This is a genomic window from Acinetobacter sp. GW821-FHT01E09 (assembly GCF_059422385.1).
On record NZ_JBWKWU010000001.1, the window covers coordinates 2595219 to 2652889 of the forward strand.

Consider the following 57671-nt stretch of genomic DNA (forward strand, 5'->3'; position numbering starts at 1 on the left):
AAACCAGAATACCCCTGCAAATAAAGTTTATTGGCAAAAAGCCGATGGTGGTTATGAAAGTAAAACTTTAGATGCCAATACAGGTAAAGAATTGAGTCTTTCTGCCACACAAGGCGGTGATTTCTTCTATGGGTTTCATTATCAGCTCTATGGAATGCCTTATTCGATTGGGCGTTTGATTGTCACCTTTGCAGCATTAATTATGTTTATAGCCTTGATTTCAGGCATTATTACCCATAAAAAGATATTTACCGATTTCTTTACCTTAAGAGCATTTAAAGGTCAGCGTTCATATTTAGATTTTCATAATGTAAGTTCGGTAATCGCATTGCCCTTTTTCTTAACCATTACATTTACCGGCTTAGCGATCTTTTTCTATCTGCTTTTCCCCGCAGGGATGAAAAAAACCTATCCAGATAATCCATATCAGTATTTTGATGAAATTCGTCATGTTTCAACTGCAAACAAGGCTCAACAAGCACAGCCGAAGAATATGTTATCTATTCAACATTTCCTGCAACAAACCCAACAGCAATGGGGGAAAACGAATATTGATAACATTACCGTAGATCAACCCAATACACAGCTTGCCAAGCTCACGATTACTGCCTTAGAAGATCATTCAATTACACGTAATCAAGCACAACTTAGCTTTAATGGCGCTACTGGTGCTTTAATTGGAAATACCCGTAATAACAGTGCAATTGCAACATTAAATGCCAGTATGTACGGACTGCATATGGCGAATTTTGCCCAACCTTTATTGCGTTTAGGCTTATTTTTTTCTGGCCTCTTAGGTTGTGCAATGATTGCTTCGGGTTTATTGCTCTGGAGTTTAAAACGACAATTACAAAAGAAAAATGAGCATTTTCACTTTGGGCATTATCTGGTCAATCGACTCAATACCACGATGATTATTGGTTTACCCATTGCGATGTTGGGTTATTTATATGCCAATCGTTTTGTGCAACTTCAAGCAGATACACCGAATTATGAAGTCTATACATTTTTTACTTTGTGGTTATTCAGTTTTATTATTGCGCTCTGCACAAAACAACAATATCTCTGGAAAACTCAGCTCAAGCTGCTAATTGCCATGACATTAGCCTTGCCTATTTTAAATATCTATTATCTGATTTCTAATCAATATATTCATTCATTACAGGACTATTGGTTCTTTTTACGTGTGGACTTAATGATTTGGTTGTTCGCCATTTTAGCGATTTTTTTACATCAAAGAATCACACCGATTCAAAACAAAGCTGTGGCGAAGATCAAGAAAAAGCTAGAACAAAAACAAGCACAGGAGTCTGTATCATGATATTGGCATTTGCATTTCTCCTGATCCTGATTGCCAGTTATAGCTTGTATTTGATCAGCTCAAAGCAGATCATCAAGACTCAGAAAAGTAAATTGTCTGTTTTAGCGCAACATGTGAAACTGGTAAAAGTTATCGCGTTTGCGTTGATCATCTCGGCTTTATTTTTATTCAGTGTAAATTATGGCAATAGCATCTCTTTTGTGGCCTTGTGCATACTGAGTAGTCCAATATTGTTTGGATTGATACTCTTTGTAAATGATTTAAAACCTAAAATAAAAAAGTAGACATCTAGCGTTTTAACACAGCTCTAGATAGGTTTGATCAATTTTTTAGGATGCTCAATGGCTAATCTATAATTCATTGGGCAATCTTGATTGAATCGATAAGTTTTTTTAACAAGCTTTAGGCACAGTATAAATCGTTTTTATTCGATATAAATAACTGGTGTAATTTCCACGAAAACTATACAATCTACATTACCCCACTATTCTCCCAATTTCTGCTGAATTTGCCTTAAAATAATTTAAGCTGTTCAGGTTGTAACTTCATTTCAATATTTTACAATTTAATCAATCTATAAAATTTCCACGAGGATTTTATGTTGCTGCAATGGTTTGAAAAGTTAGTAGATCCATATCCGTCGAAAGGTTTAAACGAACCATTACCCACCAAGTTCTTTCCATTTGTTTGGCAAGCTGCGACTGGTGTTAAGCGTTATTTATTGATTTTAATATTATTCACTGCTGCAACAGCAAGTTTTGAAGCTTTATTTTTTTCACAAATCGGACATTTAGTCGATTGGTTGACACAGTCTAAACCTCAAGACTTTTTAGTAAATCATCGTGAAAATTTGATCTTTTTAAGCTGTATTCTGTTGGCAAATATCTTTTTTGCCAGTATGCAATCCATTATCAGACATCAGATTTTATACAGTAGTTTTCCAATGCGTTTGCGTTGGAGATTTCATAATCTTATGCTACGCCAAGGCTTAGACTTCTTCCATAATGACTTTGCTGGACGTTTATCTGCCAAAGTCATGCAGACAGCATTAGCTGTACGTGAGTTTTGGGTGATTTTGGGCGACATGGTGACTTATGTTGTCATCTATTTCATCACCATCAGTATCGTGTTGGGATCAATTTCTCCTATTCTCTTGATTCCACTTTTATTATGGTTGGCGTTGTTTGTCAGTGCGGCATTATATTACATTCCAAGATTAGGACGAATTTCCAAAGAACAAGCCGATGCGCGTGCGGTGATGACTGGACGTGTAACCGATGCCTATACTAACATTCAGACAGTAAAACTTTTTGCACATGCAGGCCGTGAAAGCCAGTATGCAAAAGAGTCAATGAAAGAGTTTATGCGTACAGTGTTCAAACAAATGCGTTTAGGCACTGCATATGAACTTTGCATCAATTTGCTGACAGCCGTTTTATTCTTTGGGGTATTAGGTACTGCTGTTTGGTTATGGTTACAGGGTCAAGCAGCGATTGGTGTGATTGCAGCAACAACAGCCATGATTCTTAAACTCAATAGTATGGCTGAGTTTATGATGTGGCAAACCTCTGCCCTATTTGAAAATGTCGGCACAATTCAAGATGGTATGCAAACTTTAGGTCGTCAGATCAATATCCAAGACAAAGAAGATGCCAAACCACTTGTTGTGACTCAAGGTAATATTAAATTTAGCGATGTCACATTTGCTTATAACAGCAAAAAAGTCATTGATCACTTTAATTTAAACATTCAACCAGGTGAAAAAATTGGTATTGTGGGACGTTCAGGCGCTGGAAAATCCACATTAATTCAATTGCTTCTACATTTTTACACCATCAATAATGGAAAAATTACCATTGATGGTCAAAATATTGAAGAAGTCACTCAAGACAGTTTAAGAAAAAATATTGCGCTTGTGACCCAAGATACCTCTTTATTACATCGTACAGTTGCGGAAAATATCAAATATGGCCGCCCTGATGCGACTGATGAAGAAATGTATGAAGCAGTAAGAAAAGCCAAAGCAGATGAGTTTATTCCACAACTTTCAGATTTAAGAGGCCGTACTGGCTATGATGCTTATGTTGGTGAGCGTGGGGTAAAACTTTCGGGTGGTCAACGTCAACGTATTGCCATTGCACGTGTATTTCTAAAAGACGCACCTATCTTAATCTTGGATGAAGCAACCAGTGCTTTAGACTCCGAAGTTGAAGCTGCAATTCAATCAAGTTTAGATGAGTTAATGCAAAATAAAACTGTGATCGCGATTGCTCACCGTCTTTCAACCATTGCACAAATGGATCGTTTGATTGTGTTAGATCAAGGTCAAATTGCAGAACAAGGTACTCACGAAGAGCTGATCGCACAAAATGGTATTTATGCGCATTTATGGCATAGACAGACAGGTGGTTTTTTAGTTGAACCTGAACAAAAAGCCACAGAAGATGAAGATTCAACAGTCAGCACTTCGTAAATAAAGCGTTTAAATAGCCAAATTATAAAAAACCACGTTAAAAATAGCGTGGTTTTTTATTATATAGTCAACCAGTCAAAAACTCAGACTCAAGAATATAATTTCTCTCAATTAATATTTTAAATTAAATCAATTATATGTAAAAAATTATTTGATTATAAAAAGTTAGCAATGCCACAGTTTACTTTTAAAATTTTAATCTCTTTGCGTAGTCTATGCCTCATCTTATACTGCAAACAGCACTCTTGAGCTTTCCCGTTACTTATCCAAATAAAACAACAACTCTTCCCTATAACTCAATAACCGCAAACAAAAAAGCTGCCTTATATCAAGACAGCTTATTATTTAAATCTAGCCAATCAACGCTATTTTAAATGATTAATACCAATTCATTAACGAAACACCTAGACCGACATAAGTCGCACGGTGATTATAATCAATCAAGCTTTCGCCATAACCATCAAACAATTGAAAATGCCCACGTAACTTGCCTTTAATTGGAAATGCCCAATCAAATTGCATTGCACCATGCGAATCATCCCCACCTTTTAAAGAGTGACGTAGCATCAAAGAAAAATCATTGTCATTCCAGCGATAGAATGCAGTCAAATCACCACGACCGATATAATTTTTAATATCAGGATTATTGTCATCCTTAAAATCTTCTTCGATGCGATACCACGGACGTACCATCAAGGCAAAATTATCTTTTTCAAAACCAAGATTTAAAATAACCCGATTCCAACTACGTGATAGCGGATCAGAACGCCCGTTTGACTGATGATTCAAAGTCAAACCCAGTAAGCGACCATTTAAGCCCAATAAATTATAATTGGTTCTAAAAATCAAACTTGCTTCAGGTTCGTAATTTGTTTCACGAAATGGACGAGACTCTTCACTGTTATAAACTTGCCAGCGAGACGATTGGGTATAACCAACCCAAACATCACCATTGTTCCCAAAAATATTTTCGGCAGCTTTGGTTTTTAAAGAAATCTGGAATTTCGCTTCCATCGACTTTAAATTTTGGTCTTCATCCACGGTGTTTTGAGGATTTGGACTCTGTGGAAATTCATTTTTCTTACTGGTCCAAAATGCAGGAAGCAAATATACAGGTTGATTCGCGCGAATATTCCACGTGCCTAATTTACTGTCTTGAGAAAGCTCCCAACGTCGATCAAGTAATGAGGTATTGGGGTCAATTTTATCACCATGAATCGCAAATAAATTTTCTGCTTTCTGGGTGATTTTATCTTTGAGTGTTTCAGGTTCAACATTGGCTTTTTGAATATCTAAAGCAGCACGTTGCTCTGACACCAAGACTTGCGGAGCAACGGTAGGTGTTTTAAATATTTTATCGTAACAAGCCAAACGGTCAGCATTAGATTCGAGCGCAACACAGGCTTGCGTACTTGCAGGATTCACTTGTGCAGTATCATCTGCATGAGCAATGGTCACCAAACCAAAACTGAGCATCATTAAGATGCTCAGATTCAATGGTGTACGTTCAAAATTTTTGAACGACATAGAATTCTCCAGAAAGAATTTATAGGGTTAATTTACTTTCTTAATTTCAAAACCTAATTGTTCCAACACTTCTTTTTTGGCAACTGGAGCGACTACAGCTCTTACAGGCTTTTGCTCAAGTAAATAAGTTTGTGTGACACGCTTAAGGTCGTCAATAGTAACGTTTAATAAGCGCTCGCGTAATTGCTTTCTAAACGCAGGTGTGCGTCCATGAAGCAATGCATAGCATGCAGTAATGGCTTCACCTGCTGGTGAACCAGGTTTATCCATACTGGAAACCAGACCGAGAATAGCTTCTTCAAGCTGATAATCATGCTGCTCTTTGTTTAACAACCAATCTAAACTTGCTTCAAAGTCTTGGAAAGTTTCTGCAAGGCGTGGATCACGATAACTATAGAATCGGAACGAACAAGCATTGCCATCATAACTTGCGCCCCCACCATATGCACCACCCTTTTCACGAATAGCACTATGTAGGAAACCATTGCGTAAATAGCCTGCAAGCACCATCAACGGCGCTGCATCTGGATGGGCAACATCTACAGCTTGGTAAGCAGAAGCACAAAATTGAACATTGGCTTGAATTAACCAAGCTTGATCTGCATTGCTCTCATCCATAGCCACTTGCGTTAAATAGACAGGAGATTGATCAACTGCAAGTTTATCCCAAACCGTTTGCACTTCTTCAACTAAACGCTCTGAATGATGCTCTTCACACACCAATAAAAATTGTTTTGGTGCAAGTATTAAGCCTTTATGAATTGATTTTAACTCATCTATAAACGCATCATATGCCGCATCATCTTTTTCAATTTTTGCGATCAAATCACCTAGCCAATTCAGTGCGCCTAGGCCGGTATTGTCATAATCACGTTTTGCCAACGCACTCATATGACGTGAGGCAATTTGCATTGCATAACTATGTCCAGAACCCGATAAACGAGAAGCCCAACGTGTTTTACGTTGTTGTAAAAGTTCGATAATACGATCTTTTTCATCAAAACGTAGTTGCTCAAAAGCCAATTTAAGCAACTGAATTGCATCAAACTTATCCGTTAAAGATTTGGTTGTTAAAGTCAACCATGCACTAATTTGGCCTTTGTCATCGGTTTTAGAACGAAGCGAAGCACCCATTCCCAAACCGCCACTAACAGCCGTCTGTAACTGTTGAAGTTCAAGATAATCATATTCGCCCGCACCCACTTCTCCCATGAGAACAGACAGTAAGTTAAAATAAGGCGATTTTACAATTTGATCTGGAATTTGAATCAATACTTGTTGGTAGTAAATTCCATTTGTGCCTGCATGGTACAGATTTAATGGTGTATCTACCCCATTGCAAATCACTTCACGCAATTGACCTTGAACAATGGCCAATTCAGCTGGAATGTCTTCCAAACCGACTTTAGGCAATAAGCTCAAATCATCTGGAGTTTCTTGACGAATTTTTAAAGCTTCAGTTTGCGCGATAATTTCAGCTTTATCTGCTTCTGACAAAGCCTCACCAATTTTCGCCAAACGTGCTTTTTCATCTTCTGCTTCTTGAGCAGATTTATTTGCATCTGGAACTAAAGTCATTTGTACACGATGCGGATTATCCAATAAATGAACTTGAATCAAGTTGGATAACCACATCGGATCTTTGAGTTCTTCTTTTACTTCTGCAATGGCAGTATCCACATCCCAAGCATGGATTGGATCATTATGATGGATTGCATTGCCCAAACCATTGAGAATCAGTGTTAAACCATACGGCGTACCATCACCACTGATTTCACGTTGATGTAATTCAATTTGATGCAAAATTGCATCAACCATGTCTTTATCGATAGGCTTTGAAGCAACATCTTGAAGGATATTAAGCACGCCATTTTTAAATTCTTCAGTATGCTCAGGATTTGAACCTTGAACTCCACAATAGAACGTCATTTCATAGTTAGAATCATCTACGCCCATGATTGGACCTGTAGACTGTGCATAACCACATGTTTCTAAATAATGGCGCAACGGCGAAGCAGAGTTTTCTAAAAGAATCCCTTCAACCAAACGCATACCCAGGCGAAGTTTAACATCACTGGTTTTTGGCAATAACCAAGACAAAATATGATAAGTCTTGTCTGTTAAATCTTCTGCATCAACAGCATAGGTTTCTTGTACTTCAATCGGTGCTGTTAGTCTTTGCTCTTCTTTAGAGTAAATCGTTTCACCTTTGCTGAATTTAGACAACGCCAACTTTTCAAATTGTTCTTGTAGTTTATAAGCAGGCTCATCACCAAAGGTCATAAATACCGCATTACTTGGATGATAATGTGACTTATAGAACGCCACTAACTCATCATAAGTTAAGTCAGGAATATCCTTCGGATCACCACCAGAATTATAATGATAAGTCGTTTTCGGGAACAAATGATGCGCAAGCTGATGGTAAAGCTGATCTGAAGGTGAACTCATTGCCCCTTTCATTTCATTAAATACCACGCCTTTATAAACAGGCTCACCATTTTCCAGCTCAATACGAATACCTTCTTGAGCAAAATCCAATGGATTTAAATTGGCCGCAAAAGCCGCATCCAAATAGACTTCCAAAAGGTTTTGGAAATCCTTTTTATTTTGAGTTGCAAATGGATAAGCAGTCCAATCTGCTGCTGTAAACGCATTCATAAAAGTATTTAATGAACGACGAATCATCAAAAAGAATGGATCACGTACTGGAAATTTCTCTGAGCCACACAATGCTGTATGTTCAAGAATATGTGCCTCACCTTTGGAATCCATCGGTTGAGTACGGAAAGCAACAAGGAACACATTTTCGTCGTAATCAGTTGCTAAATGGTAGTGCATTGCACCAGTCACTTTATGTTTATATTCAGACACTAAAATGTCTAAAGCTTCTACATGGTGTTGACGTACCAGCTGAAACGCAGGATGAACAGTTTGAGATAAGGTTTCAGTGACATCTACAGTCATGCGATCTCCAATATTAAATGTTTATCTATACGTTCAAGTATAACCGAAACTTAAATAAATGCGATTCATTCCTAACACTAATTCTTAGTAAATCAATCAGGATTAATCGCGACTTGCTGTTGAAATATAAGCGTAAGCAATGAGATAAATAAAAAAAAGTGATGATCAAAAGATTCAATCATCACTGTAAAACTTCACTTTTTTAACTCAATATTTTTAAATTAGTAATGCTTATGTTTTTTCTGTATCCCAACGCTGAGCAATAAAAATACAGATGAAAATTGCAATCAATAATACAGCCGATGCAGTGAAACGACTCAGGGCTAATCCACCATGATCAATCGGTTTATCTAGAAAATCACCAACCACAGCGCCTAATGGTCGAGTAAGCACAAACGCGCTCCAGAACAAAATAACCCTTGATGTTTTTGTAAATAAATACAAGGCGATGACGATGAGAATCAACACCACATACAGCACAATCCCACCGCTATAACCCAGCCCTGCTGTATCTGATGACCAATCCCCCAATGCAGTACCTAAAGTTTGTGAAAAGGTAATGGTTAACCAATAAAACAGTTCTGCACGGGGCTGATTGATATGTGGTGAAATTGTTCCTTCGACCTTATACCAAGCATATAAAGTCAACAATACCAAACTGAGTAATAACGTACTTCCACCTAAATAACCAATACCCAGTGAACGATCAACAAAATCTGCTAATGTCGTTCCCACTGTCGTACTTGCAATAATGGTCAACCAATATAAATAGGGGTGAAAAGCCTTAGCACAAATTTGAAAATAAACAAAAGCAATAAAGATAAAAGCAAAGATAAAGGTACCAACCAAATACCCTAAATTAAGCGACATTGACACAGCATCGCCAGCCGTTTCACCAAAGGTGGTTGCAAAGATTTTGGTGATCCAAAACAGTAATGTGACTTGCGGAACTTTAGAAATCAGTACATCTAAATCATTTTGCTTCATTTGATTTATTCAGCAATTATGCGTTAAAAACTATAGTCTATGCTTCGACTTAAAATAGAATTAAAAACGTGATAAAAGTCACTTTACCCTGTTAAAAACTGAGTCATCATTTGTATTTAGTACTTATCAGAACTTCACAAAAGCTGATTAGATATGGCTGATCTGTGTTTAGGTTTTTATAGAAAAGAATTGCTTAGGCTATTTTATCAAGAAATACATTTTTGGAGATCAATACCAATTCATCTCCAAAAAATAAACACGAGCTCAAAGCCTATCGCTATAAACCAGCAGCCCCTTTATCGAATTATGGTGCTATTTAAAGTTAAGCGCTATAGAGCTAGATATTTGCAAATTCACTAAATTAAATATTTAAAGTAATTATAATTTGGATGATTTGAGACAAAAACATAATTTTGCTTTTGATAAAATGGCGCTGCATCTTTTTCACTACTTAAGCACAAGGCAGAAAAATTAGATTTTGCTCTTTTTTCAAGTTCAAGCAATAAACTTTTACCTAATCCAGTGTTGCGATATTCAGGCAATACATAGAAACGGCGTACCCGACCAATTTTATGCTGAGTTTCCTTGTTCTGCTTTGTATCACCATCTTCACTGATTTGAATATTTAAACCACCGCATGCAACCAGTTTATCTCCATCAAACGCAACCAATAAAAATTCACCGTGTCGATTAAATCTATTGCTGCCTTGCTGAAACTCATCAACCAAACGTTGAATAAAATGAAATCCTTCTTTTTCAGCAACTACAGCTAAATCTTGAATTTGCGCAGGCAATTGATCTACCTGTTGAATTAAAATATTCACTCAACCTCCAATATGTTTAGGCTCTTTAGACAGTTTTAACTTAATGCCTATGTTGTATGTCTCAACAAAACCTAGCCGAGCGATCTCAATCAATCACAGTGAAGTGATCTAATTTAATCACGTACACTGATGAACACAATGGCTTAAATTACGCAATAATTATCTCAAAAACAGGTTTCGTTCAGCATACAAGCAGGTTATAAAATTCCAACAAAGCATATTTGACAAATGTAATTGAAATTTTTTCAACAAACTACTGTAAAGCTGAGCATTCGTGTAAACTTTATGTTTTTAACATTGATGTGATGAAGAACATGGCTACAGTTGACCTTTTTGCAATTGGTAACGCGCTCATTGACCAAGAATTTAAAGTATCAGATCTCTTTTTAGCTGAACAAAATTTGCAAAAAGGCACCATGCAACTCGCAGATGGTGAATCTCAAACTCGGCTATATAATAATTTAAAAGCCAGCCAAAATTATAAAGGTCAAGCATCTGGCGGTTCAGCTGCCAATACCACAGTGGCATTCAGTGCATTAGGTTCTTCAGCATTTTATGCGTGTCGTGTTGGAAATGATGATCTAGGCACAATTTATCTCGATGGTTTAAATGATGCAGGCATCAAAACGTCGAAAAAATCGATCAGTGAAGGTGTTACGGGTACATGTATGGTTCTGGTCAGTGAAGACTCAGAACGTACGATGCAAACTTATCTTGGCATTACCGCAGAACTTTCAGATCTACAAATGGATTTTGAACCTTTAAAAACAGCGCAATGGTTATATATCGAAGGTTACTTGTCTACAAGTGATTCAGCACGCGCAGCCGTAAAACAAGCACGTCAAATCGCCCGAGATCACAAGGTTAAAATCGCATTAACCCTATCTGACCCAGCAATGGTGCAATATGCACGCCAAGGTCTAAATGAATTAATCGATGATGGTGTGGATCTGATTTTCTGTAATGAACAAGAAGCCATGATGTATACAGAAACTGACTCTGTAGAAGCTGCGTTGAATAAATTAAAAACACTCAGTACTGATGTGGTGATTACACTCAGTGAAAAAGGTGCATTAGTCGCAGATCAAAAACAGCATTTTTATGTTCAAGGTCGTAAAGTAAATGCAGTCGATGCAAATGGTGCTGGTGATGCATTCTCAGGTGCTTTCTTATATGCTTTAAATAATGGTGAAAATTTACAAACTGCGGCACAACTTGCTATTCTTATTTCAAGCGAAGTGGTGTCTAAGTTTGGACCACGCCTAGACGTTGCAGACTACGCAAATCTACTCGAAACGTTCAAAAAGGAATGTGCATAAATGTCTGAAAAAATTGCAATGACCGATGAAATTGAAGAGCGTAAGGCACGTGCGTTTGACACAATGACTGGCGATACCATTTTTATCACTCAACGTGATGGCGCATTTTATGCCTACCAAAATGTCTGCCCTCACCTACAAACTGAACTAGAATTTCTTGAAAATCAGTTTTTAGACCAAGACGGCGAATATATTCAATGCTCTACGCATGGTGCTTTGTTTGAAGTTGAAACAGGTGAATGTATTTCAGGACCATGTCTGGGTGATAAACTTGAAAAAGTAAATATTTCAGTCCATTCAGATGGTGGTATTTACATCGAGGACGAATAAGGTTGGAAACTGCCATGCTTGGATTCTTATTTGAACATGAATTAATGCCCTTTCACCTCAGTGTCTTGGCTTTAATTCTGCTGAGTATGGCAGAAACTTTTGGCTACTATATCGGCTTACGGCCAAGTACCTTTCTGAAAAAAATTTCACCAGATTGGCTCATTGAATCGCCCTTGCTACAAGTCAAATTTTCCAAAGTGCTTATTTTCGTTTTTTTATTATTGAATTTTAGTTTTGCAGGCTATTTTTTACAGCTCTCTATCTTTGCAAGCAAACAAGTATTTGCCGCTTGGTATTATGTTGTTTTACCCGCATTGGTGATTGCAATCTTCTTCACCGTGTTTATGATTCATTGTTTGGATCAGGTGATAAAACCTAAAGTTACGTTGAATCAAGTTGACTTGCTTGGACGATTGGCCACAGTCTCTAGTGGTAATGCACGACCAGGATTTTCAGCTCAAGCACGGGTCCGTGATGAAAATGGACAACTGCACTATATCCAAGTCGAACCAGAATTTGGTGAATTAGAATTTCAATCGCAAATTATCTTAATACGTTTTAGAAAATCACATTATATTGCCAAGAAAATTTCGATCTCAAATCATCTATTTAGTTCAGATCAGTATTAAAAGTCTGACTCGGTTGAGCACGTCCAATACCTTTATTACGTATCCAGCTGAATCTAATCATAACTTGCCCTCATTTTGGCCAACTTGCAATTTTAGCTTCAATCCGTGCACAAAATGATGCAATTTGAACTTGAGTAAGCGATTCAGCTTTATACAGTGACAACATTTGAAAATGGCATTTTGGTGCACAGGTACTCAATAATGCGATTTTCAATATGCGTTTTACTGGTTGCCAAAGTACCAAACGATCTACCCACCAAGCTGAACCCAATGAAGTAATCGCCAATGTGTATTTTAGGTTATCGAGTTTAGGTTGAATTGCACCCAAATCGTTTGCATGATCATAAGCAACTCAAGGAGCCCAAATACGATCAAACCAGCCTTTCAGTATTGCAGGAAAACCAAACCACCATATCGGAAAGACCAGTATTAAAGCTTCTGCGGAAAGTAAATCATCTATATTCTCTTTGACAGCAGTTTGATCAAATGTAGGACTGTAATAACTTTGACGTTCCTCATCTGTCAGTGCGGGTGAAAAACCAGAGGCGTACAGATCTTCAACCACAACTTCATGACCATTGGCAATTAAAGTCGCTATTGCGGTCTTCGCCAAGCTTTGACAAAGACTATCAGTTACAGGGTGAGCAATAACAACTAAACATTTCATGGTGATTTCCTTTCAGCTCAATCAGTTATAACTTATTAGATAAAATCAACAAAAAATTAAATCATTGAACTTTAGCAAAAATCCAAATATAGATGAAGTTGTACATAATCAAATAAATACCCAACTATCAAAATAGAAACATCTTTCAATTTTTAATTATGACTAAAATTTAAGCATAAATCACGATTATTGTTCCCCCATATTTGTTACTCAATTAGGTTTTTTCTAAAATAATAAACTCAACAAAAATATAAACCAACCTTTTTAATCGGAATAATTTTTCATCAAACTTAATTCAAACCAATTTAGTTGGTTTAATAAAATCTAAACAATACTATTTTACTAGGTTTTATTTTTATTAATTACAAGTGTTTTAATCAACTTTAAAATGAATATAAATTAGTATATTTTTTAACATCACAAATTTTTAAGTTATTGTTTAATATCATCTTAATAATATATTTTTATTTTAACTGTTTTATCTATTTATTTCTTGTTGCGTTTTGTTTAATAATATAAGCATATTTAAATAATAGGCTTAACGCATGAGCTTAAAACCTAACGATTTAAACCGTCGGCTTGTCAGAGAAATTGCAGTCATATTAATAATTAAGATTGCCCTTTTAATGACGATCAAACATATCTGGTTTGATGCACCGACTATTCCTAAAGATTTTGATAACCAAGTTGCTGAGCGTATTGCTGGCAGTCCTTCCCAAATCAAGGAGACACGTTGATGATTTCTGAAAGCGTGGTCGATCTTTCGCGGTTCCAATTTGCAATGACCGCGATGTATCACTTTATATTTGTACCACTTACTCTAGGTCTGGCTTTTATTCTTGCCATTATGGAAACCACTTATGTGATTTCTGGTAAAGAAATTTATAAAGACATGACCAAATTCTGGGGCAAACTTTTCGGTATTAACTTTGCTTTAGGTGTAACCACTGGTCTGACCATGGAATTCCAGTTCGGTACAAACTGGGCGTACTACTCTCACTATGTGGGTGATATTTTTGGTGCGCCACTTGCCATTGAAGGATTGATGGCATTCTTTCTAGAATCAACTTTTATTGGTTTATTCTTCTTTGGCTGGGATCGCCTTTCAAAAGTTCAACATTTAAGTGTGACATGGTTAGTTGCGCTGGGTTCGAATTTATCCGCATTATGGATTTTAGTTGCCAATGGTTGGATGCAAAATCCTGTCGGTTCAGAATTTAATTTTGAAACCATGCGTATGGAACTTGTCGATTTTGGTGCTTTGATTTTTAACCCAGTAGCTCAAGTGAAATTTGTTCACACAGTGTCTGCCGGTTATGTCACTGGTGCAATCTTTGTTCTCGCCATTTCAAGTTATTACTTATTGAAAAAACGTGATTTACCATTTGCGCGTCGCTCTTTCGCCATCGCTGCAATCTTTGGTTTAGCGTCTACACTTTCAGTTATCTTATTGGGTGATGAATCTGGTTATGAGCTTGGTGATGTTCAAAAAACCAAGTTGGCTGCAATTGAGTCTGAGTGGGAAACACATCCAGCACCTGCGCCATTTACTTTATTTGGTATTCCAAATCAGGAAGAACAACGTACTGACTATGCCATAAAAATCCCGTATGCAATGGGTATTATTGCCACACGTTCACTCGATAAAGAAGTCACAGGGCTTAAAGATTTGATGGTTCAACATGAGGCACGTATCCGTAATGGTATGGTGGCATATAGCGAACTCGAAAAACTTCGTGCTGGTGACCGTTCGCCTGAACTGATGGCATCGTTCAAAGAAAACCAAAAAGATTTAGGTTATGGCTTACTTCTTAAAAAATATACTGAAAATGTAACAGATGCTTCTGAAGCACATATTCAAGCAGCAACAAAAGATACCATTCCAAATGTAACCGCATTGTTCTTCTCTTTCCGTGCAATGGTCGCTTCTGGTTTCTTAATGCTACTCCTGTTTATCCTTGCAACATTTGCTGTGGCAAAACGTAATGCAGAAAATAAACCATGGTTACTTAAATTTGCATTGTTTGCACTACCATTACCTTGGATTGCAGCACAAACAGGTTGGTATGTAGCAGAAGGTGGTCGTCAACCGTGGACTATTGGTGAAGTTTTACCTACACACCTCTCAGCATCAAGTTTAAGTACTGGCGATGTATGGGGATCAATCATTGCATTAGCCGCGTTCTATACAGTGTTATTGATTATCGAAATGTATTTAATGATCAAATTCTCACGCTTAGGACCAAGCTCTTTACATACAGGTAAATATCACTTCGAGAAACTTGAAGCTCAGCAAGCTCAAACTGGGGAGAATCAATCATGATCGAATATGAACTTCTCAAAATTATCTGGTGGGTTTTAGTCGGTGTTCTACTGATTGGTTTTGCCCTCACAGATGGTTTCGATATGGGCTCAATGGCACTGATGCCATTTGTAGGTAAAACTGATGATGAACGCCGTGCAGCAATCAATACCATTGCTCCGCATTGGGAAGGCAACCAAGTTTGGTTCGTGACTGCGGGTGGCGCACTATTTGCTGCTTGGCCTATGGTTTATGCAACGGCTTTCTCCGGTATGTATTGGGCGCTCTTGCTGGTCTTATTTGCACTCTTCCTTAGACCTGTTGGCTTTGACTATCGCTCTAAACTGCAAAATACCCAATGGCGTAATTCTTGGGATTGGGGCTTATGTATCGGCGGTGCTGTACCTGCGCTAGTTTTCGGTGTTGCATTTGGTAATATGTTCTTAGGCGTCCCGTTTACTTTAGATGAGACTGTACGTTCAACTTATACAGGTAGCTTCTTTGCCCTGCTTAATCCATTTGCACTGGTTTGCGGAATTGTAAGTTTATCGATGCTGTGTGCACATGGTGGCGCATGGTTAATGCTGCGTACAGATGGTGTATTACGTCAACGTTCTGCTAAAGCAACACAATTGATGGGTATACTCTTCTTAGTTACCTTCTTGGGCGTGGGGGCTTGGTTATATTTTGGTGGCATCGAAGGATATACTTTGGTACAACCATTTAATACCAATGCTGTTGCCAATCCGCTTGCGAAAGAAGTATTAACAACGGGTAATCATGGTTGGATGAATAACTATTCAATTTACCCAATCACCATGCTTGCACCTATTTCTGCAATCCTTGGCGCAATCCTGATTATCTTTGGTGCTGGTAAAAACAAAGCTGGCGTCAGCTTTACAGGTTCTACCTTAGCGGTGACGGGTTCAATTTTAACTGCTGGTTTTGCACTGTTCCCATTCTTAATGCCATCAAGCATTAACCCAACTGTAAGTTTAACTATGTGGGATGCGGTTTCAAGTAAGAATACATTGACAGTAATGACTGTGGTTGCTTCTATATTTGTGCCAATTATTTTAATCTATACCACATGGTGTTATTACAAAATGTGGGGCGTTATCACCAACAAACATGTTCAAGATAACTCACACAGCCTGTACTAAGGCTGTGTCTAAGCAAATAGGAGAATATTTATGTGGTATTTCGCTTGGATTCTTGGGATCTTGATGGCGTGTTTTGCAGGTGTTTTAAGCGCACTCTATATTGAACATCATCAAGATTTGGATGAGGAATAAACCATGACAGAGATCGCAATGACAACAAAACAAAGAAAGCCGAATAAGTTTGCAATGGCCATTTCGTTTTTGATGGCATTGCCTCTTGCTGCGGTATTGTTGATTCACCCTGGCGCAATGCTTGATGCCAATGGTCACTATAACCATAGTGCGCTCATGATGGTGATGATTGGTATTTCAGGTGGCTTTATACATGGGGTAGGATTTCTGCCACAGTTTTGGTTATGGAAATGGTTATTTAGTCCCTATGTCGCATGGCCACTCATGCTGTGGGGCTATTACACTTGGTTCTTTAGCTAAGTCCTAAATTTGAAAAAATAAGACCCTGATTTACTCAGGGTTTTATTTTAATTGGATGAAGCTTTACTCGCGACACTCTTTCTCATTTCGATTAAATGCAAATCTACAATAGGTATGCCTACATTTGCATTTAAAGGATAATCCTCCACTATACCCGTTTGTACATAGCCACGGCGCTGATAATAAGCAATCAATTCATGACGTACACTTAAAACCCACATAACGAAATGCGTAAAATGGCAATGGTTGGATAGAACTTTGTTATGAACATACTGTTCAGCAAAATCTAAAACATATTTGCCAATACCTTGATTTTGTAATGTAGTTGCAATACAAAATGTGCCGATTTCCACATCATGTTGGGTAAAAGTCAAACCAATACATGCGACAATTTGCTCATCCAATTCCGCAACAAATAACTGAAAATTATCCTGAGCCAATGCTTGTTCTAATTGCTTGGCATTGATTCGATCACCCGTGACAATCTCTGACTCACTCGTCCAACTACGACCTTCTTGTTGTCGATAAGCAGAATTTATCAGATCGACTAAATTTGTAATATCGGATATTCGTGCTGTTCTAAAATTAAGCTGATATTTTATCAAGTTTTATTTCTATCATTTTAAATGCTGAGCAAAGTACTTTATAAAATGAAAATGATAGATAGAAAAGCCTTATTCTCACTCAATTCCGTCTTACCCATAGAATAATTTATACTCATCAAGATGATGAAGATTGTATCAATCAAACCGTTTATGCTTTTTGCATTATTTAATCATATCTGGTGTGTCTATCGCGTGGCGACATGGATGTCGCCGTTGGGCGGGGGTATAGGATGTACCCCTCGCCAAACGAAAGATTTTTGTCACTTTTTATCTCTAAAAAGTGAGGCATTGCCTACACGAAGATATTTAAATTTTCAAGGAAAGATGTGGCAGTGCAAACTCCACAGAACTATAAATCAACTTTTATAAAATTGTATTATTCAATGAATACTCCGTTAAATACAAAAAAAAGACCATCGAAATGGTCTTTCAGATTTACTTAAAATTATTGCTCAGCTAACCAAGTCATAAACTTCTGACGTTCCGCCTTGCTTGCATTTTGCCAAATTTGAATCAATTGGCGATCTGCTGAATTGGCATCAGTCACAGTTTGAGTCGTCTTAGCAACTGAGGTTGTTGCTGGTGATTGGCTTGTCGTTGTTGCATATACAGCCGCTGGTTGATTTACTGGCGCTTTCTTACTTGAAGTTAAATCAATCACTTTGCCGAATAAACCAGAACCTAACCAAGGCTTCGCTTCAGTATTTACACCAGTCTGTTGCACCACGAGACGGTTTTTATTGTCATAAATCGCAATCGTTGGTTGTTCTGCATATTTTTTTGCATCTTCAAAACGCTGAGGTGGATTCACTAAAGCAATTTTATAAGTTTGACCATCTTTTAAATCTGGCGCTGTCACTGTGACCACACCCGATTTTAAAATGTCATGTTCACCATTTAAATGTTCAAAATATTGTTGATAACGAACACTTACCGCAACTTGACCTGCATCGACTTTATATTCATTCTTTTTACGGATTAAACCTGAATTCACTTCTTGATCGTTCACCGCCAATACTACAATTTCTTCTGGCGCAGATAAGGTGACTGCTGCAAAAACTGATCCGCTTAGCATTAAAGCTAATGCAGCAACGCCGTATTTAAAAGCCATATTGCTCTACTCTTATGTCAAAAATATGTAAAATTTATTGCACTATGCAATGTCGTGATGACAGTTTTATGACAATGGCGATTTGTTCTGATTTTTATAATGAAACTATATTCATTTTACTTATCACATAATTTTATCATTTACTGGAAAAACCATTCATCTGCTTGTCCTGAACGCACATTTTAAATTTATTTTTTCTTATCTATAACTACAGCATTTGAATAGCACACATTCAAAACAAGCATAATTCTAAAAAACAAATTAACAGGATGTTCCCCATGAATAAGAAAACCATATCCAGATTTAAATCAATATTAACGAGATGTATCATCGGTATTACAACTGTTTTTGTCGTACCTTATGCCACACAAACAATGGCAGCAACCAGCTATGCCACTCAAGCGAGTCCTGCACAACTGTCAAAACTTGCCTACAATATGAATGCCAATATGGCACAACGCAACCTCAACACATCTGAAAAAAATCTGTATCAGCAACTTTACAACATTGCCAATAATCAAAGTTTTCTATACGACCCATCTATTACCTCCACTATCCAACAATATGAAAGTATACGTAGCAAAATTCGTCAACAATTTTCAACGGTCAAACAATTGGCGATAAATACTTATGGTAATCAATCACAATAAAAAATAGTGTTGGCGACCAATGCCTTTATTTTGATGTATTACGATGCACTCAGTCGTAATAACCCAAAATTTTTCTGGCCAAATCTGGGGATTTTTGTAGCCAATGATGTCCGTTCAACGTATGCATTAACCTTCTCATTGTCCAATGCTTTAGATCCGTTAAATGTCACCAATGGTCAAAGTGTCATTATTGCAGGGATGAATGTACCCACATTACAGTCCACTATTGCCCAAGCCAATAATGAGTTAATTAATGGACAAGCCAATGTGATGGCAGATATTGGCGGACTCAGTATCATGCATCAACACTATGATGCTTTGGTGTTAGCACAACAACTGACTGGCTATGGATCTACCCTGACACAAGCGTTTCAATTACAAAAAACCGCGGATGAAGAAGCACTTAGATCAGGTATTTATTCATCAAAATTTAAAAAACTGGCTACAAATGCAGCCATTAGCTTTGGCATTCATGAACAGGAGAAAATTTTACAACCGATGTGGGATAAGCCATTAATGCGTGATTTTGCTAAACTTAATGATTTTATGCTCTCGCTGAGTTTAGAGAACTTAGGCTTACGTGGTGATATTTTTGTGGGCATCAATAAATTTAAATTAATTTTCACCCCCTATCTGATTATACGCGCACCATTCACCGCAACCAATCTGGCCAATGTACAACATCGTATTGCGATTGCACGCAATGGTTTCAATGTGCTAAATGAGTGGAAACAAAATATATTCTTTGCGCCATGGATACCCATCTATCAAGCAGAGATTGGTAGAGGAAATGGCCTATACCAACCTGTAGGTGCACGATAAATCATTAAAGCCACGATGCACAACATTACACTTTTTTCAAAGCGACTACATTTTGAGCACAGTTCTTGCTTGTTTAATGTTGTGTATATCGCACAATAAAAACACTCAACAAAAAATGAGGTGCAACATGATTTTTAAAGACCATATAGTCCGTGTTGAAAACATTAAAACGATGCAAATGCTGGATAAAGCGAAGTTAGATCATCAGGTTATTGCGATGTTTATGACTTGTGAAGGCATTCCTTTAAAAACCAGTGAAGTGACTGCGCTTTTAAAACAATATGAAATGCTAGGACAGCACAAAGTTCCAGCTAAAAAAGCCAAGGCATTGCTTCAAGCTAAAATGGAGCATTTTGAGGATTCTGAATTACCGTGCCCTGCTGCTTATTAAGGGTAGGTGTTAGGATTATTGTTTAAATCACCTTTTATCGGTAAATAGAATCATTAAATACGTTCTATTTACCGTATTTAAATCATATAAACTGCTAAACCATACAAGCTTCATTTCCCCAAAGCCCCACATTGTTACTTTTGCAAAGGGATTATCAATATTTGCTTTTCAAAATGATAATGTAAACCAGACTGCGCTATTTTATCCTGCAAGACTTCTGAATGGTCAATATATTTTGACGCAACGAGGCGCCCCATATAACGGTTCTCAATCGGATCAATTTGAATATTTTAAGTGCTTTGAACAAGAAAATACCATAACGGTATTCTACGTACAGACCAGATGGAAAGATTAAAAAATGATCCCATTCCGAAACATCTAAACTTTCACTCAACTGGATTCGATCGTTGAGATTTAGTCTTCGAATATCATTGAATAATCATACAATGGGTTCAATCATCATCGAATTGTATATTTTATAAAACATTCATTTTAAGCAATCAGCTTTCATCTATATAGATGTGTATAATGAAAAGTCCTTAATAATTTATATATTTATCTATATGCTTCAAATTCTGCAAAAACAGCTGGATGAAAGTACATTTTGCCCGCTTTGTCAGGCAAGTATGTATTATGTTGAAGCTGAAGAATTTGAGAAAGAAGTCAGTTTTCACCAATGTAGCCATTGCAATCATCAAGTTTTTCAAAACAATCAACGCAACTGTCATTGTGAAACATGCCAAAGCAAACGGCGTAAACTGATTAAAGAAACTCGCTTGCAAGAAACCCGTAAGCTAAAGAAAAAAGATAATTTTGAATTAGGTTTAGACCAGCTCAGTTTTTTACATAAATTATTTTTACTGAGTATTTTAGACAATCAGGTACATGAAAATACCAACCATCAAGAATTTATTGATTGGGAAGTGATTAAATATCACCCAATTACCCCCAATTACTATTTCCAAAGTCAACTTCTCAATCAACTGATTAAAGACAATGTATTTGTTGCTAAAGATTTTAGTGATGATGCACACCAATACTATATCAATGTCCGTTTAGATGGTTATTCCGAACCGAGTATGTTTAGTATCGCAACACAACTACGCCATTGGTTCTATGAAAATCTAAGCCAAGGTATCCCATTTAAAACATCCGAAGAAGTCAAAAATGCGCTCTATGTTGTGCTGTATCAAGAAATTGTACAGTTTACCCAACATTATTGCCGCACGTGGGGTATCCAGATTTCGGGCAATAAAAACTTCCAAATCTTCTGTTATCACCTACTCGACACATTAGCCGTTGGGCAAATTTTCTATCTCATTCAAACTGCGCTTGAATATTTATATCAAAAAAAGGCGCTACAAGTTCGTAACGAAAACTTTATTAATACCAATATTCTCAAAAAAACAGTGCAACAATATCGAGAACGCGCAATTGCAGAAAAATGGGAAACATCAACCCTACCACGTCCACCGAATATTCCATTAAGTAGGATGAGTGAAATACTGTTTTATCGGTTTTTAGGCTACGATGAAGGTATCTTCTTTCAACCTGTGTGGAAATCTTGGAAAAAGATTGAACCACGCTTAAATTTCTATTCACAAAAGCGCTGTATGTATTGTGGCTCAAACGAATTAACGGTTGAGTATGATGCACAAAATTATGTGACATTATTTTGTCGCAGTTGCAAACACCAAGACCACTATTTTACTCAGTAAGGAGCATTTATGAATCATCCTGAAAATATTACACATTCTCAAACGGATCAACTTCATACCCACACTGATGTCATTTTACAAAAAGTTGTGGATGCTTGGACTGAGTTGCAAACTCAACAGCCCTTAGTCCAGTGCATCACCAACAGTGTTGCAGCAAATTATGCCGCCAACGTCTTATTGGCTGCTGGGGCTTCCCCTGCAATGATTGATAACCCATTTGAGGCTGAAAGCTTTGCTTCTCTTGCTGCGGCACTAAGTATCAATGTAGGAACACCGACCTCTGAACAAATGCAGGCCATGCAAATTTCAGCACAAACTGTAGCAAGTAAAAATACACCGTGGGTTCTCGACCCTGTTGGTTATGGTGCATTTCTCAAATGGCGCAGTGAAATGGTCGATCAATTAGTTTTGCTTAAACCGACTATTATTCGCGGTAATGCCTCAGAGATCAGTGCACTTGCAGGCAATCAGGTTGAATCCAAAGGTGTAGACAGTACTGTGTCAAGCAATGAAGTGTATTTACAGGCTTTAGCACTTTTAACTCATACCGAATGTGTGGCAATTTCTGGTGAATCTGACTTTATTCTCTCTAAAGAATTGAATAGCGTGATTCAGGTCAATGGCGGAAGCTTTTTACAACCTAAAGTCACAGCAACTGGATGCGCTTTAGGCGCTTTAATTGCTGCGTATAGTGCAGTCACAACAGCCACAATCGCAGCAGTCTCTGCACATATCCATTTTGCGATTGCAGGAAAATTGGCTTTTGAAAAAGCCCAAGCTGTTGGAAGCTTTAATGTCGCATTTTTAGATGAAATATATCAAATGAGTGCAGATAAAATTTGGCAATATGCAGATATAGAAGTCTTAAGTCTTTAGACTAAACAGATAAACTTGCTTTTTAGCATTAAAATTAAGCTTAAACCTCTGGAATCACTTATGTCATTACAAGAAGAAAAATTGTTTTGGGACGCAATAGACCAGTCGAACCATAACAAAGATGCTCACTGGTCTGACTATGATATTGACCAACATTTACAAGATCTTGTGCAATATTTATCTCAGTTGGATAAACAACAACTGATTATTTTTGAAAAAACACTCCAGCTCAAACTCTCACAACTCTATAGTGCTGAAATCGCAGAACTCTCGACAATTCTAGAATCTGATTTTACTGAAAAAGATGGTATTTTCAACTTCGATGCTTATCTATCAGATGATGGTTTTATTTATTTTAGATGTTGGTTAATCCTTAAAGGCAAGGAATTCTTTGATGACATACAAGAAGATGTTCAAAACTTTGTTAGCGGAAAATATAGTTTTGATATAGGCGACACTTGGGCTGAAGGTCTACTTTATGTTGCTGATGAGGCGTATAACGTCCATCATGAAAATGAAGAAGAGTCTGAGATTCGTGATGCGGTATATCTACAACATCCAGAACATCACTATGATTTTGCCGCAGGCGAGATTGAAAGAGATTTACTCAATGGTATTGAGTTACAAGCGCGATATCCAAAACTGGTTAAAGCAATATGCGAACTCAGAAGCGAATAAGTAAAAGATTGGGGCTTATTTTTTAAGCCCCAAGCTGATTATTTTTGCACAAAAACTTTTTTATAAATTTCTCGTGGCATTTCAGCAAACTCTACACAAAGCTGAATTTCTAAACCCTGTGCAGAATAATCTTCAAATGACTGTAAAAATTGCGATAAATTTTCAGTCATTAAGTCTTTTTGTGGTTCAGTACGACCACTTAAACCTTGTAAACGTACAAAAATAAATGCTTGATTACTCTGCTCGCCACTTTCATCCCCGAAGCCAATCAAATAATCCGAAACTGCTTGAATACGGGATTTAATATCATGTGCTTGCCCCACTAAACCTGTATCAAACAGTGCATGATTTAAGCCCAACATCAATTTCTTTTTATCTAAATTCTGAATATTGTCAGAATAATCAATAAACATTTGTGGCATGGTATTAACCGTTTGAAAGTACTGGATATTGGTCAGAATTATAGCATTAACATATAAAAAAACTGTAAAATTAACGCTAAATTAGCATTTTAGCGCTTAGATTTATGAGAACTGTAAAAGAAAAAGCAAGACGTAGAGGTGTTATTTTTTTTAGCTTACTTTTAGCTCTACAAATTTACTTCCAAATACTAAATTTTCTAAATGATAAGGAATTTGAGATAAATCAAATACTAATCTATATTTCGTTGATTTTAATCTGTAAATATTACTTTAAGTTTGAATCTTTTTTAAAAACAAGACATTGGGCTTAAGTTAGCATCTTAATTATTTCAAACATTTTATTTTTTTACACTACATTGATTATATTTTTCAGCTGTATCAATATTCCACAAGCTAAAACCGTTCTCTCTTGCTGACTTAGTTTTAGCATTTGTGGCATATTACTCCATAAATGAATCTTAGCTAATTCATATTACGAAGTACTTGCATAATTAAGATTATACCGATTTTAGAGACTCTACATAAATATAGAGTCTCCTTAATTTAAATTCTGGCATGTGTGCCATACTTATCGATCATAATTGAACTCGCTTCATTTAAACCACGTACTGTGACGTTGATTCCATTCTTACGAAATTTGCTTACAACAGAATCCAACATCGCAACAGATGTGACATCCCAAATATGGGAGTGAGTCAAATCAATAATGACATCTGAAATTTTCTCATTGAAGTCAAAACTTTGCATAAATTTTTCAGAAGAGCTAAAGAAAATCTGACCGCTTAAATCATATAAACGTGCTGATCCTTCAAAAGCAGACTTCACCAGAATATCATCTTCTAATTTAATGGCAAGAAATAGCGCTGAAAGCAAAACGCCACTGAGTACACCTAATGCGAGGTTATGAGTAGCCACAACCACTATGACGGTCACGATCATCACAACATTACTACTTTTAGGATTTGCTTTAAAGCGAGTTAGAGAACGCCATTCAAAGGTACTAATAGAGACCATAATCATTACAGCAACCAATGCAGCCATTGGAATCACTTTGAGCCAGTCACTAATAAACACAACAAGAATAAGAAGAAAAATACCCGCTGAGAATGTTGATAAGCGAGAAAAACCGCCTGATTTCACATTAATCATAGATTGACCGATCATTGCGCAACCCGCCATTCCTCCCATAAAACCAGATGCAATATTCGCGATCCCTTGCCCTTTACATTCCTGATATTTATCACTTGGTGTATCAGTCATTTCATCCACGATCGTCGCTGTCATCATAGATTCAAGTAAGCCAACTGCAGCTAATGCGAATGAATACGGCAAGATAATCTTCAATGTTTCAACATTCAAAGGGATGTCTGGAAGTAAAAATATTGGAAGCGTATCAGGTAAAGCCCCCATATCCCCAACTGTTCGCACATCAATTCCAAGACTCATTGCCAATATCGTAATTGCAATAATACACACAAGCGGTGAAGGCAGTATTTTTCCTAATTTTGGAATGAGCGGAAATAAATAAATGATTACCAAACCTAATGCAACCAAAGCATAAACATGCCAAGTCACATTCACAAATTCAGGCAACTGAGCCATAAAAATTAAGATAGCTAAAGCATTCACAAAGCCAATCACTACAGATTTAGAAACAAACCGCATTAACTTCGCTAACTTCAAATAGCCTGCAAATATTTGAATCACACCCGTTAAAATTGTTGCAGCAAGTAAATATTCAAGGCCATGCTCTTTTACTAAACTGACCATAAGCAATGCCATAGCGCCTGTTGCTGCTGAAATCATTGCTGGACGTCCCCCAACAAACGAAATCACGACGGCGATACAAAATGATGCATATAAACCCACTTTTGGATCTACACCAGCAATAATTGAAAAAGCGATAGCTTCAGGGATGAGTGCAAGCCCCACAACAAGTCCAGCAAGTACATCCCCACGGATGTTAGAGAACCATTGTTCTCGGATATTAGATAACATAAATAGCGCCTATTTTTTTGATTTTTTGATAGGCTAGTGATGTGATATACGACACACAAACGACTACACCACATCACTAGACAGTGATGAGTTATTTACAGATTAGAAGAGGTAAATAAACTTAAGGTGGCGTAAGTGTCATAAAAAAGCGCTGGTTTTGAAAGAAGTTAAAGTGCGAGTATAGCATCCAAATTTACTACACAGCTATACGATGCTGAAATTCACTTTAATTTTAGAATAAGAATAACCATGAGATGAAACATTTCTGGACTAGTGCGCTTTATGGTTCTTTATCTCATTCAAAGCACGACATCTATTGTATTCTATTGATAGACTTTAACAAAATCATCAATAAATATCTGTGTTAATTCATTCTTTTTAACTTAAAACGATTGAATCATAAGATCTGAGACGCAACAGTAGCATTGATCACCAATTCTAGATTTTCAAAATCATCAAATTGCTCAAACTCAAAATCGATCTTGATTTTCGCAATCACTTTTAGGTAACCGTCACGACTTTCAATAAATGCCAATTGGTATAAATCAACAGGATTATGGATACTTTTAATGGTAAAACACCCATTAAATGCATCACATTCATTTTCATCAAAAATCAACGTCAACCCAAGCAAATCTTTTAAAAAGTGGAGATGGTAGCTCCAACCCTTCAAAAGAAATATTTGAATCTATCAATTCATGCGCATAATAAAATGGGCACAACTGAAAGCAGAGATTATAACTATTAGAATATTTGCATTTAGACAAAATAGCTAAACGTGGACTTAATAACTTTTTCTCAAATTTAGCCATTAATTCATCACTAAAAACATCTATCACTCAACAAATAACAGTGCCAAACGTACCTGATCATAGCCCATTTTTGGACTGGTTAAATCAACGATTGGACGTAACTTAATTGCACCATCATCATTAAAATGACTTGGATCTTGGCGTTTCTTCAATTTTTTATAGATTACACGGATTTTTTCTACAACTTCTTCACCAGGATTTGCAATCGAGATATCCAAACCTTGCTCTCGATGTAAACGAGCCAAATGATTGATAATCGTCGCAGGAGTTAATCCACGTTCAACCGCAATATCCTGAATCTCATAGCCACTTTCAAACAATTCACGTGTTTCATCAAGTGTTGCCGAGGCATAATTGGTTTTACCACTATTACGCGCTAATTTCTTCTCATTACGTTCAATTTCAGTGGTATTTAACGTACCACCACAATGACGAATAAAGGCATTATGCTGTGTGGTTAAATCTGAATCCGCATAATGCACTTCGGCTTCATTGGATAACTCTTGAAAACGGCGATCTGCTTTAATTGCAAGACTATCCAGTTCCAATGCCTGATCATTAAAACCTAACAATCTTAAACCCTGAATCGATTTAAGCCGTGATAAAGCCACATAGCCCTGACCTTTTTCAAATGTATGGCTTAAATTGATTTCCGCAGCTTCCAAGGTCATCCCTTGCGATTTATGAATAGTAATCGCCCAAGCTAACCGTAATGGTACTTGTTGTAGACTGGCGATGGTTTTACCACCTTCATTGTCAACAGACCATGTTTCTGGCGCAACCAATAAGGTTGTACCATCAGTCATTTTGACTTTAGGCAACATCCCCAGTTCATCGTCTTCTTCAAATCCAATGACTTCACCTAAACTACCGTTGATATAGCCCATATCGAAGTTATTTTTAACGAACATGACTTTGGCATGCTTTTTAAGCGTCAACTCATCAGGTGCACGTACAGAAGATTTCAATGTCTCAATCAGCTTTTCATTACCATCTGTGACCGCTACAAATTGATGATCATCGCCTTCAATCGCATTGAGATGCTGAAAGTTGATGCTATCTACATCCATATTGTGGGTATATAAACGCGTGTAGGTATCACCAATGTCTTGATTACGCGTATCTTGTAGCGCTTGAATATGCTGTGGCTGAATATTCTGGGCACGAATCGCATTGAGTACGTCATTCAATGCCGAATCATCTTGACGATGCTGCTCTGTCAGGTAACAAACACGGAATTTTGCTTCAACCCAAGCGGTTGACATAAAACAAAATTTATCTCGATTTAGTTCGCTATTTTTTCCTACAGGTGGCAGCTGAAAAAAATCCCCAGCTGCAATCACTTGAATACCACCGAAAGCATCATCAGATTCTTTAAAATATTTTAAAACTTGATTGACTAAATTAAGCTGTTTGGCATGTAACATTGAAATTTCATCAATGATCAAGACTTGGGCATTTTCTAAATGCTCTTTTAAGTATTTACGCTCTTTCATACGCTTTAAGTCATCATCAGTCAGCGTATCTTTAATCCCAATGCCTGCCCAAGTATGAATCGTCATACCATTCATATGTGTTGCTGCAATCCCTGTAGATGCTGTAATTGCAACTGGGACTTTGCGTGCTTTTAAATAATTGATGTACTGATTAAGCGTATAGGTTTTTCCTGCACCAGCAGATCCAGTCAAAAAGACATTTTCACCCGCTTTCATAAGTTTGAGTGCAGTTTCTTGTTTCATAACAGCCTTGAATTACCTAAACAGGATGGGACGGCTATAGCCTAACGATTTTTGCATAAAAAGTTAAGCCAAATGCATCATGAAAAGTGAATTAAAGCCAAGTCGCTCATTCAAAAATGATCTGCGTCAAACTATAAGTTTCCCAATTCTTCATTGGGTTGAATACTGCTTTTCCATTTTAAATGCTGATTTACATCTTCAATAAAAGCTTGAGCTTTCAATATATAAAACTCATCAGGAATATGATTATTGGGTAAACGCAATTGATCAAAGACCAAACGTCCTAATTTATAATAACAACCTAAAGTCATTTCCTGAGTCGTATTATCAATTTTCGATACATGAAATGCCACATATTCACGATCGACAATCCTCGCACAATAGGACAATGCCAAACAGTGTTTAAACACCAACGACTCTTGAATAATTCGTTTTAGGCTATTCAGTTCCTCATAGCACCACTCTTCAAAATAAATCTTTTTCATTGGTGCAATGCGATCCCAATGCTCTACATCTATTTTTTCTTTAAGTGTCGATAAGGTATCAACAAAATAATGATGTTGATGCCAACGCTGTGCTTGCTGATATAGACCAGACCAAGTGACATTTCGCTCAATATCGTGATGATCATTAAATAAATGCATCACATAGTCCAAAACAAAACTGTCGTAAATACTATGATTAGATGCACGACCGATCTGCATATGTTTCAGTTTTTTACGGAAATCATCAACTGTTATATTGTGCTTTTGCAACTGAATAAAAAATTCAGCATGTTGTTGTCGTTGCGGATCAATAAATTTAATCAGTTGCTTGGGCAAGCCCTGAGCAATATGTTGTACAAACAACATAAATGCTTGAATGATACGATTTATCTTAAGGTATATTTTTTTATACATCTGCGGTTGATCCGCCAACATCAGCGCAGCGAAATCTAGCCATTCTTCGATATATAAATAAGAATTAGAAATCGTTTTCTTATTCGACTTATTTTCAATCTCTGTTTTTAAAAATCCATAACGATTGTTCTTTGGATTATTTTGCCATTCATTTGTAATTGCAAAGGAATGACATTCAATTAAAAATAGCCGTGCTGCAATATTTTTAAAATACTTTAAAACACTTACAGTGACTTCAGGATAAATCTTTGAAGTATCAATCAGACTTAATGCAGTGATGGTAATCCTGACATTAGGGTCCTGCATATGTCGACTAATCCAATCATTGACCTGTTGATCTTGTTTATATAGCCAATTTGCAGTGCGCTTAAGGCTACAAATTGGAAATTGTGGAACTTGATCCTGTTCCCAATATTCAGCATCTTTTTGTAAAAAGTGCTGCTTGCTCAATAAATCCTGATATTGCCAAAAGCCCCGTTTCATATATTTTGCATAAGCAAGCATTTGCGGTTGTTCTTGAGCATGTACAGCCAGTAATTGATAACTTGCAAAATACTGACTGAGTTCGTGTAAGCGTAATGTTTCTGGGTGGAAAATCTTTAATATACGCAAATAATGCGCTGGAATAAACTGATCTAAAGAAAAAATGGCCTGTTGAAATTTAGGTACCAATGACTGAATAGGTAAAAACTCTTGACCCAATACAGAATTAATCAGCACTAAATGCTTAATATTAATTTCAACACTTAAAGGGATCGCTTTACCATATTTGGCAAAATCAGAAACATAGGGATAATCAAAATATTCATAGTGCAGCAAAATTTGATCAATACGCTCTGCATCTGCTTCACTAATATTATATAAATACTGCTCTACCCGATTTTCACCATCCACCCACTCGAAAACCTGCTCAATCAGCGTTTGGCGGATGATTTGGGCTTTGGTCTTTAAATCAGTTGGATGTATCTCATGATATTTTGTTGTATAAAAATAAATATTTTCTGAGAAATATTGAACAAAACGATTGATATTGATTTTATTTTCTAAACAACGCGGTAACTTTTCAAAATTTAAATCAAAAATTAAACCCTTTTCTTCATCAAAGTAGATATTGAGTAACTGATTTGCCAGACTGAATTTATGCTGCTGTGGATCAAACTGGAAAAAGTTGTGCGCAGTAATCTCGGACAAATAGTCAAATTGATCAAGATAAATCTTATTTAAATTTGCTGAAACCTGAAGTAATTCTTGAGCAGCAAGCTGGTGTCTATGTGGCAGCTGCTCCTGAACTGTCTGCACCATATTTGCCTCAATCCATCTCTTACATATTTTGAATTTATTAGGGTCTGTTGACACTTCTTCTATGTTTGCGACAACGCAAGCCATTTATGAAATGTTAACAGTCACTATTGTAGGCGAACAATTTTACAAAACAAATTGAATTCCAATTATCTTTTGCAAAAGTTTGTTTAAACTGAGCTGTGATCGTGTAACGGGTTTTATCTTTATTGATTATGTTTTATCCAGTGTTTATGCATTATTTAAAATCTATTTTAATTATATGTTATTTATTCAATTAAATTTTTATAAAAAAAGATCCTCTTAGTTTTCAATAAAACTAAGAAGATCTCTATCGCAACACATTTGAAATTTTCACTAAAATTTAAAATAAATGCATTGCAGGCTTAATTAAGAATGTACAGGCTTTGCCCCCATACGCTCTTCAATCAAGTCATAACACCATTGGAAAATAAAGGTATACACCAAAATACAGGTGGTCATTCCGAAATCCAATAAAATTGCTTGCCACAAAGACATATCCATTGCGTAAGCAACCATTGGAATCGTGGCTAACATTAAACCACCCTCAAAACCAATAGCATGTAAAATACGAACACCAATGGTACGTTTAAGTTTTCTCTTACGTTCAAATTGTTCAAAGAAATGGTTAAACACCATATTCCAAACCACTGAAGTCACGGCCATCGCAACACCTAATACACCGGTAACTTCCATTGGCACTTCAAAAATAAAACTTAATGCAATCGCTATGATCACCAACAGGATGACTTCATAGCTTAATGCATGAATAACCCTTCTTTTGGAAATCATCATTTAAAACTACTCTTTCTTGATTCGATGGATGCATTATATTTTTATAATATTGATCAATCGAGTCAGGTTCTTTCAATTTTATTGAAAGGTTGCGTGAATTGGGGTAAATTTAATGACTGAAAAACTAAACATAATGGTGCCCAGCGCATGAATATTAACCAAGAACAACTCACCATCTTTAAAACGGTGATGGAAACAGGTTCATTTTCAGCAGCAGCCCGACAGCTTGGCAAAGTCCCCTCCGCTGTCAGTATGTCTATCGCCAACTTGGAAATAGACTTAAATCTAAAACTCTTTAATCGTGTGGGACGTGAACCAATCCCTACACCTCAAGCTCAACGCTTATATGAAAAAACTGAACAACTACTGGTAGAAATGAATCAGTGGAAACAACAAGCGATTGCACTTAGCGAAGGCTTGGAATCCTCATTAAATATCGTGGTGGTTTCAGAATTACTGCATACAGACTGGGCTGAATACATTGCACTGCTGGGAGAGCATTTTCCAACTTTAGAAATTAATATCTTCTCAGCACCACAAGAAGATGCGCTGAAAATGCTGATGAATCAGACGGCACAACTGGCATTGATGTTTGAACGTGAAATACTTGAAAGTCGTGAGCAATTTGTTGAATTTAAAAAAGAAGCCTTGGTTCCTGTTTCAGCTATTCACCATCCATTGTCTGCACATAAACAAGTTACTTTTGAACAAATCCTACAGTCCAGACAAATTGTCGTGGCAAGTCGTGATCGAACCATTAAACCCGAACTGCTCTATTCTAAAAACTATTGGCGTACAGACAATCACCACTCAGCATGTGCCTTAATTTTAAAAGAACTGGGTTGGGGTGTTCTTCCCTTAGAAATGTTTAATGAAAATCCTGAGCTTAAACATAAGTTAAAAATCTTAGATTTGCTCGATTTCACACCAAAATTTGAATATTTTGTCGACTTAGTCTGGAGTCGTGAGAGCAATTTAGGCTCAGCTGCTCGTTTTTTGATTAATCACATACGAAATCAAAGAATTCATACAAAATAATAGGCCTTTCAGTACATTTTGCTGTTTTGCTCAAATCGCATTGTGTTATAAATAAATCACAAATAATTTAACTAAGAAATAATCGGTAATGACACAATCTGCATTAGATCAATTAAAACGCTTAACCACTATCGTTGCTGATACAGGTGATTTAAACGCAATTCAACAATTTCGCCCTTTGGATGCAACGACGAACCCTTCACTCATTACAGCAGCAGCACAACAGCCTGAAAGTCGTGAGCTGATAGAAGATGCCTATGCTCAAGCAAAAAAAGAAGGTTATGAATTAGATGCGCTCGTTGAACGCACTATCGATATTCTCACCGTCAAACTCGGTGTCGAAATTTTAAATATTGTAGAAGGTCGTGTTTCAACAGAAGTGGATGCAGCCCTTTCCTATAATACCGAAGAAACCATTGCCAAGGCCAAAGAGCTACTTGCATTGTATAAAGAATATGGGATCGACCAAGACCGTATTCTGATCAAGATCGCTTCTACTTGGGAAGGTATTCAAGCAGCGAAAGTGCTAGAAGCAGAAGGCATTCATTGTAACTTAACCCTGCTTTTTGGTTTACACCAAGCCAAAGCGTGTGCAGATGCCAATGTGACTTTGATTTCTCCATTTGTCGGTCGTATTTTAGATTGGTTTAAAAAAGCTGAAAATGTAGAAAGCTATCCAATTGAGAAAGATCCAGGCGTATTGTCTGTTAAACAAATTTATCATTACTACAAGCAACATCAAATCAAAACTGAAGTGATGGGCGCAAGCTTCCGTAGCATTGACCAAGTTTTAGGTTTAGCAGGTTGCGACCTTTTAACCGTTGCACCGGGCCTACTTGAAAAATTGAACAATGATCAACGTCATGTGGTTTCTCAACTCAGCTTAGATGCTGAACAAACGTCTCAAGAACATCAAGAGATCTCTAAAGCTGAATTTAAACAACAATTGGAAGCTGATTTAATGGCATTCCAGTTATTGCAAAGCGGGATTGACGGTTTTATCAAAGCGCGTGAACAACTTGCATTATTATTGCGTCAATCTTTTGGCCTAGATGCTGATTTTATTGACTAATCTATGTATTTAGAATGATTTATATAAATCTAAATTGTAGATGCGCTTTTGGTTAAAATTGCACTAAAATCGCTCACACTCTAAAGCCGAGTTTGTTATCATAAACGCTCGGCTTTTTTATTTCGCTTTTCTTATACAGTGAGAATGTTGTGTTTGGTATTACCGATATTGTGACATATATACTAGGGACTATTTTTATCGTCATTTTACCCGGTCCTAACTCATTGTATGTGATGTCAATTGCCTCTCGATTTGGAATTAAAACGGGCTATATCGGTGCTTTAGGCGTCTTTACAGGAGATTTAATCCTGATTCTCTGCACTGTTTTAGGTGCTGCCTCTCTACTACATGCCTTTCCTTGGTTATTTATCATTCTCAAAGTTGTTGGTGCAAGCTATCTGTCTTATCTCGGTATTCGTTTACTGATCGCAAGTATCAAAACTTGGCAGAGCAAACCACAAACGCTGCAAACAAATACATCGAATACTGCAACTAACGAACAATTTCATCCATTTCGAACAGCACTCACCATCAGCTTACTCAACCCAAAAGCAATTTTATTTTATCTCTCGTTCTTTGTTCAGTTTGTCAATCCTGATTACCCTTACCCTGCTTTAAGTTTTGCGGCACTTTCAGTGATTCTGCAAATCATCAGTATGAGTTATTTGACGATCTTGATCTTCTCAGGCGTTAAACTCGCCACTTTTTTTAATACACGCTACAAAATTGCTGCAGGTTGTGTTGCTTGTGTAGGCTTACTGTTCTGTGCTTTTGGAATAAAGCTTGCTGTTTCAACGATGTAAGCTGCTTTAGCTAAATAAATCTCCCGATTAAAGCATTCTTTTTGGATCGTTCTTTTGGATAAACTGCGCTTTCTATTCAAGGCAATATCTAATCTTTATAAGTAAGTATAAATTACTTTCGACTAAACTGTTTTAATTTTTAAAAAGCCAAATTCTCCAAAAATGAGAATTTATTCAATTTTATTTTTCCTTTTGCTATTTAATTCCAATTAACCCTATAAGCTTTAAAATGATCCATGTATGATGGTTGCATTTTCAACCATTCAATCAAATTTAAAAGCAAGGGATCATGCAAAAGTTACTCCAAGACTTCTCTATACCTGCTGTATTTGCAGGTTTCATTACCTTCTTAATTGGTATCAGTGTTTCGGCTGTACTCGTCATACAAGCGGCTCAATTACTTGGCGCAAACCCTGAACAAATTACCTCTTGGTTTTGGGCACTCGGTTTAGGTATAGGTCTTTCAGGGTTAATTCTTTCTTGGAAATTCAAATATCCTGTTGCTACCTCATGGTCAACCGCTGCACTTGCACTCATCATTGCCACTGCCAGCGGCTACTCACTCTATGAAGCCATTGGTGCTTTCTTGGTGAGTGGTTTACTGACTGCCACGCTAGGCTTTTTAGGCATATTTGAAAAAATTATTTCGTATATTCCTCAGAGTTTGACCAGTGCCATGCTGGCAGGTGTATTACTCAAGTTTGGTATTGCTCTATTTGCCAGTATGCAAAACGACTGGGCATTTATTCTCAGCCTTTTGGCGGTTTATATCATCACTAAACGGCTATGGGCTCGTTATTGTATTGTGATTACCGTGATCGCAGGAATTATCATTTGTCCATTTTTTATGGAGTTTCATGTTCCAACCTTACAGTGGGGATTGGCAAAACCAGTATGGATGACACCTGAGTTCACATGGTCTGCAATTCTCGGATTGGCACTGCCTTTATTTGTAATCAATATGGCATCTCAGTATTTACCAGGGATTGCGATGATTAAAAGTTATGGCTATAAACCCCATGTTAACCAACTTATTGGTTGGACAGGTACAGCGCAGACTTTGCTTGCACCATTTGGCTGTTATACCGTGAATATTGCTGCAATCAGTGCTGCAGTCAGTCTGGATGACCAAGTTCACCCAGACCCTGCGAAGCGCTATATTGCTGGCATGAGCTGTGGTTTCTTTTATATTTTGATGGGGCTATTTGCGGCAACATTGACAAGTCTATTGATGTCTTTTCCACATCTTTTTATTGTGGCATTAGCGGGGATCGCCTTGTTTGGTACGATTAGCCATAATATTGCGATTGCATTTCATGAAGTCAAAGATCGTGAAGCCGCACTGCTCACCTTCTTATTCAGTGCATCAGGTGTTCAGTTTTTTGGGATTGGTTCCGCATTTTGGGGACTCCTATTTGGATTCGCTGTTTCGTTTATTTTAAACTTTAAACTTAAAAAATAGCATTCTGATCAATAAGATGAATGGAGGCTCATTCATCTTATTTTAAATTTTCAATCGTCGAATCAAAGCAAATCGAGAAGCGATAGACAAAAAAAAGCTTACCCTAGGATGGGTAAGCTAGAAAGCTTGAAACAACAATAGAAACTACAGCGAAAATCTGGAAGCTATCTTAGCGATTGGTTAATATTTAGACCAATACTTAAAAACACTTATTGAATATTTCTTAACCGAAAATACCCCTTAAAAGAACCACATTTCCAGTAAATAAAGTGAGAAAAATCTCATTTTTAAAGATAAAAAAACAATAAATCGCCGATCATAATTCATACATTAGACCAAAGTCTAAAGATTAAATTTCAGGGTAGTTGCCAGTGCCTTCAGGCCAAGGTGTAAGCAATTCAAATCCTGTATCTGTGACAGCAACCATATGTTCCCATTGTGCTGACAATGACTTATCCGCAGTAACCACAGTCCAGCCATCTTTCAGCTCTTTGACACTCGATTTCCCCGCATTAATCATTGGTTCAATGGTAAAAACCATACCCTTTTTAAGCACTAAGCCCTGTCCTGGTTGACCATAATGTAATACGTTAGGTTGCTCATGATAAATCTTACCAATCCCATGACCACAATATTCACGAACGATCGTATAACCTTCACGTTGCCCAACTTGTTGGATCGCATGGCCAATATCCCCGAGTGTTGCACCGGGTTTGACCATATGAATCCCAGCCACCATTGCCTCATAAGTCGTTTCAACCAGTCTTTTCGCTTCAGGTTTAACTGTACCTACATAGTACATACGGCTGGTATCACCAAAATAACCATCTTTGATAATCGCAACATCGATATTGATAATATCGCCATCATTTAAAACCTTGTGTTTTGATGGGATACCGTGACAGACCACTTCATTTGGAGAAATACAGGTGGTTTTGGTATAACCATAATATCCAATATTTGCAGGGATCACTTTCAGCGTATTGACAATAAAATCATTGCAAATATCGTCTAAATACTCAGTCGTCACCCCTGGCTCCACATATTCACCAATCATTGCTAAAACTTGAGCAGCTAAACGCCCCGACACTCTTAATTTTTCAAGGTCTTGTTCGGTTTTAATGGTGACTGTAGAAGCTTTCATTGGATCTGTCCGCAAAAGTGAAAAAATATTATATGCCTTTTCAATACGTTTAGGGCAATTTACCGCCTATCTTATTCAATAAAAATGCAAAATCAAACACATAAATTTTAGAATAAGTATAATCTTTCCATATGATGATTTTATCTATTCTATATTTTTTGAAAATTTTGATTTTTTCAATTTTTGAAAATTAACTGTGAATCATCCACATAAATATAATCAATATGACTAATTGGTTAAAATTTATAAAAAACGGGAATATTATCCATAAAATAAAATACAAAAAATAAGCTATTTCTACTAAAATCGCTGTTTTGCTTTTTCAACCACAGTTTATGACTAATCTCCGTACAAAGGATATTATTGCTTTAGGTTTTATGACCTTTGCCTTATTTATTGGGGCAGGTAATATTATTTTTCCACCCATTGTTGCTCAACAAGCCGGTGAACATGTATGGCTCGCAGCGCTAGGTTTTCTAGTCACAGCTGTAGGCTTACCTGTTATTACCATTATGGCACTTTCTAAAACTGAAGGTTCTATTGCGATTTTAAGCTCGCCTTTAGGTAAAGTTGCAAGTTTAATATTGACTGTAGTGTGTTATCTCTCGGTTGGGCCATTATTTGCTACACCTCGTACTGCAACTGTTTCTTATGAAATTGGGTTTTCCTCATACTTTGGAAATGGTGGTACAGCATTATTCATTTATAGCGTTATCTATTTTGCATTTGTGACTTTAGTTTCTCTTTATCCAAATAAATTATTGGATACAGTGGGTCATATTCTTGCGCCGCTAAAAATTATTGCACTGGCAATTTTAGGTATTGCAGCATTTCTGATCCCGACTGGTTCAATTTCTCCTGCGATCAACAATTACGCTACCAGCCCTGTTTCTGAAGGTTTTGTAAATGGTTATTTAACCATGGATACTTTAGGCGCTTTGGTTTTCGGTATTGTGATTATTCATGCAATCCACTCTCGTGGTGTCACAGATAAAAAGCTCGTAACCAAATATGCCATTATTGCAAGTTTGATTTCTGGTGTAGGTTTAACGCTGGTTTATCTCAGCTTATTTAAACTTGGTTTAGGCAGTCATGATGCTGCTCCAAATGCTGAAAATGGCGCAGTGATCCTGCATGCTTATGTTCAACATGCTTTTGGTGACTTAGGCTCTTTATTCCTGACAGCTTTGATTTTTATTGCATGTATGGTTACTGCGATTGGTTTAACCTGCGCATGTGCTGAATACTTCTCTGAACTGACAAAAATTCCATATAAAGTTTTAGTGGTTATTTTGGTGTTGTTTTCATTGGTGATTTCAAATCTAGGTTTAACCAAACTGATTGCTTTTTCAGTTCCCGTACTCAGTGCAATTTACCCACCCGCAATTGTGGTCATTCTATTGAGCTTCTTTTGGGGTAAATTCAATAACCCAACCACGGTTATCGCACCTGTTACTGGCGTTGCATTTTTATTTGGTCTTATTGAAGGAATTAAAGTCACAAGCTTTAAAGACAGCTTACCTTTGATGATTCAAAACTTACCGTTAAATGAACAGAATCTTGCATGGGTGATCCCATCATTGATCGTGTTAATCATCTGTGTCGTAATTGATAAAGTTAAAAAATAAAGCTTTTTAATTATCATCCTTAAAATTTGATTTTACCCAAATCTTATTTTAACAGTGATCAATAATTGTCATGTTTACCCCACAGGCCGTTATTGTTTGCGACACAATTTTTAAAGCGTTGTTTGATCCATCTTAGTGCTTCAAACATGTGATCAATGCACCTGAATAGATCAAATCAAGCTTTGCGCTATGTATAAAAAACATTTGGCTAAAAATACTAAAACTTAATTTTAATTCAACAAAGATAAATTCAGTCGCGTTGTTGCTTTTTTTGAATGAGTGAACCGTTCTCCATGCCAAAATTGAATTATTTTGAAAAAATAGTCATTTTTTTCGATTTTTGCATAAATATTGCATAATTTTTATCAACTTTAGTCGAAAATACTTTCAAGACCTATTCAGTTATTGTATTTTATTTTGATAACTAGCTCACACTACTTCAACAACAATTACATCATTTATCAAAAAAATCACTTATATTTTCTTTTTTTATAAAATAATCATCACTTGTAATAAATATGTCATAATTATTTTGAATAATAGAGCTATTTGCTCTTGAAATAATAATTAGATATGGTACAACTGAATAAACCAATCCAGACTAAAACAATGTGGTTTTTGTCGAGCAGACAGGAGGAATGGGGATGTTATCAATACATTTCAATAAGCAAGTCTTCATTAATTCTTTGAAGACAAATACAAAACTGGTCATCTATCTAAGTACAACACTTGCACTTTTAGTGACTCTGTTTATTCATGGACTCATTCAAGGCAATTTAAAACCTGAATTTTTTGCCTATGCATTAGTCGTTTCTGCTGCCTTCTATGTTTGGGATGTAGTCGACCATAAATCTCGTAAACTCGCGAAGATTACAGAATAAAAGATGGATGCCATGCATCCATCTTAAATAAGAAAATCATAAAAATTTAAGTATTAAAACAAAGTATTAAACATTCCTAGTAATAATCCTCCAGTCGCAACAATCTCCCCGAGTACCAATAACAGCATTGCTATACGTAACAATATTTTCGGTAAGTGCATTGTTCCTAATTGGTGCGGCTCTTTGAATTGATTTGTCGTATCTTTTAAAAAACCATGCAAAACATAACTGGCAATTGAAAAGCTAAAAAAGAATAAATTAATCAAGACAAATATTAAATTTGTGGTTTCTGTCCAGCTTGAACAATAGGCCATCACCGCTAAAATCAAAGTCGCTGGAGCATAAAGCAAGCTACTGCGATGTGCGATATCGACATAATAATGAGCTCGAGCCATTTCTGATCGACTAATTTGGTAATATTTCCAAACCCCTGTTAGCATACCCACCCATAGATAAATCCCACTAAATATTAAAGCTAACTTTACCGACAAACTTAAACACACTAAATCCATTTAAAACATCCTAATTCCAACAGCTTAAAATATTTATATTACCTTTGACTCATAAGTCATACTTTCATCAAGTTTCTTTTTAGAACTTATGTAAAGTAATCATTAAAGCATACCCATTGAATTGTCATGAATACATTTGAAAATTTAACCATAACTTGTGCAGATAGCTATAGCTTAACTGCACGTTTTTATCCGGCAAAACAATCAACCCATCAATTGCCTATTTTGGTTTGTCCTGCAACAGGTATTACCCAAGGTTTCTATCATCATTTTATAGAATGGCTTGCCCAACAAGGTTCAGATGTGCTGGTCTTCGATTTTCGTGGTATAGGTGAGTCCTTACATGGTCCTATTCGTCAGTCCACTGTAAGTATCCAAGACTGGGGACAACTGGATATTCCTGCTGCTATTGAAACATTGCTGAATAAAACAGGCAAAGAACAAGTCATACTCTTAGGTCATAGTGCTGGAGGACAATTACTAGGCATTGTTTCTAATTACAAGAAAGTGGCACAAGTGATTGCAATTTCAGGCTCTACAGGACATGTAAAAGGACTTAAAGGGCGAACCAAACGTATGGCGCCTGTCATGTTTAAAATGATCTTCCCTGTTTCAAGCTTAGTCAAAGGCTATGGCGCAACCAAGTTTTTAGGCATGGGAGAAAATTTACCCAAAAATGTTGCAAAACAATGGGCTGAATTTTGCAGTAAACCCGGTTATGTGATGAACGCTATAGGTAAAACGATTTTCAAGGACTATCACAACGAAATTCAATGCCCAATTACTGTGTATTGGTCATCGGATGATGAGATCGCCACTGAAGCCAATGTCAAAGACTTACTTCGCTTGTATCCAAAAGCCACCACAGAAATGATAGAGCTTAAACCGAAAGATACAGGTCATAAAGCCATTGGTCATATGTTAATGTTTAAGAAGTCACATCAAAATTTATGGCCAACAATGGCACAAAATATTTTAAATTAATTTTTAGTTTTAAATACTTAGATAAGTAATCCTATCTAAGTGCTCTTTTTATTCAAAAAAAATGCCTCATTAATGAGGCATTTTTTTTAGTTTTTTATATCTGTTTGCGATTTAATCGTAAAACAGTTACGAAAATTGCTCTGGACGGGTAATTTTTACCGTCTTGATCCGATTTTCATCCATTTCGATGACTTCAAACCAAATGCCCTCTTGTTCAATCTGAGTGCCTACTTTTGCTTCGCCTTGAGTTTTGTCTAAAATCAAACCTGCTACGCTAAAGTAACCTGAGTCTTCTTGAACTAGATCCAACATGCCAAGTTCCAGCTCAAGCTGATACAAGTCAAGCATACCTGATGCTTTCCACGTTGTATCATTCAGTTTAATCAACTCTAACTGTTCATCTGCATCTGGGAATTCACCCGCAATTGCTTCAAACACATCCAACGGAGAAATCAAACCTTGGATATTACCAAATTCGTTACTCACCAAGACCAAAGAACCCTTAGACGTTCTTAAAGTATGAATAGCATCAATCACTTTCATTTTTTCAAAAATAAAAATCGGACGACTACGTTTAAGCAAGGCTTGTAATTGTTCTGGTTCATCCAGTACATCAATTAACTCTTTAGCACGTACAACCGTAACCACTTTATCCAATTGTCCGCGACATACTGGGAATAAACTATGTGGTACAGCCAAGATTTGCTGACGAATACTTTCCGCATCATCTTCAAGATTGATCCACGAAATTTGATTTCTTGGCGTCATAATTGAGGCAACTGAACGTTCAGCAAGTGTCAATACACCACCAACCATATAGCGCTCTTCATCACCAAAGGCTTTTTGAGCAGCTAAAGCTTCAGGGCTTTGTAATAAATCTGCATCCAGCTTACTTCCCATCAATTTTAAGATTGAGTCTGCGGTACGATGACGCAACGGCGTTTTCGACTGATGCTTTTCAACATTACGGCTGGAAAATTGGTTAAAGGCTTCAATTAAAATTGCCACACCAATACCCGAGTAAATATAGCCTTTCGGAATATGGAAACCAAAACCTTCAGCGATTAAACTCACACCAATCAACAATAAGAAACTTAAACATAGAATCACGACTGTCGGATGCTTATTGACAAATGCTGTTAACGGTTTAGAAGCAATCAACATCACAACCACAGCAATCGTTACAGCGGCCATCATCACATAGATATTGTCGACCATACCAATCGCGGTAATCACCGAATCAAGAGAGAATACTGCGTCTAAAACGATGATTTGCGCCACAACTGCCCAGAAGCTTGCATAAACAACTGCACCTGAACTTTTAACCTCAGGTTTTCCTTCCATTTTTTCATGTAGTTCAGTGACAGCTTTATAGACGAGGAACAGTCCACCGAATAATAAAATTAAGTCTCGACCTGAGAAAGACAACCCGCCAAAAGCGATTAAAGGCTTGGTTAATGTGACCAGCCACGAAATAATAGACAGCAAGCCTAAACGCATAATTAAGGCTAAAGATAAACCAATAATACGTGCTTTGTCTCGTTGTTCAGGAGGAAGTTTATCTGCAAGAATGGCGATAAAGACCAGGTTATCAATACCCAGTACAATTTCTAAAACAATCAGGGTTAAAAGACCAACCCAAATTCCAGGGTCTAATAAAAATTCCATTATTAGAGCTCCTGCTTATTATTATCAATATATAAGAAGAAAAATAAATTTGACCTACACGACGACGGATCCATGAATGAAACCTTTTCAACTAAATTAGATTAATTATGCACAATATCTTGCAGTTGTAATTAATTTTCACAAAAATTTTACATTTATTTAAGATTTTTCTTATGATTAACCTTGCGATACGGGTGAATTGTAAGTAATCCCTGCCTCGCATGATCAATTCGATGCTTTACAGATGCCGGTTCATCTTATTCAAATTATTTTTCACTCAATCTAACAAAAATGTCATTAGCTTTTTTCAATATAAATTGTGTATAACTATAGTTATTAAATGCTATTTACCTTCTAACGGTATAAATCGCTTTAATTTAATTAATGATTTTCAATCGGATATATGGGCATTTAGGGAGGAAATACTTAGATTTATTCCCATTATGACGTAATCAAACCTAATTATTAACAGTAAAGCCAAGTTGATTTTTCTTATTTTTCAGTTAAAATAACATCAGATGTTAATTTTTTTAACTAATAAGCTTGCTTTTAACAACATCTTCTTGGTAATTTTCATACTTAAGCAAGCTGAAATATACGTAGGAGGAGCCACTATGACACAGGGACATTCAATGACTTTCAATAAAATCAACCTTTGCGGTTGTTTTGAAACTTTCGATTCCACACTAACAACTAGAGAATGAACTCTGTTCATTCTAAATTGCATGAAGAAGCGACTAAATTTACGCAAGGTATTACTACTTTTTATCTAATTTAAGACAGTTATACAATGCCTTTACTGAATACTTTAACTTAAGTTTGGTTCAAGCAAAATTTACATTTCGTCGATTTTACTTGTTTTTTTCATTAAGTGATCTATCACATATTGATTCAAGTATTCAAAGTAAAATATGATTACCGCTTAATATATGGCAATAATTACAAAAAACAGGGACCTCTAAATGACTAAAAAATATGCAAAATTTTTACCTGCAGCTGAAAATTTTAATATCGAAAATTTCCCATACTATTGGATCAGCCAAGTTCATTCTCAGTATGTTTTAAATTTAGATCACGTACTTAAAAAGTATGGGGTAGACAATTCTAGACGACGATTATTAGTTGCTTTAGAAGCCAAACCAGATGCAAGTGTTTCTGAGCTTTCGGAAATGATCGTTTCAAAAATGTCGACGACAACCAAAATTGTTTATCGCTTAAAAGAGGAAGGCTTTGTAGATACCTACTCTTGTGAACATGATGCACGTATTACACGGGTACATTTAACAGAAGCTGGTCAACAAATGACGCTAAAAATTAATGATTTAATGAGTGTTGTACTTGAACAGTCATTTGACGGTTTAACACCACTACAAATTGAAAAAACCATGGAAAATTTAAAAATCATCTTTAAGAATCTTGCACATTAATCCTTAAGATTCTTCATCAAAGATGTTCAACTGTGGCGAGTTTTTGTTATTTGATATTTTGGGGCAATAAAAACACTCAAACTCCGCCACAGGGAAACCCTCAATAAAACTCGAAATATTGGGCTGTTGTAAACCCAACCACTCATCAAGTCGATGATGTGGAATGACTACCACCGAACGCTTATCTGTTCGAGGTTCATGGAATTCACTCATCATCGGATGGGTGTGGGCGTCCATACTGATCATGGTAGCTGAACGAACAACTTCACCGGTTTTTAATCGGGTAATCTCATACAATGCCGCAATATAAAAAGCTTGATCATCTTTACGCCTTACCCCCCAACGCTGTGGTCGGCCATTGATGTATTTGGATTCATAGAACTCTGTCACGGGGATCACGCCAAACTGGCACTTGCTAAAAGCCTCGACAAAACTGCGCTTTTCCATCAGCGTTTCATTTCTTGCATTATAAGTATGTTTTGCTGCTTCTTTATCCTCAGCCCATTTTGGCACTAAACCAAAGTTGACTAAACGCCATTCAATCCCTTGATTAGATTTAAATAATAACGGCGTTTGAAAGCTTGGAAATATTTCATCTTCATACGAGAAAGGTATCGCGGGTAAGCCAAGCTGCTGAACTTGTATTAAGCTGATCGGTTTAAAATTAGCACACATAATAATAAGATTTTAAATGATTAATTTATAATTGTGGAATCTATCTATCGCCGCTATCCATTGATAAGAACCTTAGACATTGATAAAAAGTTGAGACAGTTCGCAATTTAAATTGAGGATAAACCGAAATTTATCCTCTTTGCTTTTATCCAAAAATCTTTTTTACCTTGGCACTTAAACCATGGAAAAACTTATGTTTTGCATTGGCTTTTTCGCTGGTCAAAAAGTTAATTTGAATAGATTGACGTTGCCCTTCATAAGGAATATAGCCATGCCAACCATTGTCAGTCACTTTAAATGCAACCAGTGAGCCTGGTCCTGCATTGATTTCAGTCACATAGTTATTGATGTCTTTATCGTCATTGAGGATACGTAAACGTCCATTTGGTGCATCCCAAGATGCATTTAAATAGATCAAAACCGTCAACAATTTGCTTTTTGAATCACTATGAATCCGCCCATCTTTTTGACGAGAGTAGCCACGTAAAGTAATCATCATCGGATGTTCCATCACATTGACATCAAATTTATCTGTTAAAATTTGACGAAATTCTGGTGTATCCAATGATTTTAGAAAGCGATCAAAATTAGGCTTAATTTCTACATCTTCGATGTTAAAGCTTCCGCCCTGTTCAATTTTAGGAAAGTCTTGGATTACTGCCTGGACTTCACTGTCAGCCAAAGCATTTTCAACCACAAAATACGGATAAGGCGTACTTGCAACTTCAGCATTTTTCAGCGCATCTAATTTCAGAATTGATGTCATTTATAATTCAGCTTAATGATTAATTCCCTTAAATTGTATCAGAGATTTTATCTTATTGGCTTAAAACTCAAAGTCGGGTCTACAAATTTTATATATGAAAGCAAAGCAACATTTAAAATAAACCATAAAAAGAATAAAGCCTCCGAAGAGGCTTTATTGATAAGCTAATAGGATAAATTAGACGATAAAATTAATCGCCTGTATAGCCTTTTAACTTTAAGCGATACGCATGCAATAATGGCTCAGTATAACCAGACGGCTGTTCACCACCTTTGAATACTAAATCATAAGCAGCTTTATATGCATAACCGTCAAAACCAGGCGCCATGTTGCTATATTCAGGATCGTTGGCATTTTGCTCATCAACAATCTTCGCCATACGCTGCATAACTTCTTCAACTTGCGCTTTAGTCACAATACCATGACGCAACCAGTTCGCAACGTGTTGAGAAGAAATACGTAACGTTGCACGGTCTTCCATTAAACCGACATTGTTAATGTCTGGCACTTTAGAACAACCCACACCTAAATCAACCCAACGAACAACATAACCCAAGATACCTTGAAGGTTATTTTCAAGCTCTTTGGTCTTCTCTTCTTCAGTCCAGTTTGTATCTGTCGCTAAAGGCGGTGTCAACAAGTCATCTAACGGAAGCGCTTCAGTTTTCAATAACTCTTGTTGGCGTGCTGAAACATTACATTGATGATAATGAATCGCGTGAATCACAGCACCTGATGGTGAAGGAACCCATGCACAGCTCGCACCCGCTTCAGGATGTTCAATTTTGGTTTTATACATGTCTAAAAGCATGTCAGGTTTAGGCCACATACCTTTACCAATCTGTGCTTTACCACGTAAACCTGCTTGTAGACCTACCATCACATTACGGTTTTCATAAGCTGGGAACCAAATTTGGCTTTTCACTTCGCCTTTACGAACGAAAGGACCTGCTTCCATAAAGGTATGAATTTCATCACCTGTACGGTCCATGAAACCAGTATTGATGAAAATAGTACGGTCTTTCGCTTGTGCAATACAGTTTTTCAAGTTTACAGATGTACGGCGTTCTTCATCCATAATCCCGATTTTCAAAGTTTTCGCTGGTAAGCCCAGTGCTTGTTCAGAACGTTCAAACAATTCAACAGCGAATGCAACTTCTTCTGGACCATGCATTTTTGGTTTAACGATATACATTGACCCTTTGCGCGAGTTTTTGTTTTCGTTTTGACCTTTGATGTCTGCGAAAGTCAATAATGGTGTAATTAAAGCATCCATAATACCTTCGTAGATTTCAGCACCATCTACAAGGATCGCAGGGTTCGTCATTAAATGACCAACGTTACGAAGAAGCATCAATGAACGACCATGAAGTGTTGTTTCACCACCGATCAAATTCTTATGTGTACGATCTTTATTCAATGTACGCGTCACGGTTTTACCGTTCTTCTCAATTGATTCTTCAAGCGTACCTTTCATTAGACCTAACCAGTTACGGTAGCCTTCTACTTTCTCTTCTGCATCTACAGCAGCAATCGAGTCTTCCAAATCTTGAATCGTGGTAACAGCAGCTTCTAAAACAAGATCTTCAACACCAGCCGCATCAGTTTTACCCACTGGGCTATTTGCATCAATTTCAATAACAACGTGTAAGCCGTTATTTAAAAGTACAATTTCAACGGGTGCAGATTCGTCGCCATTAAAACCGACAAATTGTGATTCTTTCGCCAAAGTCGAGGTTGAACCGTCTTTAAGGGTTACAACAAGTTTTTTGCCTTCAACAGCATATTTTGTTGCATCTGCATGTGAACCATTTGCCAATGGGAATGTTTCATTTAAGAAATTCTTAGCAAATGCGATAACTTTATCGCCACGAACTGGGTTATAGCCTTTACCTTTTTCCGCGCCACCTTCTTCAGAGATCACGTCAAAACCGTAAAGCGCATCGTATAAAGAACCCCAACGTGCATTTGCCGCATTTAAGCAATAACGTGCATTACGCACAGGTACCACCAATTGCGAACCAGCCAATAATGCGATTTCTTCATCAACATTTTCTGTACTGATTTGAAAATCTTCTACTTCTGGTAATAAGTAGCCAATTTCTTTAAGGAAAGCTTTATAAGCTTGGAGTTCAAATTTATTGTTGCGGTGCCATTCATCAATTTTAGCCTGAATCTCGTCACGCTTCGCTAAAAGCGCCTTATTCTTAGGGCTAAGATCGACAACAACTTGCTCAAAGTTTTTCCAGTATGTTTCACTATCTAAACCAGAACCTGGTAGTGCTTCATTTTCGATGAAATCGTAAAGTTCTTTAGCAATCGCTAACTTGCCTTTTTGAATACGTGCAGTCATTGTCTTTCCTGATATTGCTACTTTTTATAACAAGAGTTTCTAGTATACCGATTTAAACCATGCTGAATAGTATTATCACATTGCTAAATAGTGATCATTTTAATTAAAAAAAATAGCTATATTAACTTAAAAAATAACGATCAAAAATACAGCAACACCCTCAACTAAATCATCAACTTAAATCGCTTTTTAACAGTGTATAAATTTTTTAAAATGTCTAAATTAGACCAAAGTGCTGAATCAACCCTAATTTCCCCATTTTTTTATACACTTTTATTCCTTGAGCAAAGATTAAGCCATGAATAGCGCTAAATGTCGATAAAACCAATCCATAATTCTGTGTAAAGAATTGTTCGATTCACTTATATTTTTTTCTGTTTGTTCAAATCTCATCTTATTGTTTCAATTTAGATGATTAGAATCTTTAGCAACAAGATGGAATCGCATAATTTTTTAAACCACTTAAGCTTTTTTAGATTATTTAATCATACGGCTTCTACCTATTGTCTGGCGACAAGCAGGGATAACGCACTGCACATAAAAAACCTGTTTAAAATTTACATTCTAAACAGGTTTCTGGAATAGCAAGGTCTAAGCTAAATAAGCAATAGACCTCAGCTTAAAACAAAATGTTTCACTTAGTTAAAAGTTTTAAAACGTGTTGCATCATCAATAAATGTTTTTTCGCCCGCTGGTGCTTCGATTGAACCAAATACTAATTGTGCGCGAAGTTTCCAGTCAGCAGGTACATCAAATGTTGCCGCCACTTCTTCATCTACGATTGGATTATAATGTTGTAAAGATGCACCAATACCCGCTTCAGCCAATGCAGTCCAAGTTGCAAATTGTGCAATACCTGTTGAATGCTCAGACCATACTGGGAAATTGTCTGCATATAATGGGAATTGTTCTTGTAAAGCTTTGATCACACTTAAATCTTCATAAAACAACACTGAACCAGCACCAGCGATAAAGCTGTTAATTTTACCCGAAGTTCCTTCAAATGCTTCAGCTGGAACGATTTTACGTAAAGTTTCTAAAACGATTGTCCAGAATTTAACATGTGAATCACCAAATAAAATCACAGCACGAGAAGACTGTGAGTTAAATGAAGATGGGCTATGCTTGATTGCATCTTTGATGATTTCTTCAATTTTCGCTTGGTCTAAGCTTAAATCTCTACCAATTGCATAAATTGTACGGCGTTGTTTGATTTGATTTAAAAATGACATGGTGTTAATCCTTCTATGACCAAATGGGTCGTGTTATTTAACATGGTTTGAGTGTATTGCATCATTCTTAGTTTCGTCATGCTTATATACATAACAATGTGTTCTATATTTAGAACAATATGTGAAATCTGGCATTTTTAAATGCTACTGTGTTTATGTGGTCCCCTTTTTAAATTGCAATTAAAGTATTTATTAATCAAACAATTCAATTAAAATTTACCATTAAACTCAGCCTATTGCCTTGAGCGTTTCAACGATAAGAATATGGCAAATATCCTATATACTTTTCATTGCTTGTTTTGTGGTAAAAATATTGCAAATCTGGACAGATGATTCTAGACATCGCATTAAAGTATATCTCGATGACATTCTTATGATGCCTTCTTTCAATAACATACCACCAACATATCCGAGTATCATATTTCATCAATAATTTTATATCGAACTCAGACGAAAAAGTCCGACAGGATATCGGACTTTTTATTGTCTATAATTTTAAATTAGGCTTGGATGCGTATCTAGAATACGGATTAAAGTCGCAGCTGGACCAGTCGGATAACGTCTACCTTGCTCCCAGTTTTGAAGCGTGCGAGGACTAATATGCAAGCGTGCAGCAAATTCATTTTGGCTTAAACCTGTTTTCTCACGTACTGCTTTAATATCAGGTAATTCAAGCTCAGTGACTCGACTTGCTTGAATCTCTTGACGTTTAATCTCTCCTGCTTCTTTAATCGAAGAAACAAGGTCATCAAATAAATTGCTATCCATGAAGTTGCTCCTTCACTAATTGGCGCAGAATTGCTGTTTCTTTATCCGTTAAATTATCTTTTACAGACTTAGGGTACGCGACTAAAAAGAAAATATGATCATCCTCTGAAACCCAATAATAGATCACGCGTATTCCACCACTTTTTCCTTTATCACCTTGAGCACAGCGTACTTTACGGATACCACCGCCATTTTTAACAATATCACCCTTATCAGGTTGTACCAATAGATTTTGTTGAAGCTGACGATATTCATCATCAGTCACAAGCTCTTTGATTTGTTTAGTAAAAATACTAGTTTCAATGAATAACATACACGATATACGTCAATGGCGTATATACAATACTACCATAAAAAAGAATAATCAAAAGTTATAAATTGAGTGAATATAAAACTCAAATTTAGGGGTTGTTGGCATTTCATAAATGGCTGGCGTTGTAGGTTAAAATTGAGCATGAGACGTATACATCGTAAAGTATAGACTTCTTTCATAAGTCCTTTTTAAAGCCATAGATCAACACCCCCCTCATCCTAACCTTCTCCCAAAGGAAGAAGGGACTTTCAATACCAATCTGATTCACTCAACATGATCATTTTTTGATTTATGCAAGATCTTTTATGAAACTTAGAAAATAAAAAACTCCGCATAAAGCGGAGTCTCATTTAAGATAAATCGTTATCTAAATTACTTATCTGTTTCAAACAGTGCAGCGACAAATGATTTTGCAGAGAATGGACGTAAATCATCAATCTTCTCACCCACACCAATATATCGAATTGGTACATGAGTACGACTGGCAATATTAAACAACACACCACCCTTTGCTGTTCCATCTAATTTGGTAATGGTTAAACCTGTTAAGCCTACAGCTTCGTCAAACATTTCAACTTGGTTAATCGCGTTTTGACCAGTACCTGCATCCACCACCAACATCACTTCATGTGGCGCAGTTGCATCAATTTTTTGCATCACACGTTTTACTTTAGTCAACTCAGACATCAAGTTACTTTTATTATGCAAACGCCCTGCTGTATCAGCAATTAAAACGTCCACACCTTTGGCACGTGCACTTTCAAAGGCATCGAAAATGACTGAAGCGCTATCTGCACCATGACCTTGAGCCACGACAGCAATATTGTTACGTTCACCCCAGATTTGAAGTTGCTCAGTTGCCGCTGCACGGAAGGTATCTCCTGCTGCAAGCATGACTTTCTTGCCTTCACCTTGTAAACGTTTGGCTAATTTACCAATCGTGGTGGTTTTACCCACACCATTTACACCCACCACCAAAATCACAAATGGATTTTTATTGGGATCGATATGCAATGGTTTTACCCGAGGTGCAAGTAAAGCAACCAGCTCTTCTTGTAGCGCTTTATACAATGAATGCGAGTAAATCAAATCACCACGTTCTGTACGCTCAGTCAAATTCGCAATAATGGTTTTAGTCGCCTCTACCCCGATATCAGCAACCAAAAGTTGCTCTTCTACTTCTTCGAGCAACTCATCATCAATTTCTTTACCACCAATCAGGATATTGACCATACCATCGGCAAGGCTTTTACGCGATTTGGTCAAACCTTCTTTCATGCGACTAAAAAAGCCACCTTTAGATTTTTCATCTGCCGATTCAATCTGTGCGTCTTGGCTCTCAGTTTGAACAGGTTCCGTTTTAGGTGTTTCTACATTATTTTCAATAATAGGCACATTGACGGCTGGTAAACTAGGTAATGTGACATCGTCATCCCCGATATCCGCATCAATCAAGAATTTATTTTGCTGTTCTTGCATGCCGATTCCTTGAAAAGCATAGCGTTAAAAAAGAATGAGTTTAGCATAGATTGCATCATTTTTAGCGTTAAAGCAGCGATAAAACAAGCAAACCAAAATGCAACATTCCAGCCTTGCTTTAAATCATTAATTTTTTAAGAATAGTTCTAAATTTAAAATAAATTTTTGGGTTATCTGTGTATATTCTGAAATCTAAATTCTTAAATCTTCTTAGACAATCCAAAGTTATCCTTGCGCCACTTTTATTTTTATCTTTTAACACGGTAAATACGCAACTTCAGGCAGCGCCTCAAAGCCAACTTTCTAGGACCACCTTTGAAACCACACTGAAAAATGGTTTAAAAGTGATTATCCGTGAAGATCATCGTTCACCAATTGTTATGACCCAAATCTGGTACGGCGTGGGAAGTAGTGATGAGTCTGGTAATGTACTTGGTATTTCTCATGTGCTCGAACATATGATGTTTAAAGGAACCAAAAAAGTTCCTGATGATGAGTTTGCACGCTTGAGTCGAATTTATGGTGGCCGCACCAACGCCGCCACATATACAAATTACACCAACTATTATCAGCTTTACCCCAAGAAATATTTTCCATTGGCTTTGGAACTTGAAGCAGACCGTATGACAAATCTGGTCCTCAAACAACAAGACTTTGATCCTGAAATCAAAGTGGTGATGGAGGAAAGACGACAACGGACTGATGATAATCCACGAAATCTAGCCTACGAACGTTTTAAATGGATCGCCTATCCAACCAGTCACCATCGTCAACCGGTGATTGGCTTTATGAAAAACCTACAGAATATTCGTCTGGATGATCTTAAACATTGGTATCAAACTTGGTACACCCCCAATAATGCGACTTTGGTCATTGTGGGAGATGTCAATGCAGAACAGGCACTTAAACAGGTTGAAAAATATTTTGCGGCAATTCCCAAAAAGGAACTTCCTGACCGTAATGATGTTTTAGAGTTTGATCGAATGGGGTATCGGCACATGGAAGTGCAGTTGCCAGTACAAGTCCCCAACTTGTTTATGGCTTGGAATGTCAAATCCATTGCCACAGCAAAAAACCCACAAGATGCTTACGCACTAACCATTATCCAGTCCTTACTGGATGGCGGAATCTCCGCACGCTTACAAGACCGTCTGATTCGAGATAAAAAAGTGCTGACTGCAATCAGTGTCAGTTATGACCCCTATAATCGCGGCGACAGTTTATTTATGATCTCCGCGATCCCAAGTGATGATGTTTCTCTGGATGAGGCACAAAAAGCGATTGAAAAAGAGATGAATTTATTTAAAACAGAATTGGTCAATCAAGCTGAACTTGATCGTGTCAAAAACAACTTCGTTTCAAATTTAATCTATAGTCAGGATGATATTGGTGGACAAGCCAATATGATTGGGAATTTGGAAGTAAACGGCCTAAGTTTTCGTTTAATGGATGAGTTACCCAAACATTATGACAAAGTGACACCACAAGATTTACAACGAATTGCCAATATTTATTTTGTCAAAGCCAATCTGAGTAGTTTGTATTTAATGCCTGAAAGTACAAAAGAATAAAAAAGGATCTCTCATGAATTTTAATCCATTCTCGACCTATTCGATAAAAATACCTCTGTTTGTGTGCATCAGCTTACTCTACTCCCCCCTTAACCATGCGGAGGTTGAATTAGACAATCATGATGAAACGGATGCGGTTATAGATGATTCAGCACTTAAAGCAAATTCGACCTTACAGAGCTTAAAAAATTTAGATAAACATCAACAATACCAAGCGCCCTTTGTTCAAGACCTCTCCAACAACCAAAAAGTCAGAACACTGTTTGTTTCAGCCACTGACCTGCCTATTGTGGATATTCAACTCACCTTTAATGCAGGTTCGTCACAGGATGAAGCACTAGGAAAAGGTCTGTATGGTATGGCAAATATGGCTGCCAAGCTGATCACTGAAGGTACAAATCAATATACAGCAAAAGAAATCGCGTCTACATTTGAAGGATTAGGCGCTCAATTTAGTGTTACCGCATACCGTGATATGTTTGTGGTCCGACTTCGGGTCTTGTCAGATCCTGAAAAATTAAACCCTGCCATCAATACCATGTTGCATGTGCTGAATCATGCACAATTTAATCCATCGGGTTTAAATCTTGTGCTAAATAATACCAAGGTTGGGCAAAAGCAAATCCAAGAAAATCCAAGTCGAATTATGAATATTCGCTTTTATCGTGCGTTATATGGACAACATCCTTATGCCGAACCCACTGTAGGGACCAATGGGAGCCTTAAAAAAATTACCCCTGAACTACTTAGAGCCTATCGACAAAAACTGCTTGTCGCCCAAAACATGAATATTGCCATTACTGGTAATTTAACTGCAGCCGATGCAACCCAACTGGCCAATTTAATCAGTCAAAATCTAACCCAAGGTGAAGCTGCACAAGCACTTCCTGAACCACAAGATCAAAGTGATTTTAATATCCATTACATTCCATTTAACTCAACACAAGCAAATGTGATGATGGGACACTTGGCTATTCAGCGCAGCGATCCTGATCGTGTTGCATTAGAAGTTGCCAATCAAATGTTTGGCGGAAGCGGATTTAATTCCATTTTAATGAAAGAACTTCGAGTTAAACGGGGTTATACCTATGGAGCGTATAGTAATTTGACCTCCACATTGGCTCAGGGGTTTTTTAGTTTGAGTTATTCCACTGAACAAAATCAATTGATGGACAGTATCAAAGTTGCACATCAAGCCTTACGTGATTTTGTAAAAAATCCAATCCAAAGAAAACAGCTCGAAGAAACCAAAGAAGGCATGTTACGTTCATTTCCAATGACCTTTAGTTCCAATGCCAATATCAATGCCCAAATCGCATCGATTGGTTTTTATCAACTTCCTGCGGATTATTTGACTCAATATCAAAAGCAATTGAGCCAAGTCACCACCAAACAAGTTCAAAAAGCCATTCAAAAACATCTTCGTGCGGATCGTCTCACCTTGGTTGTTGTTGCACCAACACTGGATCAGAATGAATTAAAAGACATGTTAAGTGCTGATTTAGCCAACCCAGATCAATCCAGTACAAATCAAAACAAGCAAGTGGATACGCAAGCCATGCCAGATGTCCCGACATTGATCATTCAAAAAACAATTCGTCCGCAAGCGGAATCAACCAAATGAGTATTATCAGTTATTGCGGATCTTTACTATCCACCGCAGGATATCGTTTTACTTGTTGATTTTCAAAATGATAGGCGCGTAGTAGGCGTAAATACTCAACCACATAAATACGATCTTGGCGGCGCAATTGATTGGCAATTTTTTGCGTCTTAGGATTGGCGGCTTGTTGTGAATATTGCATCACATATTTGTATTGATCAGGATTAATTGGCCGTGTTAAAGCCAATGTTGCAAGAAAAATCATCAGTGCGATGATCACAACAACAAAAGAATTCAAGATTTTTTCCACAGGAAATGAATAGAATAATTTTTGAAAATAATCTTTGAATTTTTGCATGAACTACCTCTAATTACAGATAGTTTATCATCCTGACCATAAAAATATAGGGCTTTCTTCAAGACAGCTGAAGATCGGTTGTAAGATGATCTTTAAGATCAAAATTGCGAGAACGACAGTGCTTAAATAATCTCCCCATAGATATCATCGCCTGTCGATATGAAATTTAAAGCCCTGTTCTCTTATTCAAGAAAAGGGCTTGAGCCAAGTTAAACAGCGCGTGAATCATTTCTATATCGTGCCAATTAAAGGATCGTTGCACGTAAGAATGCGAAATATAAAATAATCGCGATTATTGCCAATGCAATACTGACAGCAAAGATACTTACTCCCCCCTCTGCATGTGCAGGATGCAAATCATCATCATCAGCAAGACGCCTTAATTCACCATCATAGATTCGATAAAAGCCTGCTTTTTGCACTGGATTTAAGTTTCGGGTATAATCGTACACGCGTTTACGCTGGGCTAAACAATAATCCCCAAGATGGATTTCTTGATGATAAATTGCCTCATCCAGTTGTTTACGGTGATACTGAGCTAATTCTACGATCTGAGACTCAGCAGCGGGTACATCAAAAATAAAGCCATCTATAGTGTTTGTCATTTTGCTCTCCCTTTGTCTTAATTCTCATATTGATTTTAATAAATATTATTTCTGATTAATGTTTAATCATGTAATCTTATCTTCGTCAAGCATAGATTTCAAATCGCTTGACAAACAAGGCTAATTGTAATATTAGTTTAATAAAGTTAAGTTAGATTAGTTAAGTATAAGCTCCGTTGGGGAGCTATGTTAAAAGATCATAATTACAATAAGGAGTTATATATGATTCATCAAATCTCTCACCAAGACTTAGAACACGTTTATGCAGATGCTGTAAATACAATCCAGTGTGAAATGAACTTTGTAGAAGCGGTAAAAGCATTAGAAGATGCAGCGAAAGCGGGTCATGGTAAAGCGGCAATGTTTCTTGCAGAACTTTACTACCAAGGTTTCCGCGTTGAACGTGATTCTCTAAAAGCCCAATATTGGCAAAAGATGGCAACCATGCAAGCATAATAAAACGTCACCTAGGTGGCGTTTTTTTAACCCCTATTCTTTTTATTTTTAATAAATCATTACGCTTTCAATACATTTTTTATTGTTTTAATAAATGCTTACGATTGAGCATAAAGCACCAACAGTTCTTATAAGAATTTCAACTACAATAGGCAATGTACTAAATAAGATTGTTAATTATGAAAAAGTATATTCATCTTCAACCCATTTCGAATGAATTGTTTATTAAAATTTCTATTTTAAAATCACTCATGTATTGTGGTGTACTTTGGGGACTTTACCACGATGGCTGGGCAATGAAGTCTGGTTCAAATGAAGTTTATTTTCCTTTTTGGCTAAACGCTGTTCAAGCCCATCAGTATGCAAAGATTCATTGGCCTCACTACACCCCTCGCAGAATAACACCTAAAGATTTTAGAGAATCGCTGTTACCTACATTAACACGGCTCAATATCATGCCTGCATTGTTTAATTCTTCATCTCGAAAATTTAAACTCTCAACTTCTCAAATGGAACATTTCTTTTTCCATAGTCATGTTCAATTTCAACCGGCTTAAAGGCGAAGATATATTTTTAGTGGTTTAAAATTGTTGTAAAAAATAAACTTTATATTTTTATGACTGCAAAGTATTTGCAAAGTTAAAAAATACAGTTAAGTTAAAGGTGTGCAGATTGGTAAGCACCCTAGAAAAGGAAGAATAATTATGACGACAGTAGCACAAGTAATCCAAGATAAGATTGGTCGTGAAATTTATACGATTTCACCCTCTGCCACAGTATTAGAAGCCATTACACTTATGGCAAACAAAGGTATTGGTGCTGTGGTTGTCACTCAAGATACAAAGGTCGTCGGAATCCTCTCAGAACGCGACTATACGCGTAAAATTGCGCTTATGCAGCGTACCTCTGACCATACAACGGTCGCTGAAATTATGACGTCTAGAGTGATTTCTGTGACACGTGGCCATACGGTTGAAGAATGTTTAAATTTAATGACTGACGGACACTTACGCCATTTACCTGTAATTGAAGGTGAAACGCTGGTTGGATTTGTTTCTATTGGCGATTTAGTCAAAGCCACCATGGAAGATCAACG

At 36.8% G+C, this 57671-nt stretch carries 56 protein-coding genes (2 of these 56 cut by a window edge); 29 read left to right on the plus strand and 27 right to left on the minus strand.

The genetic code is table 11. The features are described from left to right. Both AC07U8_RS11870 and AC07U8_RS11875 read left to right on the plus strand, forming a co-directional pair. Positions 1-1321 carry the 3' portion of a PepSY-associated TM helix domain-containing protein gene (locus tag AC07U8_RS11870; RefSeq protein WP_494737931.1) on the plus strand. Its footprint begins 242 nt before the window's first position, so only the last 1321 of its 1563 coding nucleotides appear in the window; its start codon lies off the left edge, out of view; the stop codon is at positions 1319-1321. Between the two features lie 601 nt (positions 1322-1922). After that, positions 1923-3794, plus strand: coding sequence for an ABC transporter ATP-binding protein (locus tag AC07U8_RS11875; protein WP_494738597.1), 1872 nt, complete (start codon positions 1923-1925; stop codon positions 3792-3794). Between the two features lie 378 nt (positions 3795-4172). Here AC07U8_RS11875 and AC07U8_RS11880 read toward each other — a convergent pair whose 3' ends face one another. The 4 genes from AC07U8_RS11880 to AC07U8_RS11895 all read right to left on the minus strand — a co-directional run bounded on the left by AC07U8_RS11880 (position 4173) and on the right by AC07U8_RS11895 (position 10099). Next, positions 4173-5321 carry a phospholipase A gene (locus AC07U8_RS11880; RefSeq protein ID WP_004822164.1) on the minus strand — a complete coding sequence of 383 codons (1149 nt, stop codon included), beginning with the start codon at positions 5319-5321 and terminating at the stop codon, positions 4173-4175. Between the two features lie 27 nt (positions 5322-5348). Next, positions 5349-8288 (minus strand): insulinase family protein, encoded by a 2940-nt coding sequence (locus AC07U8_RS11885; protein WP_494737932.1) that lies wholly within the window; start codon positions 8286-8288, stop codon positions 5349-5351. A gap of 231 nt (positions 8289-8519) precedes the next feature. Beyond that, entirely contained in the window at positions 8520-9275 is a 756-nt protein-coding gene (locus tag AC07U8_RS11890) for a COG4705 family protein (RefSeq protein ID WP_494737933.1), read from the minus strand. Between the two features lie 356 nt (positions 9276-9631). Then, positions 9632-10099: a GNAT family N-acetyltransferase gene (locus tag AC07U8_RS11895; RefSeq protein WP_494737934.1), complete on the minus strand. Its 468-nt coding sequence runs from the start codon at positions 10097-10099 to the stop codon at positions 9632-9634. Positions 10100-10413: 314 nt separating this feature from the next. Between AC07U8_RS11895 and AC07U8_RS11900 the strand changes: the two genes are divergently transcribed. From AC07U8_RS11900 to AC07U8_RS11910, 3 genes are read left to right on the plus strand one after another with little or no spacing between them, the layout of a single operon-like run. Then, on the plus strand, positions 10414-11418 hold the full coding sequence (locus AC07U8_RS11900) for an adenosine kinase (protein ID WP_494737935.1): 1005 nt from the start codon (positions 10414-10416) through the stop codon (positions 11416-11418). An 18-nt stretch (positions 11419-11436) separates the two neighbouring features. Continuing rightward, on the plus strand, positions 11437-11748 hold the full coding sequence (locus tag AC07U8_RS11905) for a Rieske (2Fe-2S) protein (protein WP_162242519.1): 312 nt from the start codon (positions 11437-11439) through the stop codon (positions 11746-11748). A gap of 14 nt (positions 11749-11762) precedes the next feature. Further along, positions 11763-12377, plus strand: a complete 615-nt coding sequence (locus AC07U8_RS11910) for an OB-fold-containig protein (RefSeq protein ID WP_004822174.1) — start codon at positions 11763-11765, stop codon at positions 12375-12377. A 70-nt stretch (positions 12378-12447) separates the two neighbouring features. Here AC07U8_RS11910 and AC07U8_RS11915 read toward each other — a convergent pair whose 3' ends face one another. After that, positions 12448-12705, minus strand: coding sequence for a hypothetical protein (locus AC07U8_RS11915; RefSeq protein ID WP_494737936.1), 258 nt, complete (start codon positions 12703-12705; stop codon positions 12448-12450). Between the two features lie 24 nt (positions 12706-12729). Beyond that, positions 12730-13044, minus strand: a complete 315-nt coding sequence (locus AC07U8_RS11920) for an NAD(P)H-dependent oxidoreductase (protein WP_494737937.1) — start codon at positions 13042-13044, stop codon at positions 12730-12732. 545 nt (positions 13045-13589) lie between these two features. Here AC07U8_RS11920 and cydP point away from each other — a divergent pair. The 5 genes from cydP to AC07U8_RS11945 are packed head-to-tail and all read left to right on the plus strand — an operon-like array spanning position 13590 to position 16941. Beyond that, positions 13590-13781 (plus strand): cytochrome oxidase putative small subunit CydP, encoded by a 192-nt coding sequence (cydP, locus tag AC07U8_RS11925; RefSeq protein ID WP_004719678.1) that lies wholly within the window; start codon positions 13590-13592, stop codon positions 13779-13781. Continuing rightward, positions 13781-15367, plus strand: coding sequence for a cytochrome ubiquinol oxidase subunit I (locus AC07U8_RS11930; protein ID WP_004719676.1), 1587 nt, complete (start codon positions 13781-13783; stop codon positions 15365-15367). The genes cydP and AC07U8_RS11930 overlap by 1 nt, the downstream gene beginning before the upstream one ends. Next, on the plus strand, positions 15364-16509 hold the full coding sequence (cydB, locus tag AC07U8_RS11935; RefSeq protein ID WP_004719675.1) for a cytochrome d ubiquinol oxidase subunit II: 1146 nt from the start codon (positions 15364-15366) through the stop codon (positions 16507-16509). Before AC07U8_RS11930 ends, cydB begins: the two co-directional genes overlap by 4 nt. 30 nt (positions 16510-16539) lie before the next feature. Beyond that, the gene (cydX, locus tag AC07U8_RS11940) at positions 16540-16641 is read left to right on the plus strand and encodes a cytochrome bd-I oxidase subunit CydX (RefSeq protein ID WP_002120988.1); all 102 of its coding nucleotides are present in this window, start codon (positions 16540-16542) and stop codon (positions 16639-16641) included. A gap of 3 nt (positions 16642-16644) precedes the next feature. Continuing rightward, positions 16645-16941, plus strand: coding sequence for a cyd operon YbgE family protein (locus AC07U8_RS11945; protein ID WP_004719673.1), 297 nt, complete (start codon positions 16645-16647; stop codon positions 16939-16941). A 47-nt stretch (positions 16942-16988) separates the two neighbouring features. Here AC07U8_RS11945 and AC07U8_RS11950 read toward each other — a convergent pair whose 3' ends face one another. Continuing rightward, the gene (locus AC07U8_RS11950) at positions 16989-17543 is read right to left on the minus strand and encodes a GNAT family N-acetyltransferase (RefSeq protein ID WP_171497913.1); all 555 of its coding nucleotides are present in this window, start codon (positions 17541-17543) and stop codon (positions 16989-16991) included. A gap of 448 nt (positions 17544-17991) precedes the next feature. Beyond that, positions 17992-18657, minus strand: a complete 666-nt coding sequence (locus AC07U8_RS11955) for a YccT family protein (protein ID WP_151803386.1) — start codon at positions 18655-18657, stop codon at positions 17992-17994. Positions 18658-18935: 278 nt separating this feature from the next. Between AC07U8_RS11955 and AC07U8_RS11960 the strand changes: the two genes are divergently transcribed. The 3 genes from AC07U8_RS11960 (at position 18936) to AC07U8_RS11970 (ending at position 20520) form a co-directional block, all read left to right on the plus strand. Continuing rightward, positions 18936-19307 (plus strand): hypothetical protein, encoded by a 372-nt coding sequence (locus AC07U8_RS11960; protein ID WP_494737938.1) that lies wholly within the window; start codon positions 18936-18938, stop codon positions 19305-19307. 6 nt (positions 19308-19313) lie between these two features. Beyond that, positions 19314-20129 carry a hypothetical protein gene (locus AC07U8_RS11965; protein ID WP_494737939.1) on the plus strand — a complete coding sequence of 272 codons (816 nt, stop codon included), beginning with the start codon at positions 19314-19316 and terminating at the stop codon, positions 20127-20129. 127 nt (positions 20130-20256) lie between these two features. After that, positions 20257-20520, plus strand: a complete 264-nt coding sequence (locus AC07U8_RS11970) for a hypothetical protein (protein WP_004719666.1) — start codon at positions 20257-20259, stop codon at positions 20518-20520. A gap of 134 nt (positions 20521-20654) precedes the next feature. Here the strand turns inward: AC07U8_RS11970 and AC07U8_RS11975 are convergent, their stop codons facing one another. Next, a complete protein-coding gene (locus AC07U8_RS11975) occupies positions 20655-20777 on the minus strand; it encodes a hypothetical protein (RefSeq protein ID WP_308469275.1) in 123 nt (40 codons plus the stop codon). Between the two features lie 306 nt (positions 20778-21083). Here AC07U8_RS11975 and AC07U8_RS11980 point away from each other — a divergent pair, with 306 nt between their 5' ends. The 3 genes from AC07U8_RS11980 to AC07U8_RS11990 are packed head-to-tail and all read left to right on the plus strand — an operon-like array spanning position 21084 to position 23792. Next, complete coding sequence (locus AC07U8_RS11980) at positions 21084-22238, plus strand: hypothetical protein (RefSeq protein ID WP_004719663.1); 1155 nt, start codon at positions 21084-21086, stop codon at positions 22236-22238. Between the two features lie 9 nt (positions 22239-22247). Further along, complete coding sequence (gene thiM / locus AC07U8_RS11985; RefSeq protein WP_419263406.1) at positions 22248-23114, plus strand: hydroxyethylthiazole kinase; 867 nt, start codon at positions 22248-22250, stop codon at positions 23112-23114. Positions 23115-23174: 60 nt separating this feature from the next. Beyond that, entirely contained in the window at positions 23175-23792 is a 618-nt protein-coding gene (locus AC07U8_RS11990; RefSeq protein WP_494737940.1) for a DUF4240 domain-containing protein, read from the plus strand. Positions 23793-23830: 38 nt separating this feature from the next. Here AC07U8_RS11990 and AC07U8_RS11995 read toward each other — a convergent pair whose 3' ends face one another. From AC07U8_RS11995 to aceI, 6 genes are all read right to left on the minus strand, one after another. Then, complete coding sequence (locus AC07U8_RS11995; RefSeq protein ID WP_494737941.1) at positions 23831-24214, minus strand: 5-carboxymethyl-2-hydroxymuconate Delta-isomerase; 384 nt, start codon at positions 24212-24214, stop codon at positions 23831-23833. A 543-nt stretch (positions 24215-24757) separates the two neighbouring features. Beyond that, positions 24758-26212 carry a SulP family inorganic anion transporter gene (locus AC07U8_RS12000; protein ID WP_494737942.1) on the minus strand — a complete coding sequence of 485 codons (1455 nt, stop codon included), beginning with the start codon at positions 26210-26212 and terminating at the stop codon, positions 24758-24760. Between the two features lie 397 nt (positions 26213-26609). Beyond that, on the minus strand, positions 26610-26837 hold the full coding sequence (locus AC07U8_RS12005; protein ID WP_494737943.1) for a hypothetical protein: 228 nt from the start codon (positions 26835-26837) through the stop codon (positions 26610-26612). Positions 26838-27047: 210 nt separating this feature from the next. Further along, complete coding sequence (locus tag AC07U8_RS12010; protein WP_004822190.1) at positions 27048-28763, minus strand: AAA family ATPase; 1716 nt, start codon at positions 28761-28763, stop codon at positions 27048-27050. A gap of 131 nt (positions 28764-28894) precedes the next feature. Continuing rightward, positions 28895-30964, minus strand: a complete 2070-nt coding sequence (locus AC07U8_RS12015; RefSeq protein WP_494737944.1) for a hypothetical protein — start codon at positions 30962-30964, stop codon at positions 28895-28897. Positions 30965-31351: 387 nt separating this feature from the next. Continuing rightward, positions 31352-31777, minus strand: a complete 426-nt coding sequence (gene aceI, locus AC07U8_RS12020; protein ID WP_004822192.1) for a chlorhexidine efflux PACE transporter AceI — start codon at positions 31775-31777, stop codon at positions 31352-31354. Positions 31778-31924: 147 nt separating this feature from the next. Here aceI and aceR point away from each other — a divergent pair, with 147 nt between their 5' ends. The 4 genes from aceR (at position 31925) to AC07U8_RS12040 (ending at position 36152) form a co-directional block, all read left to right on the plus strand. After that, on the plus strand, positions 31925-32815 hold the full coding sequence (aceR, locus tag AC07U8_RS12025; RefSeq protein ID WP_034618362.1) for an HTH-type transcriptional regulator AceR: 891 nt from the start codon (positions 31925-31927) through the stop codon (positions 32813-32815). Positions 32816-32903: 88 nt separating this feature from the next. Continuing rightward, on the plus strand, positions 32904-33887 hold the full coding sequence (tal, locus tag AC07U8_RS12030; protein ID WP_315077364.1) for a transaldolase: 984 nt from the start codon (positions 32904-32906) through the stop codon (positions 33885-33887). A gap of 149 nt (positions 33888-34036) precedes the next feature. Continuing rightward, positions 34037-34690, plus strand: a complete 654-nt coding sequence (gene leuE / locus AC07U8_RS12035; protein ID WP_105712446.1) for a leucine efflux protein LeuE — start codon at positions 34037-34039, stop codon at positions 34688-34690. Positions 34691-34979: 289 nt separating this feature from the next. After that, on the plus strand, positions 34980-36152 hold the full coding sequence (locus AC07U8_RS12040) for a benzoate/H(+) symporter BenE family transporter (protein ID WP_096734339.1): 1173 nt from the start codon (positions 34980-34982) through the stop codon (positions 36150-36152). 349 nt (positions 36153-36501) lie between these two features. Here the strand turns inward: AC07U8_RS12040 and map are convergent, their stop codons facing one another. Then, positions 36502-37296 (minus strand): type I methionyl aminopeptidase, encoded by a 795-nt coding sequence (gene map / locus AC07U8_RS12045; protein WP_056511782.1) that lies wholly within the window; start codon positions 37294-37296, stop codon positions 36502-36504. Between the two features lie 335 nt (positions 37297-37631). Here map and brnQ point away from each other — a divergent pair, with 335 nt between their 5' ends. Both brnQ and AC07U8_RS12055 read left to right on the plus strand, forming a co-directional pair. Further along, the gene (gene brnQ / locus AC07U8_RS12050; protein WP_004719637.1) at positions 37632-38924 is read left to right on the plus strand and encodes a branched-chain amino acid transport system II carrier protein; all 1293 of its coding nucleotides are present in this window, start codon (positions 37632-37634) and stop codon (positions 38922-38924) included. Positions 38925-39568: 644 nt separating this feature from the next. Beyond that, a complete protein-coding gene (locus AC07U8_RS12055) occupies positions 39569-39805 on the plus strand; it encodes a hypothetical protein (RefSeq protein ID WP_004719635.1) in 237 nt (78 codons plus the stop codon). Between the two features lie 53 nt (positions 39806-39858). Here AC07U8_RS12055 and AC07U8_RS12060 read toward each other — a convergent pair whose 3' ends face one another. After that, positions 39859-40317: a hypothetical protein gene (locus AC07U8_RS12060; RefSeq protein WP_004719633.1), complete on the minus strand. Its 459-nt coding sequence runs from the start codon at positions 40315-40317 to the stop codon at positions 39859-39861. Between the two features lie 126 nt (positions 40318-40443). On the opposite strand from AC07U8_RS12060, the gene AC07U8_RS12065 reads away from it, so the two are divergent. Further along, positions 40444-41301, plus strand: a complete 858-nt coding sequence (locus AC07U8_RS12065) for an alpha/beta hydrolase family protein (protein ID WP_494737945.1) — start codon at positions 40444-40446, stop codon at positions 41299-41301. Between the two features lie 126 nt (positions 41302-41427). Here AC07U8_RS12065 and AC07U8_RS12070 read toward each other — a convergent pair whose 3' ends face one another. Next, positions 41428-42969 (minus strand): TerC family protein, encoded by a 1542-nt coding sequence (locus AC07U8_RS12070; protein WP_004719629.1) that lies wholly within the window; start codon positions 42967-42969, stop codon positions 41428-41430. A gap of 962 nt (positions 42970-43931) precedes the next feature. Here AC07U8_RS12070 and AC07U8_RS12075 point away from each other — a divergent pair. Further along, positions 43932-44396: a MarR family winged helix-turn-helix transcriptional regulator gene (locus AC07U8_RS12075; RefSeq protein ID WP_004719627.1), complete on the plus strand. Its 465-nt coding sequence runs from the start codon at positions 43932-43934 to the stop codon at positions 44394-44396. A gap of 3 nt (positions 44397-44399) precedes the next feature. Here the strand turns inward: AC07U8_RS12075 and AC07U8_RS12080 are convergent, their stop codons facing one another. The 7 genes from AC07U8_RS12080 to ftsY form a co-directional block, all read right to left on the minus strand. Further along, complete coding sequence (locus AC07U8_RS12080; protein ID WP_004719625.1) at positions 44400-45071, minus strand: SOS response-associated peptidase; 672 nt, start codon at positions 45069-45071, stop codon at positions 44400-44402. Between the two features lie 145 nt (positions 45072-45216). Then, a complete protein-coding gene (locus tag AC07U8_RS12085) occupies positions 45217-45837 on the minus strand; it encodes a 2OG-Fe(II) oxygenase (RefSeq protein WP_494737946.1) in 621 nt (206 codons plus the stop codon). A 190-nt stretch (positions 45838-46027) separates the two neighbouring features. Beyond that, positions 46028-48190 (minus strand): malate synthase G, encoded by a 2163-nt coding sequence (locus tag AC07U8_RS12090; protein WP_494737947.1) that lies wholly within the window; start codon positions 48188-48190, stop codon positions 46028-46030. 638 nt (positions 48191-48828) lie between these two features. After that, positions 48829-49422 carry a nitroreductase family protein gene (locus tag AC07U8_RS12095; RefSeq protein ID WP_004719619.1) on the minus strand — a complete coding sequence of 198 codons (594 nt, stop codon included), beginning with the start codon at positions 49420-49422 and terminating at the stop codon, positions 48829-48831. 495 nt (positions 49423-49917) lie between these two features. Continuing rightward, a complete protein-coding gene (nadS, locus tag AC07U8_RS12100; RefSeq protein WP_270387150.1) occupies positions 49918-50190 on the minus strand; it encodes a NadS family protein in 273 nt (90 codons plus the stop codon). Next, positions 50183-50503 carry a type II toxin-antitoxin system RelE/ParE family toxin gene (locus AC07U8_RS12105; protein WP_034617593.1) on the minus strand — a complete coding sequence of 107 codons (321 nt, stop codon included), beginning with the start codon at positions 50501-50503 and terminating at the stop codon, positions 50183-50185. The genes nadS and AC07U8_RS12105 overlap by 8 nt, the downstream gene beginning before the upstream one ends. A gap of 372 nt (positions 50504-50875) precedes the next feature. Beyond that, positions 50876-51982: a signal recognition particle-docking protein FtsY gene (ftsY, locus tag AC07U8_RS12110; RefSeq protein WP_004719613.1), complete on the minus strand. Its 1107-nt coding sequence runs from the start codon at positions 51980-51982 to the stop codon at positions 50876-50878. A 176-nt stretch (positions 51983-52158) separates the two neighbouring features. On the opposite strand from ftsY, the gene AC07U8_RS12115 reads away from it, so the two are divergent. Together AC07U8_RS12115 and AC07U8_RS12120 are read left to right on the plus strand one after the other, a co-directional pair. After that, on the plus strand, positions 52159-53553 hold the full coding sequence (locus tag AC07U8_RS12115) for a M16 family metallopeptidase (RefSeq protein ID WP_056511802.1): 1395 nt from the start codon (positions 52159-52161) through the stop codon (positions 53551-53553). A 13-nt stretch (positions 53554-53566) separates the two neighbouring features. Continuing rightward, positions 53567-55177, plus strand: a complete 1611-nt coding sequence (locus tag AC07U8_RS12120) for a M16 family metallopeptidase (protein WP_034617274.1) — start codon at positions 53567-53569, stop codon at positions 55175-55177. Between the two features lie 10 nt (positions 55178-55187). On the opposite strand, the gene AC07U8_RS12125 is transcribed toward AC07U8_RS12120, so the two are convergent. Both AC07U8_RS12125 and AC07U8_RS12130 read right to left on the minus strand, forming a co-directional pair. Then, positions 55188-55514: a hypothetical protein gene (locus AC07U8_RS12125; protein WP_004822224.1), complete on the minus strand. Its 327-nt coding sequence runs from the start codon at positions 55512-55514 to the stop codon at positions 55188-55190. 245 nt (positions 55515-55759) lie between these two features. Further along, the gene (locus AC07U8_RS12130; protein WP_004822225.1) at positions 55760-56119 is read right to left on the minus strand and encodes a hypothetical protein; all 360 of its coding nucleotides are present in this window, start codon (positions 56117-56119) and stop codon (positions 55760-55762) included. A gap of 222 nt (positions 56120-56341) precedes the next feature. Here AC07U8_RS12130 and AC07U8_RS12135 point away from each other — a divergent pair, with 222 nt between their 5' ends. The 3 genes from AC07U8_RS12135 to AC07U8_RS12145 form a co-directional block, all read left to right on the plus strand. Continuing rightward, the gene (locus tag AC07U8_RS12135) at positions 56342-56575 is read left to right on the plus strand and encodes a hypothetical protein (protein WP_004719607.1); all 234 of its coding nucleotides are present in this window, start codon (positions 56342-56344) and stop codon (positions 56573-56575) included. A gap of 179 nt (positions 56576-56754) precedes the next feature. After that, positions 56755-57132 (plus strand): DUF2750 domain-containing protein, encoded by a 378-nt coding sequence (locus AC07U8_RS12140; protein ID WP_004719606.1) that lies wholly within the window; start codon positions 56755-56757, stop codon positions 57130-57132. 147 nt (positions 57133-57279) lie between these two features. Continuing rightward, on the plus strand, positions 57280-57671 hold the 5' portion of the coding sequence (locus AC07U8_RS12145; protein ID WP_004822228.1) for a CBS domain-containing protein. It continues 40 nt past the right edge of the window; the window shows 392 of its 432 coding nt (coding positions 1-392); it begins with the start codon at positions 57280-57282; the stop codon falls past the right edge of the window.

Bases quoted from the DNA above. Each gene is read 5' to 3' on its own strand.
- AC07U8_RS11880 (WP_004822164.1), bottom strand. From the start codon at position 5,321: ATGTCGTTCAAAAATTTTGAACGTACACCATTGAATCTGAGCATCTTA.
- AC07U8_RS11885 (WP_494737932.1), bottom strand. From the start codon at position 8,288: ATGACTGTAGATGTCACTGAAACCTTATCTCAAACTGTTCATCCTGCG.
- AC07U8_RS11890 (WP_494737933.1), bottom strand. From the start codon at position 9,275: ATGAAGCAAAATGATTTAGATGTACTGATTTCTAAAGTTCCGCAAGTC.
- AC07U8_RS11900 (WP_494737935.1), top strand. From the start codon at position 10,414: ATGGCTACAGTTGACCTTTTTGCAATTGGTAACGCGCTCATTGACCAA.
- AC07U8_RS11905 (WP_162242519.1), top strand. From the start codon at position 11,437: ATGACCGATGAAATTGAAGAGCGTAAGGCACGTGCGTTTGACACAATG.
- AC07U8_RS11910 (WP_004822174.1), top strand. From the start codon at position 11,763: ATGCTTGGATTCTTATTTGAACATGAATTAATGCCCTTTCACCTCAGT.
- AC07U8_RS11920 (WP_494737937.1), bottom strand. From the start codon at position 13,044: ATGAAATGTTTAGTTGTTATTGCTCACCCTGTAACTGATAGTCTTTGT.
- cydP (WP_004719678.1), top strand. From the start codon at position 13,590: ATGAGCTTAAAACCTAACGATTTAAACCGTCGGCTTGTCAGAGAAATT.
- AC07U8_RS11930 (WP_004719676.1), top strand. From the start codon at position 13,781: ATGATTTCTGAAAGCGTGGTCGATCTTTCGCGGTTCCAATTTGCAATG.
- cydB (WP_004719675.1), top strand. From the start codon at position 15,364: ATGATCGAATATGAACTTCTCAAAATTATCTGGTGGGTTTTAGTCGGT.
- cydX (WP_002120988.1), top strand. From the start codon at position 16,540: ATGTGGTATTTCGCTTGGATTCTTGGGATCTTGATGGCGTGTTTTGCA.
- AC07U8_RS11945 (WP_004719673.1), top strand. From the start codon at position 16,645: ATGACAGAGATCGCAATGACAACAAAACAAAGAAAGCCGAATAAGTTT.
- AC07U8_RS11955 (WP_151803386.1), bottom strand. From the start codon at position 18,657: ATGGCTTTTAAATACGGCGTTGCTGCATTAGCTTTAATGCTAAGCGGA.
- AC07U8_RS11960 (WP_494737938.1), top strand. From the start codon at position 18,936: ATGAATAAGAAAACCATATCCAGATTTAAATCAATATTAACGAGATGT.
- AC07U8_RS11970 (WP_004719666.1), top strand. From the start codon at position 20,257: ATGATTTTTAAAGACCATATAGTCCGTGTTGAAAACATTAAAACGATG.
- AC07U8_RS11975 (WP_308469275.1), bottom strand. From the start codon at position 20,777: ATGGGGCGCCTCGTTGCGTCAAAATATATTGACCATTCAGAAGTCTTG.
- AC07U8_RS11980 (WP_004719663.1), top strand. From the start codon at position 21,084: ATGCTTCAAATTCTGCAAAAACAGCTGGATGAAAGTACATTTTGCCCG.
- thiM (WP_419263406.1), top strand. From the start codon at position 22,248: ATGAATCATCCTGAAAATATTACACATTCTCAAACGGATCAACTTCAT.
- AC07U8_RS11990 (WP_494737940.1), top strand. From the start codon at position 23,175: ATGTCATTACAAGAAGAAAAATTGTTTTGGGACGCAATAGACCAGTCG.
- AC07U8_RS11995 (WP_494737941.1), bottom strand. From the start codon at position 24,214: ATGCCACAAATGTTTATTGATTATTCTGACAATATTCAGAATTTAGAT.
- AC07U8_RS12000 (WP_494737942.1), bottom strand. From the start codon at position 26,212: ATGTTATCTAATATCCGAGAACAATGGTTCTCTAACATCCGTGGGGAT.
- AC07U8_RS12010 (WP_004822190.1), bottom strand. From the start codon at position 28,763: ATGAAACAAGAAACTGCACTCAAACTTATGAAAGCGGGTGAAAATGTC.
- AC07U8_RS12015 (WP_494737944.1), bottom strand. From the start codon at position 30,964: ATGGTGCAGACAGTTCAGGAGCAGCTGCCACATAGACACCAGCTTGCT.
- aceI (WP_004822192.1), bottom strand. From the start codon at position 31,777: ATGATGATTTCCAAAAGAAGGGTTATTCATGCATTAAGCTATGAAGTC.
- aceR (WP_034618362.1), top strand. From the start codon at position 31,925: ATGAATATTAACCAAGAACAACTCACCATCTTTAAAACGGTGATGGAA.
- tal (WP_315077364.1), top strand. From the start codon at position 32,904: ATGACACAATCTGCATTAGATCAATTAAAACGCTTAACCACTATCGTT.
- AC07U8_RS12040 (WP_096734339.1), top strand. From the start codon at position 34,980: ATGCAAAAGTTACTCCAAGACTTCTCTATACCTGCTGTATTTGCAGGT.
- map (WP_056511782.1), bottom strand. From the start codon at position 37,296: ATGAAAGCTTCTACAGTCACCATTAAAACCGAACAAGACCTTGAAAAA.
- brnQ (WP_004719637.1), top strand. From the start codon at position 37,632: ATGACTAATCTCCGTACAAAGGATATTATTGCTTTAGGTTTTATGACC.
- AC07U8_RS12055 (WP_004719635.1), top strand. From the start codon at position 39,569: ATGTTATCAATACATTTCAATAAGCAAGTCTTCATTAATTCTTTGAAG.
- AC07U8_RS12060 (WP_004719633.1), bottom strand. From the start codon at position 40,317: ATGGATTTAGTGTGTTTAAGTTTGTCGGTAAAGTTAGCTTTAATATTT.
- AC07U8_RS12065 (WP_494737945.1), top strand. From the start codon at position 40,444: ATGAATACATTTGAAAATTTAACCATAACTTGTGCAGATAGCTATAGC.
- AC07U8_RS12070 (WP_004719629.1), bottom strand. From the start codon at position 42,969: ATGGAATTTTTATTAGACCCTGGAATTTGGGTTGGTCTTTTAACCCTG.
- AC07U8_RS12075 (WP_004719627.1), top strand. From the start codon at position 43,932: ATGACTAAAAAATATGCAAAATTTTTACCTGCAGCTGAAAATTTTAAT.
- AC07U8_RS12080 (WP_004719625.1), bottom strand. From the start codon at position 45,071: ATGTGTGCTAATTTTAAACCGATCAGCTTAATACAAGTTCAGCAGCTT.
- AC07U8_RS12085 (WP_494737946.1), bottom strand. From the start codon at position 45,837: ATGACATCAATTCTGAAATTAGATGCGCTGAAAAATGCTGAAGTTGCA.
- AC07U8_RS12090 (WP_494737947.1), bottom strand. From the start codon at position 48,190: ATGACTGCACGTATTCAAAAAGGCAAGTTAGCGATTGCTAAAGAACTT.
- AC07U8_RS12095 (WP_004719619.1), bottom strand. From the start codon at position 49,422: ATGTCATTTTTAAATCAAATCAAACAACGCCGTACAATTTATGCAATT.
- nadS (WP_270387150.1), bottom strand. From the start codon at position 50,190: ATGGATAGCAATTTATTTGATGACCTTGTTTCTTCGATTAAAGAAGCA.
- AC07U8_RS12105 (WP_034617593.1), bottom strand. From the start codon at position 50,503: ATGTTATTCATTGAAACTAGTATTTTTACTAAACAAATCAAAGAGCTT.
- ftsY (WP_004719613.1), bottom strand. From the start codon at position 51,982: ATGCAAGAACAGCAAAATAAATTCTTGATTGATGCGGATATCGGGGAT.
- AC07U8_RS12120 (WP_034617274.1), top strand. From the start codon at position 53,567: ATGAATTTTAATCCATTCTCGACCTATTCGATAAAAATACCTCTGTTT.
- AC07U8_RS12125 (WP_004822224.1), bottom strand. From the start codon at position 55,514: ATGCAAAAATTCAAAGATTATTTTCAAAAATTATTCTATTCATTTCCT.
- AC07U8_RS12130 (WP_004822225.1), bottom strand. From the start codon at position 56,119: ATGACAAACACTATAGATGGCTTTATTTTTGATGTACCCGCTGCTGAG.
- AC07U8_RS12135 (WP_004719607.1), top strand. From the start codon at position 56,342: ATGATTCATCAAATCTCTCACCAAGACTTAGAACACGTTTATGCAGAT.
- AC07U8_RS12140 (WP_004719606.1), top strand. From the start codon at position 56,755: ATGAAAAAGTATATTCATCTTCAACCCATTTCGAATGAATTGTTTATT.